At 56.8% G+C, this 52876-nt stretch carries 44 protein-coding genes and 1 pseudogene (1 of these 45 running past the window's edge); 11 read left to right on the forward strand and 34 right to left on the reverse strand.

Annotated elements, in window-relative coordinates:
- The 3 genes from B0G52_RS18105 to B0G52_RS18115 all read right to left on the reverse strand — a co-directional run.
- Positions 1–166: the beginning of a GerAB/ArcD/ProY family transporter gene (locus tag B0G52_RS18105; protein WP_094046783.1), read on the reverse strand. The gene continues 956 nt to the left of window position 1, outside the view; 166 of the gene's 1122 nt are visible here — the first part of the coding sequence; its start codon is at positions 164–166; its stop codon lies off the left edge, out of view.
- Between the two features lie 4 nt (positions 167–170).
- Complete coding sequence (locus tag B0G52_RS18110; protein ID WP_094046784.1) at positions 171–1595, reverse strand: spore germination protein; 1425 nt, start codon at positions 1593–1595, stop codon at positions 171–173.
- A 194-nt stretch (positions 1596–1789) separates the two neighbouring features.
- Positions 1790–2206, reverse strand: a complete 417-nt coding sequence (locus tag B0G52_RS18115; protein ID WP_094046785.1) for a VOC family protein — start codon at positions 2204–2206, stop codon at positions 1790–1792.
- A gap of 272 nt (positions 2207–2478) precedes the next feature.
- Between B0G52_RS18115 and B0G52_RS18120 the strand changes: the two genes are divergently transcribed.
- Positions 2479–2994, forward strand: coding sequence for a GNAT family N-acetyltransferase (locus tag B0G52_RS18120; RefSeq protein ID WP_094046786.1), 516 nt, complete (start codon positions 2479–2481; stop codon positions 2992–2994).
- A gap of 561 nt (positions 2995–3555) precedes the next feature.
- On the opposite strand, the gene B0G52_RS18125 is transcribed toward B0G52_RS18120, so the two are convergent.
- A complete protein-coding gene (locus tag B0G52_RS18125) occupies positions 3556–3822 on the reverse strand; it encodes a hypothetical protein (RefSeq protein WP_094046787.1) in 267 nt (88 codons plus the stop codon).
- Between the two features lie 341 nt (positions 3823–4163).
- Between B0G52_RS18125 and B0G52_RS35290 the strand changes: the two are divergent.
- Together B0G52_RS35290 and B0G52_RS18130 are read left to right on the forward strand one after the other, a co-directional pair.
- A pseudogene (locus tag B0G52_RS35290) lies at positions 4164–4280 on the forward strand (transposase); the annotation flags it as partial.
- A 187-nt stretch (positions 4281–4467) separates the two neighbouring features.
- Positions 4468–4983 (forward strand): hypothetical protein, encoded by a 516-nt coding sequence (locus tag B0G52_RS18130; protein ID WP_094046788.1) that lies wholly within the window; start codon positions 4468–4470, stop codon positions 4981–4983.
- A gap of 353 nt (positions 4984–5336) precedes the next feature.
- On the opposite strand, the gene B0G52_RS18135 is transcribed toward B0G52_RS18130, so the two are convergent.
- From B0G52_RS18135 to B0G52_RS18150, 4 genes are all read right to left on the reverse strand, one after another.
- Positions 5337–6326, reverse strand: coding sequence for a WG repeat-containing protein (locus B0G52_RS18135; RefSeq protein ID WP_094046789.1), 990 nt, complete (start codon positions 6324–6326; stop codon positions 5337–5339).
- Positions 6327–6370: 44 nt separating this feature from the next.
- Complete coding sequence (locus B0G52_RS18140) at positions 6371–6919, reverse strand: hypothetical protein (protein WP_143762585.1); 549 nt, start codon at positions 6917–6919, stop codon at positions 6371–6373.
- 116 nt (positions 6920–7035) lie between these two features.
- Positions 7036–7560, reverse strand: coding sequence for a GNAT family N-acetyltransferase (locus B0G52_RS18145; protein WP_094046791.1), 525 nt, complete (start codon positions 7558–7560; stop codon positions 7036–7038).
- A 168-nt stretch (positions 7561–7728) separates the two neighbouring features.
- The gene (locus B0G52_RS18150; RefSeq protein ID WP_094046792.1) at positions 7729–10050 is read right to left on the reverse strand and encodes a glycoside hydrolase family 95 protein; all 2322 of its coding nucleotides are present in this window, start codon (positions 10048–10050) and stop codon (positions 7729–7731) included.
- 181 nt (positions 10051–10231) lie between these two features.
- Here B0G52_RS18150 and B0G52_RS18155 point away from each other — a divergent pair, with 181 nt between their 5' ends.
- Entirely contained in the window at positions 10232–11101 is an 870-nt protein-coding gene (locus tag B0G52_RS18155; protein WP_094046793.1) for a helix-turn-helix transcriptional regulator, read from the forward strand.
- A gap of 71 nt (positions 11102–11172) precedes the next feature.
- Here B0G52_RS18155 and B0G52_RS18160 read toward each other — a convergent pair whose 3' ends face one another.
- From B0G52_RS18160 to B0G52_RS18200, 9 genes are all read right to left on the reverse strand, one after another.
- The gene (locus tag B0G52_RS18160) at positions 11173–14505 is read right to left on the reverse strand and encodes a DUF5107 domain-containing protein (RefSeq protein ID WP_094046794.1); all 3333 of its coding nucleotides are present in this window, start codon (positions 14503–14505) and stop codon (positions 11173–11175) included.
- 567 nt (positions 14506–15072) lie between these two features.
- A complete protein-coding gene (locus B0G52_RS18165) occupies positions 15073–18141 on the reverse strand; it encodes a discoidin domain-containing protein (protein ID WP_094046795.1) in 3069 nt (1022 codons plus the stop codon).
- A 147-nt stretch (positions 18142–18288) separates the two neighbouring features.
- On the reverse strand, positions 18289–19107 hold the full coding sequence (locus tag B0G52_RS18170; protein ID WP_094046796.1) for a carbohydrate ABC transporter permease: 819 nt from the start codon (positions 19105–19107) through the stop codon (positions 18289–18291).
- Entirely contained in the window at positions 19107–19985 is an 879-nt protein-coding gene (locus B0G52_RS18175; protein ID WP_094046797.1) for a carbohydrate ABC transporter permease, read from the reverse strand. Before B0G52_RS18175 ends, B0G52_RS18170 begins: the two co-directional genes overlap by 1 nt.
- 258 nt (positions 19986–20243) lie before the next feature.
- The gene (locus B0G52_RS18180) at positions 20244–21587 is read right to left on the reverse strand and encodes an ABC transporter substrate-binding protein (RefSeq protein ID WP_094046836.1); all 1344 of its coding nucleotides are present in this window, start codon (positions 21585–21587) and stop codon (positions 20244–20246) included.
- 108 nt (positions 21588–21695) lie between these two features.
- Entirely contained in the window at positions 21696–23345 is a 1650-nt protein-coding gene (locus B0G52_RS18185) for a response regulator (RefSeq protein ID WP_094046798.1), read from the reverse strand.
- Positions 23338–25140, reverse strand: coding sequence for a sensor histidine kinase (locus tag B0G52_RS18190; protein WP_094046799.1), 1803 nt, complete (start codon positions 25138–25140; stop codon positions 23338–23340). Before B0G52_RS18190 ends, B0G52_RS18185 begins: the two co-directional genes overlap by 8 nt.
- A gap of 15 nt (positions 25141–25155) precedes the next feature.
- On the reverse strand, positions 25156–26127 hold the full coding sequence (locus tag B0G52_RS18195) for an aldose epimerase family protein (protein ID WP_094046800.1): 972 nt from the start codon (positions 26125–26127) through the stop codon (positions 25156–25158).
- Between the two features lie 118 nt (positions 26128–26245).
- Entirely contained in the window at positions 26246–28468 is a 2223-nt protein-coding gene (locus tag B0G52_RS18200; protein WP_094046801.1) for a beta-galactosidase trimerization domain-containing protein, read from the reverse strand.
- Between the two features lie 321 nt (positions 28469–28789).
- On the opposite strand from B0G52_RS18200, the gene B0G52_RS18205 reads away from it, so the two are divergent.
- From B0G52_RS18205 to B0G52_RS18220, 4 genes are read left to right on the forward strand one after another with little or no spacing between them, the layout of a single operon-like run.
- Entirely contained in the window at positions 28790–29026 is a 237-nt protein-coding gene (locus tag B0G52_RS18205) for a hypothetical protein (protein WP_094046802.1), read from the forward strand.
- Entirely contained in the window at positions 29023–30186 is a 1164-nt protein-coding gene (locus B0G52_RS18210) for a GerAB/ArcD/ProY family transporter (RefSeq protein WP_094046803.1), read from the forward strand. Before B0G52_RS18205 ends, B0G52_RS18210 begins: the two co-directional genes overlap by 4 nt.
- Entirely contained in the window at positions 30183–31718 is a 1536-nt protein-coding gene (locus tag B0G52_RS18215) for a spore germination protein (RefSeq protein WP_094046804.1), read from the forward strand. The genes B0G52_RS18210 and B0G52_RS18215 overlap by 4 nt, the downstream gene beginning before the upstream one ends.
- Positions 31715–32887 carry a Ger(x)C family spore germination protein gene (locus B0G52_RS18220; protein WP_094046805.1) on the forward strand — a complete coding sequence of 391 codons (1173 nt, stop codon included), beginning with the start codon at positions 31715–31717 and terminating at the stop codon, positions 32885–32887. The genes B0G52_RS18215 and B0G52_RS18220 overlap by 4 nt, the downstream gene beginning before the upstream one ends.
- On the opposite strand, the gene B0G52_RS18225 is transcribed toward B0G52_RS18220, so the two are convergent.
- The 8 genes from B0G52_RS18225 to B0G52_RS18255 all read right to left on the reverse strand — a co-directional run bounded on the left by B0G52_RS18225 (position 32880) and on the right by B0G52_RS18255 (position 41691).
- The gene (locus B0G52_RS18225) at positions 32880–34430 is read right to left on the reverse strand and encodes an FAD-dependent oxidoreductase (protein WP_094046806.1); all 1551 of its coding nucleotides are present in this window, start codon (positions 34428–34430) and stop codon (positions 32880–32882) included. The two genes, B0G52_RS18220 and B0G52_RS18225, sit on opposite strands and share 8 nt — an antisense overlap.
- A 57-nt stretch (positions 34431–34487) precedes the next feature.
- Positions 34488–36323 (reverse strand): MMPL family transporter, encoded by a 1836-nt coding sequence (locus tag B0G52_RS18230; RefSeq protein ID WP_143762586.1) that lies wholly within the window; start codon positions 36321–36323, stop codon positions 34488–34490.
- Between the two features lie 60 nt (positions 36324–36383).
- Positions 36384–36530 carry a hypothetical protein gene (locus B0G52_RS35615; protein WP_158223768.1) on the reverse strand — a complete coding sequence of 49 codons (147 nt, stop codon included), beginning with the start codon at positions 36528–36530 and terminating at the stop codon, positions 36384–36386.
- A complete protein-coding gene (fabF, locus tag B0G52_RS18235; RefSeq protein ID WP_094046808.1) occupies positions 36527–37759 on the reverse strand; it encodes a beta-ketoacyl-ACP synthase II in 1233 nt (410 codons plus the stop codon). The genes B0G52_RS35615 and fabF overlap by 4 nt, the downstream gene beginning before the upstream one ends.
- Positions 37760–37777: 18 nt before the next feature.
- Positions 37778–38926 (reverse strand): NAD(P)/FAD-dependent oxidoreductase, encoded by a 1149-nt coding sequence (locus B0G52_RS18240; protein ID WP_094046809.1) that lies wholly within the window; start codon positions 38924–38926, stop codon positions 37778–37780.
- Entirely contained in the window at positions 38910–39605 is a 696-nt protein-coding gene (locus B0G52_RS18245; protein WP_233162782.1) for a methyltransferase domain-containing protein, read from the reverse strand. The genes B0G52_RS18240 and B0G52_RS18245 overlap by 17 nt, the downstream gene beginning before the upstream one ends.
- Positions 39606–39649: 44 nt before the next feature.
- Positions 39650–40747, reverse strand: a complete 1098-nt coding sequence (locus B0G52_RS18250; protein ID WP_094046811.1) for a type III polyketide synthase — start codon at positions 40745–40747, stop codon at positions 39650–39652.
- 290 nt (positions 40748–41037) lie between these two features.
- On the reverse strand, positions 41038–41691 hold the full coding sequence (locus B0G52_RS18255; RefSeq protein WP_094046812.1) for a FusB/FusC family EF-G-binding protein: 654 nt from the start codon (positions 41689–41691) through the stop codon (positions 41038–41040).
- Between the two features lie 304 nt (positions 41692–41995).
- Here B0G52_RS18255 and B0G52_RS18260 point away from each other — a divergent pair, with 304 nt between their 5' ends.
- Complete coding sequence (locus B0G52_RS18260) at positions 41996–43000, forward strand: inorganic phosphate transporter (protein ID WP_094046813.1); 1005 nt, start codon at positions 41996–41998, stop codon at positions 42998–43000.
- Between the two features lie 13 nt (positions 43001–43013).
- On the opposite strand, the gene B0G52_RS18265 is transcribed toward B0G52_RS18260, so the two are convergent.
- The 6 genes from B0G52_RS18265 to B0G52_RS18285 form a co-directional block, all read right to left on the reverse strand.
- Positions 43014–44531, reverse strand: coding sequence for a methyl-accepting chemotaxis protein (locus B0G52_RS18265; RefSeq protein ID WP_094046814.1), 1518 nt, complete (start codon positions 44529–44531; stop codon positions 43014–43016).
- A 126-nt stretch (positions 44532–44657) separates the two neighbouring features.
- On the reverse strand, positions 44658–44816 hold the full coding sequence (locus B0G52_RS35620; protein WP_158223769.1) for a hypothetical protein: 159 nt from the start codon (positions 44814–44816) through the stop codon (positions 44658–44660).
- A 38-nt stretch (positions 44817–44854) separates the two neighbouring features.
- Complete coding sequence (locus tag B0G52_RS18270) at positions 44855–46726, reverse strand: FtsX-like permease family protein (RefSeq protein ID WP_094046815.1); 1872 nt, start codon at positions 46724–46726, stop codon at positions 44855–44857.
- Positions 46701–47471, reverse strand: a complete 771-nt coding sequence (locus B0G52_RS18275) for an ABC transporter ATP-binding protein (protein WP_094046816.1) — start codon at positions 47469–47471, stop codon at positions 46701–46703. The genes B0G52_RS18270 and B0G52_RS18275 overlap by 26 nt, the downstream gene beginning before the upstream one ends.
- A 112-nt stretch (positions 47472–47583) precedes the next feature.
- Positions 47584–48573, reverse strand: coding sequence for a sensor histidine kinase (locus B0G52_RS18280; RefSeq protein WP_106359405.1), 990 nt, complete (start codon positions 48571–48573; stop codon positions 47584–47586).
- Positions 48570–49277, reverse strand: coding sequence for a response regulator transcription factor (locus B0G52_RS18285; RefSeq protein ID WP_198960677.1), 708 nt, complete (start codon positions 49275–49277; stop codon positions 48570–48572). Before B0G52_RS18285 ends, B0G52_RS18280 begins: the two co-directional genes overlap by 4 nt.
- Before the next feature lie 195 nt (positions 49278–49472).
- Between B0G52_RS18285 and B0G52_RS18290 the strand changes: the two genes are divergently transcribed.
- On the forward strand, positions 49473–50060 hold the full coding sequence (locus B0G52_RS18290; RefSeq protein ID WP_094046817.1) for a hypothetical protein: 588 nt from the start codon (positions 49473–49475) through the stop codon (positions 50058–50060).
- On the opposite strand, the gene B0G52_RS18295 is transcribed toward B0G52_RS18290, so the two are convergent.
- The 3 genes from B0G52_RS18295 to B0G52_RS18305 form a co-directional block, all read right to left on the reverse strand.
- Positions 50050–50358 (reverse strand): MTH1187 family thiamine-binding protein, encoded by a 309-nt coding sequence (locus B0G52_RS18295; protein WP_094046818.1) that lies wholly within the window; start codon positions 50356–50358, stop codon positions 50050–50052. The two genes, B0G52_RS18290 and B0G52_RS18295, sit on opposite strands and share 11 nt — an antisense overlap.
- 175 nt (positions 50359–50533) lie before the next feature.
- Positions 50534–51637 carry a nitric oxide synthase oxygenase gene (locus B0G52_RS18300; RefSeq protein ID WP_094046819.1) on the reverse strand — a complete coding sequence of 368 codons (1104 nt, stop codon included), beginning with the start codon at positions 51635–51637 and terminating at the stop codon, positions 50534–50536.
- A 37-nt stretch (positions 51638–51674) separates the two neighbouring features.
- Positions 51675–51959, reverse strand: a complete 285-nt coding sequence (locus B0G52_RS18305) for a hypothetical protein (RefSeq protein WP_143762587.1) — start codon at positions 51957–51959, stop codon at positions 51675–51677.
- A 477-nt stretch (positions 51960–52436) separates the two neighbouring features.
- Between B0G52_RS18305 and B0G52_RS18310 the strand changes: the two genes are divergently transcribed.
- A partial coding sequence (locus tag B0G52_RS18310) for a transposase (RefSeq protein ID WP_143762588.1) occupies positions 52437–52876 on the forward strand: 440 nt, incomplete at its 3' end.

Raw genomic sequence — 52876 nt, forward strand, 5'->3', positions numbered from 1 at the left:
GGGACAATATTCCTACTACAACAATCACCCATAGCATGTACGGTTGAACGAGGACTGTGGGCATGACAATCATGTAATGCAGCATTTGAAGCCTATTGGTGAGGAAGAGCGCGTAAAAGCCGCTTTCTTGTTGCGAGGTTTTTCTGAACAGCGAAATAGCACGCATGAATTCATTTTCTCCTCCGGCTAACACGATATTTGTTCAAAGGACGCAATGCATCAGGACGAATGCTCATAGCATGTAACGGCCCGCGGACGAAGAGATCGACCCAATCCCTCCAATAAAACGGAGATACTGGAGCCAAATAAGGCTGGTTCAAGGATGTAAGCCCGTTTAGATGGGCAAGCATGCCGACGAGTCCGAGCAAAATGCCGGGAATGCCTAAATAGGAAGCGAAAATCAAGAACATGAATTGAAGCAGTAAACTTGACTTGGTGACCAGATAGTTTGGAACGAGAAACGTGGAGATCGCCGAAATGCCGGCCAATACGATTAGCACTTTGCTTGCGAATCCAGCTTCTACTGCAGCTTGTCCAATAACGATCCCTCCAATTACACCCAGGTTTTGGCTTGTTTTGGTCGGCATTCTTAAGCTGGCTTCCTTGATAATTTCAAGCGTAATAAGTATAATAAACGCTTCCCAGAATGGAGATAGTGGCAGTTTGCTCCGAGACTCGATGATTACATATAAAATTTGCAGGGGTAGCATTTGATAATGATGAGTCGTTAATGCGACGTAAAATGGAATTAGAGTAATGGAAAGTAGAAAACTGAGATAGCGTAACGGCCGTAAAAAGCTAGCCACCAACCAGCGGTTTATATAATCCTCCGGCGACTGAAACAAATGAAACAGCGTAATCGGAGCGACTAGAGCGAAAGGCGTGTTATTCACAAAAATGACCAATTTACCGATGCCGAGCGAATGCGCGCAGGAATCCGGTCGATCCGTCTGAAGATATTGAGGAAAGATGCTGTGATAATGGTCTTCTATAAATGCGGCTACATGCGAAGAATCCAAAAACATATCGAAGTCGATACTGGAAAGCTTATTTTTTGCGTAATCTACAAATTCTGGATTTATTAGCCCATCGATGTACATAAGGACTACGGTTGTTTGAGTTAAGGAACCGACGGTGTACCTCTCCGTTTTGAGCGCGGTTAAAGGAAGCCTTCTTCGAATTAGTAAGATGTTTTGCTCCAGCTGTTCGCTGAAGCTGTCTTTGGGACCGAACATTATGGTTTCCGTCTCGGATGTCTCGATGGACCGGCTGAGGGAGTTGGGGAGCAAAATAGCATTCCATCGCCCGCTGGATGAATCGTGAACTAACACTGAACCTTTCAATAGATCCTGGAGAGCTTGCTCCAAATTGAATAAGCGCGTAATTTTGGCGGTGATCAGACTCTTTTCCACCGAGCTTTGGAACGATCGAACGAGAGGCTCCATAATCGATTCGTTAAGACGCTCCTGATCGATTATGGTTCCAATATAAATAAATGTAAAGTGAAGACCGTCGGGTGTCTGCCGATTAATTATCTCCGCGTCTTCCATTAAGGCGAGGCTTTGTTCTAACGCTTCCAAAGAGATAGCTGTCATTGTTCATCCCCTGAATCAGCGCGCTGAAATTTCCTTTATTATGCCTTTCTGGATGGCGATTTAAACAAACGATTGAAAATCTTTTAAAGAATGAAGTTCACTCAGACAAAACTAATCATCGCGAAGAAGACGCCGGTGAAGATGCCCGGCGTCTTTCTTTTTGAATCCTAGTACGAGCGCGCTCTCCGTCAGCCTTAACCTTGTGCCGCATCCGTGTTCATGCAGTTAATGGCCCACAGATGACCGTCCAAGTCCACGAAGCCCCAATGATACATGACCCCATGATCTTCAGGGTCAGCGTGCAATTTCCCGCCCAAGGAGACCGCGGTATTCACGATTTCATCAACCTTTTCCCGGCTCTCGAAGGCCAATGCGATCGTCATCTGTGCATACTTGCTCGTATCGACGGATTCCCTCTCCGTGATTGTATTAAAGAATGTTTGATTGATCAGCATGACCTGCAGGTTGTCGCCGATCACGATGGCTACCGAACTCTCATTGTCGGGGAATTGCGGGTTGAGCTCGAATCCGAGTCCGGTGAAGAACGCTTTCGATTGTTCTACGTTTTTTACAGGCAGGTTGAAGCTCGTGAATGCGGACGTTAATGCCATTTTCAAAACACCTCTTCGTCAAATGAGTTTGTGTTCATTATACCCTTCGTTTATATAGACGACAGCCGATCCGGGAATTCATCGGACTCATGGATTCGGGAGCGCAAATTTTGAAAATAACTTGGTATTGAGTTTGGCACCGGTTATTCCCGTAAGGTTGCTCATTCTTATTGTGCGGGGATAGCGATTTAAAGAGGTGTGATACCAAACAATGTCGAATCTATTTAAGTAAATAATTGGTGGGATGGAGATGATAGAAAGGTGGGAGATTTTTGATAGAAACAAAACGTCTTATAATTAGAGAAATGGTGCAGTCCGATTATGATGCATTGTGCGGAATATTGTGTGATGAGGAAGTAATGCGTGCTGCTTATGAAAGTGCATTCAACTTAGAAGAAGCACAAAATTGGCTTAACAGACATCTTAAAAGATATGAAGAGTATGGTTTTGGACTTTGGGCTGTTGTATTAAAAGAAATAAACGAAATGATTGGTCAATGTGGCTTGACAATGCAATTCTGGAGAGAAAAAGAAATTTTGGAAATAGGATTTCTGTTTCAAAAAGCGTATTGGCACAAAGGTTACGCAACAGAAGCGGCAATTGCTTGCAAGGAATACGCTTTCTCAGTTCTTAATGCAAATAGGGTTTATTCTATTATTAGGGACACAAATATAGCTTCTCAAAGAGTTGCTGTTCGAAACGGTATGAATATTATTGATAAAGATACTAAGAATTTTAGGAATATAGATATGGAATTTTTTCTGTATTCTGTAGAGCGAACAAAATGAGCATAATACAAAGTAAAAAAAATTGATAATGTAATATGCCTTTAAATGCTATTATGAAAGTATTCTCAATCGTTTTCAATTGCGAATATAAAAGCACGGCAGTTATGGCTAGTGAGGCTCCACTGCGAACATGCTGATGAGTGGACGTATGCCTCGTCGATTGAGGTTCGAGAACAGAACCGGACACGATACTACAACGACACCAGGCTGCCGATATCGAACTCGGTAGCCTATTCCGCTAAAGGGTAGCGCAATCGATTGTCAATGAACGATGAGGATCGGGCATGGGGGTTTTTGAACGTGGTCATAATGGTAAAGATAAATATTGGTTAATTGTGCGAGTAATCAATTAATTGGTGTAATAACTAAAGCGACAAAAAACTAAAGCGTTCATTGACGAAAGTAGGTTGTTTTTGGTAAAATTCAGTTATGTACTAGCCTACGATACTATATCGTGAGTATTCCCATATGACTTACCATATTGGAAAGACCACGCAAAACTTTCCCGGAACTGCAGAATCCGAAGAAAGTTTGCGTGGTTTTTTTATTCCCTACCTGTTTTTACTGCTGGTGTTTCAAGCGGTTAATCTCCAGTTCATTCATCGAAGCTTTCTGGTATGTAAACTCAACATCCTTCTTAATAGAATCGAGCTTCTTATCCATCATTTGAAGAAGAGAAAGTACATCCTCAGGTGTACCTTCTGCTAACAGGTCAATCTTTTCCTCAACACGGTGAATACTCTTGGCCACTACATCAATATCTGCTCTGATCGGATCAAGCTTTTCATCGAGAAGTGAACTAATTGCTTTAATTAATTCCTCATTCATAATCTCAACCCCTTCATTTATTACTAAAACCTCGTTCGATTATTATAGCACGAGATTCAAACATACATATACACCTTGACTCTAAATTATATAAGGGGGGAGGAGGGAGGTGTCGGAACTAATTGAGCAAGTCACTAGTATTCTATTAAAGATGAATCAGGATTTTTCTCATGGGCAGCTACGCCGATTATTCGACGTATTGTCACGATGAAGTGCTAATCTGTTTGGCGCCATCAACTACGCAACCGGCATGATCCATCACCGGGAGAGGAGAAGGCGGGCAGGGCTGCTTTACCAAACGATTACTGACGGATCATCTTCTGAATATTTATCCCAAATAAAAAATCGTCATGATTCTGGACAACAGCAATATTCACACGGAACTGCAACCGTTTTTGGACCAGCATATAAGAATGACCCTTGTATTTCTTCCTTCATACAGTCCTGAGCTCAATCTGAGAAAGAAAATAAAGTGTTAGACTGAAAAGTAAAGTATTAGACTATGGAAGCAAATCAGATTGTTTGGGTTTTGGTTCAGATGTAATTTTGGGTTCATCTTATAAAGCCGCTGAATAAATCAGCGCGAACTGGTAAGCATTAAATTTGTCAATCACTTTTGCCAATAAAAGGAGAAGAAGAAATCTGATGAGGAAATTAATCCAAGCAATAGTTGTTTTAATGGGGATCATCCTTGCTGTCGCACCTGTATTCGGAAGCACTGTGTACACAAAAAATGTCGAACATGTTGTAAAACAATTTGAGAAAAGAATTGGTCATAATGTTTACTTGCCTCAAAATGTTCCATTAAATAACCCTGTAGTTAAGGCGATTTATGAAGAAAACTGGAACAGAATATATATAAACTATGCTTCAAAGAAAGACGATTATTTTATTGATTTATATATAGAAGCCTCTAATTTTGATTCCCCGGCTAAGAAAACTGAGGAAACTCTAATTCTTGAAAATGGAGTTCGGGGATATTTTAAGCACAGAATCCATAAAACCCAAATTCAATCATCCGCTAAACTACATTTTAATTTTGAAGGCTCAAAATATTCAATTCTTTTGCATGGGAATAATATGACATCTGAAAATGTTAAAGAGTATTTAGTGCAAACAGCAATGTCATTAATAAAGTCAAAGTCAATAGAACGTTTGTGAAGAATCTTACATCTCGGATGAGGAACTAATATGTCATTAATGGGGGGGCATTAGACATTACGAGCTATTTAGTATTAATGGAAATTATGCACAGCTTTACGAGATACAATCCCAATGGTATCAATAAATGAAAATCGATAATAATTTCGATTACATGAGCGCTCACAAGTGTTTATGTGGGGGGCATTTGTGTCATTGGACAACTTCTTCCCGCTGCTGCTGATGATGAGGAACGGGCAAAGAGCGATTTATATACATATGTATAAAATACGGGTTTTGTGAAAAAGTAATACAGAGAAAAATGAGGTCCCGCGATTTCGCATAATTCGGGACTTTCGGCTCCGTCCGTAAACTTAACCTCTAAATGTTACCTCTATACTATGTTTAGTGATAGCATACTTATTTCTTTTCTCCCTTACTGTTACGAGGCTAAGTCCTTCTGAAAAATATTCTAGCCTCTGATACTGATCGCCTAGATCTATTAGTTCCATATTACGTTTCAGCATTTTAATGTTTTTCTTTTCATAAACGAACGCTATTCCTTCAATAAAACAAGATGCGTTTGTATATTTGGGTTCAATCTCAAATTCACTCTTTGGATTTAGATAACCCCATGTCTTTCCAAGTTTGACCGGTGCCAACTGATCAGAAAAATCCTCAGCGTCATTGAATATGGTGTCTATAATGATTTCTCCTTCTTTATTTATGTATCCGAATTTATTACGCTTCATTATAATTGCAAATCCGTTGTGAAAATCACCCGCATAAGCAAATCGCGGTGTTATCACGATTTCACCTTGGCGATTAATATAACCGATCTTACCATTAATTTCTATTGGAGAAAGCCCTTCGGAGAAGCAAATATAACGGTCAGATATCGGATCGATTACATATTCGCCAGTTGCGTTAATACATCCGTACTTACCTGATGCGTGGTGTTTAACAGATACAATACCATCTCTGAAGTGCATCGCATTATCATAAACCTTATCATGAATAAAATTGCCATTAACATCGATGAATGCTATTCCACCTGCACTGCTTTCAGTTACAGTGGCGTATCCTTCTGAAAAGTCGTAGGCATAGTCAAATCTGGGAGGAATAACCACGTTTCCTTGCATGTCTAGATAGCCAAACTTACCATTAGTTTGGAACAGCGCCCGGCCATCACTAAAATTTCCTACATATAAAATGTTCGTTTCCAGAACTGTTTCACCAGAACAAGAGATGAATCTTGTCTTATTATCAAGTCCAACAGCAGCTATACCATTTCTAAACGATGTTGCATAATCGTATATAGGTGGGATGACTTGGTTGCCCTTGAGATCGATATAGCCATGCAATATAAACCACTCCTATTATTCCATTAAAACAAATCGTTTTTATCCTAGCCCTCAGCACTCACAGAGATAGGAATTTTGATAAAACCTACGCCTATCGACCTCACGCCATTTTGCGTATCTGAACCAATGGTAACCAACACGTTGAAGGTTTCCGATGGCAGTATGGCTTTTCGATCAGACGCTAAATCAATCACTAGCGTTCCGGTTCCTCCTCCAGAAGGCTTGCCTAAAGGGTCCACACCAACCTCGATCATATTTCTCCATTCATCTCCCAGGAACATTTCTCCTTCGGAAGCTCTCGGCTTCAGATCTGTCGTTTGATTCTCAGGCGTACTGCTTAATATATTGGAGATATACCATTTCTTCGGGACGTAGATCGTCAGTCCGCCGAAATCATTCGGATCAATCTCGTACGACGCAACAATTCGCATCCGCTCAGCCATTCCTTTGTCGCCCCAGACGAGAATCATTCCTTTTACAGCTGAATTTTGATTGGCAGTCGTGGACTTCACGCTGAATTCCTTGGTGACCGCGACATTCTCATTGACTACTACATAATCGGAAAGCTTGTCATTAAAATAGTAACGTTGCACGATCAAGACAGCCGCGACAATTAAAACAGCAGCCAAGGCGTATCTAACAGACGGCTTCAGTTAAACTCCTCCGATCAAATATTACATTTTGAGCACGTTCAGACGGCCGCCTTTAATCACTCTTTCTCAAAAAACTCCTTAGCGTACTCCACAACGCCGCGTACATCCGTCAGTCCGCCGTCAATCAGCTCCGCTGCCATGAAGTGATCGTCTGATACTTCGAATGGCGCTTCAATACCGTATTGGCTGGCTTTCTTATAACCGAATTTCGGATAGTATGTATCATGGCCCAAAACTATGGAACCTTTATACCCAAGTTGGGCGGCGATTTTGTGGCCTTCCGTGATCAGCAGCTTTCCGATGCCTTTGCTTTGCATTTCTGGCCGTACAGATACTGGTGCAAGCGCTATCAAAGTTTGATCGCCCACATGTACCTCCGTAAACAAAATGTGCCCCGCAATTTGACCATCATATTCGGCTACAAGCGATAACTCCGGAATAAACTTCGTCGAATTTCTAAGCCGGTTTACCAAGTTATGTTCGTCATGGTCCGAATAGTCGCTATCTTCAAATGCTTGTTGTATTAAATGATAGACTTCGTTAGCATCTTCATTCTTCTCTTGTCTAATGAGGATATGCAATATTTAACCCCCTTAATAATAGAAATAATAGATCCATCTCGATCATTTCTTCTATAGTATACCCTAAAAAAGAGAGAACCTCCCTCTATTCGGCTATGAAATCCAAATAAAGGGAGGTTTTTTATTTTATTCTTTGGAAAAGGGGTCTCTGCCCCCGTGACCGGAAAATTAACGGCGCTCTCCGGATCCCGTGCAGAGCAATTGGCTATCGAAAGACCGCCATTCCCCGGCAGCCAGCTCTATCTGAACCGTCCGGTCTCCAAAGCGCAGCCGCGTCTTGATCGGAGACTTCGCATAGACGGCAGCTTCCGTCAAACGTCCGTTCTCCCAGGCCGCGGATACTTCAACATTTCCTCTTGCCCGCATCCCCGAGTAGCTGCCCGCAGACCAACTGTCTGGAATCGCCGGCAGCAAGTGAATGTCTCCCGCATGACTTTGCAGCAGCATTTCGCCGATCGCGGCCGTGCCGCCGAAGTTGCCGTCGGCCACGAAGATGTACGTTTCCGCTCCGGCGATGCCCGGCTTCGAGAACGTCAGCAGATTGTCGAAGCAGAGCTCTCCGACCAAATAAGCGAGCTGCTTGCAAGCTTCGTCGCCGTCCATCAGACGGGCGCGGCCGGCGGCGAACAGCGCGAGTGTGAACTCCACGTCTTCGAGACCCGATGCGCGCTGGCGGTTATCCAGCGTCTTGCGAACCGCGGCCGCAAGCTCCGGCGTGCCGCCCGGCGTAATCTCGTGACCGGGATACAGTCCATACAGGTGGGATAAATGACGGTGATCCGGCTGCGCCTCACCGTAATCTTCCAACCATTCCTGCAGCTGGCCGAGACTTCCGACCGCAAGCGGGGGCAGCATGTCCAACGCCACGCGCAGACGTTCCCGAAGTTCCGCGTTCTGGCCCAGCTTTTCCGCCGCTTTGGCGCAGAAGTCGAACAGCCTTCGAACGAGCATCGTATCCATCGTCGAACCCATCGACATCGTACGGGACTTTTCCGGCTCGCCAGCCGGGTAAAAGCTGTTTTCCGGCGAGTTCGACGGACCGGTTACCAAATATCCGTTTTTCGGATGCACCGCCATGTAGTCGAGGTAAAACTCGGCGGCTCCCTTCAGCACCGGGTAAGCGCGTTCCCGCAAGTAGGCGTCGTCAAGGCCGAATTCGTAACGCTCGATCAGCTGCATGGCCAGCCACAGTCCGCCGGTTACGTTGAGTCCCCACGAATAATGCCAACCCGGCGCCGCAAAGCCCCATGCATTCGTAAATACGTGCGCCACCCAGCCGTCGCAGCCGTAGAAATCTTTGGCCGCCGCCTTACCGGCTTCGGCCAGGCGCTCCAGGAACGCCAGGAGCGGTTCGTGAGATTCGGCCAAATTGGCCGTCTCTACCGGATAGTAATTCATCTCCGTATTGACGTCCAAATGGTAGTCGCAGCTCCAGGCCATACGGTTCGCTTCTCCGTCGTTCCAAATGCCCTGCAGGTGCATCGGCAGCCGCGAATCCTCCCGGGATCCGGCGATCGTCAAGTAGCGTCCGTATTGATAGAACAGCGCGAACAGCTGCGGATCTCCGGACGCTCCGCCTTCGCGCAGCAGCGCCAGACGACGATCGAGCGGCAGCAGCTCTCTATCGGACGAACCCAGCTGGAGCGATACCCGTCCGTACAGTCGGCGATAGTCCGAGACATGCGCTTCCCGCAGCCGGTCGAACCCAAGCTCGGCCGCCTTCGCGACTCGCTGCGCCGGTTCGTTCGCCCAATCGTCTCCCGATCTTCCGTAATCCGTCGATACGGCCAGAATGACTAACGCTTCGTCCGCATCCCGGACGATCAATCGTCCAGTCTCGATACGAAGCGTACCGCCCGTAAGACGAAGCCCGACCCTTCCCCGAGCCTCGACTCCGCATTGGCCGTCGCTGTGCATGTTCTCGGTCGCTGTGCCGGCGAAGACAAGCGCATCTCCGCTGTCCGCAGCGGAGACGGAGAACGTCTCCGTGCTGCCGACGATATCCAGCTCGAACGCCAATCCGCCGCTCTGACCCGCGCGGATGCGGGAGACGATAACGCCGTCCGGATGAGACGCGAACATTTCCCGCTCGCAGACACGTCCGTCCGCATCGTACGAGGCGCGAACGATTGCTTCCTCGAGATCCAGCTCCCGGGAGATCCGCTCCCCCGCGCTCTCGAATCGAAGACGAACCTCGCACAGCGGCATATTGGTGCCGAAATTTCCTTTGTCCGGCTGCAGCAGCTCCGATACGAGCCGTTCGCCTTCCTCGTAATCGTCCGCGAAGAAACGTTCCCGCATTCTCTCCAAGTCGCGCTTGCCGCCGGATCGGCTTGGCGTCCGTTCGCTTTTGCCGGACCAATACGTCGTTTCCGTTACGCTCCAGATTTCCGATCCCCCATCTGCCTGAACGACGGCCCCGAGGCTTCCGTTGCCGATGGGAAGTCCTTGCGTCCATCGCTTCGCCGGACTGTCATAGATGAGCTTCATAGTCGTTTCCGCCCCTCGTATTCATTGTATAAATAATCCGCTATTTTGACTCTATCCACTTTCCATAAAGTCGCATACATCGTATCATTATACTTAGAAAATGTATTTATCGAAGCATCCATCTATTTATCAAATAATCCGGTAAATGAATGGCAGATAAGTGAGGCGCGGGAGGCGGAACATGAACAAAAAGCTGACGGAAATGACCCCGTACGTCGGAGATTACATGCCATATTTGTACGACGGGAGTTCCAACGAAGGACTGCGTACGTGCAACGTCTACGCGATCCATCTGTTTCCGGAAGGACCGGGCGAAATGGAGGTCGACGGCAAGCGGTATCCGATCCACAAGCGAACGCTTGTTTTTCTGCGTCCCGGGCAGCCTCACGCTTTCCATATCTCCCCTCGCCAGCCGCTGTCCTCCTACAACTTGTATTTCGATCTCTGGGAACGAGACAATCCTCGTTCGCTGAACCGTACCTTTTACCGTTACCCGGAAAGATACCAGCCCCACACCGGCACGCCCGAGCTGCCCTGCGACGAATTGGACGCCCTGCCGAGCGTATCTTCCCTTCAGCCGTTCCCGCTGCTGTTCGACCTGTTCCAGACGATCGCCAAGCAATTCGACGAGCTGAGTCTATACCGCGCGGAAGCGATCAACAGCTTGTTCTATTCCTGGATGCTCGGGTGGAACAATTCGCTTCATACGAGACAGCCAAGCGATTACCGCATCGTCCGTCTGCTCTCCAAGCTGGACGCGCATCCCGAGCTGCGCGAGCCCGTCGCCGACTGGTGGAAAAGCTGCGGTCTTAAGCGAACCTATTTCCACGAGCTGTTCCTGCGCGAAACCGGACTCACGCCCAAAGCGTACCAGCACAAGCAGCTCATGCGGAGAGCGGCTCACCTGCTGCAAGAGAGCGACGCCAGCATCACGGCGATTGCCGAGAAGCTGGGTTACCCGTCCATTCATCCGTTCAGCCGTCATTTCAGCGCTTATTACGGAACAAGCCCCCGCCAATTTCGCCTGAGCCCCATACCTCGACATCGATGAAAATAGAAGATGCATCTATCTCCCGGAGACTGCGAAGGAGATAGATGCGTTTTAGTGTCAGGACAGTCGAATTATTCGCACAGCTTGCGGTGCGTAGCCGCGCCCTGATGGTTCGGGTCAAGCGCCAAGGCGGCGTCCAGTTCTTCCTTCGCCCGATCGTATCGGCCGAGTCCGATCCAGCCCAATCCCATCATATAGCGGCAGTGAATTTCATTACGCTTGTTGAGATCGTCCTCGAATACGAGGAAGTCCGGAAGCGACACGGCGAAGTAGTCGAATTTCACGTCGTCGAACAGATGCTTCTCCCCGTATTCGATCAGCTTGTTGAAGCGGCGGCGCGCTTCCGCTTCGTTGCCGAGCTTCTGCCAAGCCATGCCCTGGTAGAAAATCATATCGGGCGGCTGATCGTTGTAATACATCGCGCTTGTCGGTTCCTCCAGCCCCTGGGAAGCGACGGCGAAATGCTTGCGCGCTTCTTCCGGCTCGTTCATTCCCAAGTAGGCGCAGCCCAGATAATAGTAGATATTGTTCTCCTGCGCGCCGGACAGCTTGCCTTCGCCCAGATTTTCCGGGTAGACGAGCGCTTCCCTCAACAGGCCGGCCGCCTTCTCGAAGCGCCCGTCCTCCATCTCGCGCTTGGCCCATTCGACGCGGGACAGGACGTGCTGCCCGGTCGTTTTGCCTTCTCCGCCTTCCCATGGATGGAATTTGCGGACGGCAAGCGCCGCGGCGGCTTCTTCATGGCGTCCGAGCGCATTCAGCAGCGCTACGCGTTCCAGATACAAGTCGTCCCGTTTCCCGACCAACTCGGCATGCTCCTCCAGCTTCGACACACGCTCCGCAGCCGGACGGCCGATCTTCTTGTACAGCTGATCGAGCTCGTACAGCACGCGGGCGTCGTCGGGACCGCAAGCGAACGCCGTCTCCAGCGAACGCAGCGCCGCTTCGGCGTCTCCCAGCTTATTGTAGTAAGCAAGAGCCAAATTCCGATGCACGGTGGCAAAGCCGGCGCAGGACGAACGAACCGCCGCTTCCCAGTTAGCGATGGCCTCTTGATGGCGCCGCTTGTCGTACAGCCAGTTGCCGATATAATAATGCGCATAACCGTCCGTCTCATCCGCGCGAATCGCGCTTTCCAGCGCCAACAGCTCGAACAGCGTGTTCGGGAAGCAGTAATCCGGCTTCGCCGTTCGTCCCGCCGCGCGGTGCTCGGCGGCTTTCACCGAATCGCCGGCCCTCTCGAACAGGTAGCCGAGCGCGTAATGCACCGTCGGATACGCCGACGCGTCCGGTCCGGACAGGCGCAGCAGCTTCGTCAGCACGCCGATCGCTTCGGCGTACAAGCCGGCTTCCGCATAATCCGCGGCCAGGTTCATATAGTTGTGCGCATCGTTCCTCATCAGCCGAGCCAATTCCGCCTCGGCGTCTTCCGCCCGCGCGCTGTCGCCGAGAGCGGTCAGTGCCAGTCCGCGCTCCCAAGCCGATCCGAAATCGAGCGTATCGAGAGCGATCGTCTCTTCCGCATAGGCGACCGCCTTGGCCAGCTTGCCCAGCTTCCGCAGAAGCGCAGCGCGCAGATGGCGAGCCTTGTAGTTATGCGAATTGCGAACGAGTCCGCGGTCGACCAATTCGAGTGCTTCCGCGTTATTCCCGAGTCCGGCAGCGATACGCGCCAGCGAGAAATAGCCCGCGTCCTGCCAAGCCGACGACCAGGTCGCCTTGTAGAACGCCGCGAACGCTTCCTCCAGGCGGTCCTGCAGCTTCAGCGCCAAGCCGAGCTGATACAGCGCTTCGCTGTCGTAAGGGTTCGGATTGCGCCACGTCAGCGACTTCACCGCGGCGCGGAAGCATTGTTCTGCGTCGGAGAACAGTCCTCTTCGCAGCAGCAGCGTGCCGTATGCGACATTAATCCGGATGTCCGAAGGATCGCGCTTCAGTCCTTCGAGATAATAAGCTTCCGGTTCGAACGTAGCATGCCGGTACTGCTCCAGATGCAGGCCCGCCAAGTACAGCTGCTCGTTCGTCCGCAGCTCCTCGGGAGCCGGCAGCGGCTTCGCGGCCTCCGGCACTTGCTCGATCGACGGCTTGGCCGGACGGTACGAGATCAGCGTGCGGCCTTCCCGATCGCGAACGGCTACGATCAAGTCGTGCGCCCGATCCTCTTCGTCGAGCGGCACGATCGACTTGAACGTCGACGTCGGCGACAGCACGACGGTCTCCAGCAAGTAGACGCGTTTGCGCCCGCGAAGCTCGACAACCGCGTCCGCGAATACGCTCGTCGCGTAAGCCATAACCGTCGCCTGCCGGGTCGCTTCGTCCACCTCCAGGTTGACCGCCGCGTCGATCGACGCGTTTTTCACGACTCCGATTTCCTTGTAAGGCATGAAATACTGCTTAAACGACTTCTCCTCGTAAGGCGCGAGCCAGGTGAAATCCGGCTGGTTATCCGTGTAGACGCCGGTCATCAGCTCGATGTACGGTCCGTCCTCGTCGGTCAGATTGCGGTCCCACGCCTGGCCGAATTCACCGTTGCCCCACGTCCACTGCTTCTTCCCTGGAGAGACATGGTGGTTCGCCACGTGCAGCAGCCCCGCCCGAACGCCGTGATCGTAGCCGCCGACGAAGTTGTAGTCCGACTTGTACGCCATGTAAGAGGTCGGGACCGGAATGTTGCGGTAGCGCGATATATCGACGCCCTCGGAGTAGTCCTGCTTATAATAAGTGCCGGTCGCGATCGGAAAACGGGAAACGTCCCGCTTGCCGTGGTCGAACACGGCGGTGACGTCCGGAGGAAACACCGATTGCGTATGATCGTTGACAGCTACGGCGGGGTTGGCCCACCAGAGGAACGTCTGCGGCATCGACGTGCGGTTGTACAGCTGCGCCGAGATCTCGAGATAAGCTTTGCCCGGATACAGCGTGAAGCCCGTCGTCACCTTCGTGCCGTACATGCGGTCGATCTCGCTCACCCATACGGTTGCGCTTCCGTCGTCGTTTTCGGCCAACCGGTATTCTACCGGACCGTAAGTGTTCGGCCGATGGTGCTGCGGCCAGTTGAACTCAATGCCCCCGGAAATCCACGGCCCGGCCAACCCGACCAGCGCCGGCTTGATCACTTGATTGTAATAGACGAAGTCGTAATCGTTCGTCTTGTCCAGCGCCCGGTAGATGCGCCCGCCAAGCTCCGGCATCACTTCGATACGCACGTATTCGTTCTCAAGCACGACGATCCGGTACGTCTGCGCCTGCTTGTCGTCCATGATCTTGTCGACGACGGGATGCGGATACACTTTGCCCGAGCTTCCCTGATACACCCGCTTCTCCAGAAACATCGGATTGCGGTCCGGTTCCCCGATGCCGTAGGTCGGAATATCGACCAGCCGTTCCTTGATCGTAACGGTCATGAATATCACTCCTTATCGAATCTGTATCTCTACTGTACGCCGTAAACCTTTGCAGGCCAATCGACGGAATTCGGTTTATGATGGAGGATATTCGGATTTATGTAAAATGGTATTCCTAAAAATCCAACGATCCGTTTATAAAAATGAACGATTTTCTGAAACAAAGCGAAGAGGCTTCCCCATAAGTAAGGGCGTACTAGGGCGTGTATGCAAACCCGCTCAGAGGCATCTATCATCCCCTGCTGCGTCACTTTCGCTTGACGTACCTCCGGTACGCCTTCACAAAAGTTCCTTGCATGGAACGAAAATTCGGCAACATCTGCTATCCTCGGGGTATGCATACACGCCCTCGATGATCGATGACAAAAAGAAGAAGCATCTATCTCCTGGAGACTGCCTCATACGTTCCTGAAATTACCCTGTCACGGGTTTAACAGTTCAAAATTTCAGGATCGTATAGCAGCGGAAGGAGATAGATGCGACTTACACCATTTCATCGATCATCGTTCAGTACGCTCTTTTTTACTTAATGGGACAGCCTTTTCTCCAAACCAGATTGCGCGTCCGTTACTTATAGATCGTAAAGATCAGATCCCGATTGCCGCCGCTCTCCGTCGACCAAGTGACGCCGCCGTCCGTCGACAGCCGCTCGAACCCTCCTGCGTACGGATTGCTGTCGCTGTAGGCGAACCCGTATTTGTTGTTCGTCGAGGCGTCGTCGATCGTCTGCGGCGACCGCAGCACGATGCCGTACTTTTTCGTCGTATCCAGTCCGGTCAGCCGCGGGTAGATCGAGTACGGCGTCGCGGATCCCGGAATGTTGTAAGGATGCAGCGAAGCGCTGAACAGCTTCTGCACCGGATTGTCGCTGCCGTCCAGCAGCACGATATCGATGTACAGATTATCCTCCGGAACCTTGTTCACATAGCTCTCGTACAGATAGAGATCCAGCTTTGGCAAGCTCGATTGCGTAATCGTAAACGTCTGCAGCCGCTGAATGCCTGCGCGAATGTCCGGATAGACGGAATAGGAAGCTCCGCTGACATCCTGATCGATCACATACCCGGTGTTGCCGGAGACATTGTAGACCTCGATCTCGTTAATCGAAGGGATGAATCTCGCCTTGTCGACGTACAGCCGGACTTTGGAGGCGCTCACGGTCGGAAAATCGAATATTCTTCGGTCGCCGATCGTAAAGCCCTTCGTCAAGTCGACGTAGCTCGATCCGTTCCAGTATTGCAGCGTATAGGTGTCGATCTGGAAGTTCTGGCTGCCGTACGCGTACTCGTACACGACGACTCGGTTGACGCTTTCGGTCGATCCGAAGTCGATCTCGACCCATTGGTTGCCCGTCGTCGCGTTCTCGGCGCTCCATCTCGTCGCCTGGCTGCCGTCCGTCACTTTGGACGCTTCGTATCCCGCTTGCGCGGACCAGGTGGACGAGGCGCTGGCTGTTTTGCCTGCGGCCAGATTAACGGCCGGGGACGGCCAAGCGCTGCTCTGCGTCGAGATGCGGACGATGATCGATTCGCCCGGCTTCAACGTTTTCGCGTAGCTGCCCGAGTGCGTGCCCAGGTTCGTGCGGCTGTACAGTTCCGTCAGCGTGTACGTCGCGGTCGGGTTCAGTCCGAGATCGCCGAAGCTGACCGTGAGCGGCAGCGGATTGTTCATGTCCCAGTTGGACAGACCGACGTAGCGGTCTCCATTGTCCGCGGTCTGATAGATGATCGGCGGCGAATGCTCCAGCTTGTGATAGAAATTCGTCATCGAGACCGGACGCGCCGCTTTCCCGGCTTTGACCAGATCGAGCAGGTCGGAGTTAAGCAGCGTCTTCATGCGGTCTTCGGAAATGAACGGAACGTTATCGCCGATGAGCAGATGCCCTCCTCCCATGATGATCGCGGTCGCCAGCAGCGTGCCCTCGTTCAGCGTCATTTTGTTGAAGCCGTCGATGACGTTTTCCGGGAACAGCATGTCGGGATCGTTATAGGCGTACAGCGTGCCGTTCGTCCACCAGGACGCCGCCGTGTTCAGCGCCTGGCGCTCGATGCCCGGATACGACTCCAGCCCGATCGTCGTGTCCACCCCCGTTCTGCGCCCGTGGGCGTATCCGGAAGGCAGCAGCGGTGCGATCGATTCGTTGATGTAGATTTCCTGGGGCGCGGCCAGCAGCGTATCCCGCATAATCTCCATGCCGATCCGATAAGCTTGCATGCCGTTCTTCGTCGAATCGTAGAAGCTTCCCTCATACATGCCCAGATCGATGAAATCCAGTTTGACGTAATCGAAGCCCGGCTCGACGTGCTGCGTCTGCATGATCCATTCTACATAAGCCTGGCCTCCGGGATGCGTGGCGTCGACGATGTACGTGTCGATGTACGACCGGATCGGGTCGCCGTTGCCGTCCTTGAGCGCGATGTCGCCGAACGTGTACGACGTTCCCGGCACGGTGTCCGTCAGCTCGTCGAAAATTGCGAACGGAGCCGAATACGTACCCGCCTTCATCCCCTTGCCGTGGACGTAATCCGCGAAGTCCTCCATGTTCTCCAGAGGCGTCTTGCCCGGGACGCCCTTGTAGCAGCAGTCCAAGTTCATGTAGTTGTAGCCGAGAGATTTCAGATGGTCGTAGAAATAGTCCGTGAGCGGCAGCATCGCGTCCGCTGTGCCGTACGTGTAATAGGCATACCACGTGTTGAAGCCGATCGGCACGTCGTCGTTCCACTCCAGCTTCGGTTCGCCAACCGCGTACGCCTCTCCGAACGTCTCCAGACCGTCGCGATAATCGGAGAAATAACCGAGGAAAAACTTGTCGCTCGACACCGACGTTCCGCTCATTTTCCCGCCGGCGTTGTAGACCGAAAATCCGGTGAGCGGCCCGTTGGCCGAGGTGGCCTGAGCGAGATGCTGCATGCTCTTCCACTTCTGGGTCGTAGCCGCCCCGGCGACAACGCCCTTCTTGCTCGCATCGTCGAACATGACCGCCACCCAGTAGCTTCTGCCGCTAAAAGGCGACCACGACTCAGGTTGCCCGTAAGGTCTGTCGTCCCCGTTCTGGCTATAGCCGAAATCGTGGACGGGCGCGACGCCGAAGTCGTAATTGTTCGTATACGGCGTCGTATAGATGCGTTTGTCCGTGCCGGAGCCGATGTCCAGATTGTTCGCCGCGATCGGCTCCAGGAAGTCGATCGTCAACGGCGACGCGCTGCTGACCGTCATGTCCGCGATGACGTAAGACCGATCTTCGTACATGGCGATTCGCAGCGTCAGGGTCGGGCCGGAAGCGAGTGCGTTCGTGATCGTCAGCAATTGCCCGTTCGAGCCGTAACCGTCCGTTCCGATCGACGCCCAACTCGCCGTGCGAACGGCCGAATCCGTCGACTTGTATCGCGTCGCGCTGCCGTGAAGCGCATAATCGGAATAGAAATCCTGAATCAGAGTCGTAGCGCCTGCCGCGAACGTCCCCTTGCCCGTCGACAAATCGTAGGTGACGGTAATGTCGCCGTTGGAAGCGGTTACAACATTGCCGGTCTGCGAGACCGACACCGCGGCCGCGAATGCCGGGCGCACTCCCGAAGGCAGCAGCGCCGTCAGCATCAGCGAGAAGAGCATTAAAACTTTAATGCCCCATTTTCTCATTAAAAATCCCTCCCGTAGGGTGATGATGAACGGGATTTTCCCGCTCTCGCCACCCATTTTACGACAGGGAATTATTCTTAAAAATCCAATATTTTGTGCAAATGATGTCCGCTTTTTTGCTGCCGTTCGCCCCGGACGGCTGGTTCGTCAGCCTTTTACCGCTCCGGCAGCAATGCCTTTCACGATGAACCGCTGCATGAACAGGAAGAACACGATGATCGGAATCAGCCCCATGACCGCATAAGCGAAGGCCAGGTTCAGATCGCTGCTGTACTGTCCGAAGAAGAAGTATTGCTGCAGAGGAATCGTCCGGTACGCCTTCTCCTGCAAATACAGAAGCGGCAGCAGGAAGTCGTTCCATATATACAGCGCGTTCAGCACGAGCACCGTCGCCGTTACCGGCTTAAGCAAAGGCATGATGATCCGGATGAAAATGCCGGGCGTGGAGCAGCCGTCGATCCGCGCCGCCTCCTCGATCTCCCGCGAGACGCCGCGGACGAAGCCGGTGAAAAACAGCACGCCCGACTGCACGCCGAAGCCGCCGTAGATGACCACGATGCCCCAGTAGTTGTTCAGCAGATCGAACGTCTTGCCGAGTTGGTACAGAGGCAGCATCGTCACCTGGAACGGGACCATCATCCCCGACAGGAAGAGCATGAAGAAGAAGGTGTAGATCGGCTTGTTGCCCCTTGCGATCGCATAGCCGCTCAGAGCGGACACGACGAGAATAAGCACGACCGAAAGGCCTGTCACGATAAGGCTGTTCAGGAACGCGGTCGGATAATCCGACGTCTCCCAGGCGTGCGAGAAGTTGGACAGATTCAGGCTCGGGGGCAGCGCGTAAAACGAATCGAACGTCTGTTTGGCCGTCTTTAATGCCATTAACAAAGCCACATACAACGGAAACAGGAACACGACGGCGGCGACCGATATGACGGCCAGCACGAGAGCGCGCGTGATTTTCATTACACCTCCACCTCCCGCTTCCTGAAGATCGACACTTGCACGACGGTCACGACGACGAGAATGACGAAGAAGATCATCGACAGCGCCATGCCGTAACCGGCTTTAAACGAAGAGAACGCGTTCTTGTAGATGAACGTAGAGATGACCTCGGTCGCAAAGCCCGGTCCCCCGTTCGTCGTCACGTACACCAGATCGAACACCTTGAGCGAGCCCGTCAGCACGAGCAGCATGTTGATCGTCACCGACGGTCCGAGCAGAGGCAGCGTCACGCTGCGGAAGACGCGAAAAGGTCCCGCTCCGTCGATGCGCGCGCTCTCCGTCAGTTCGACCGGAATGTTCTGCAGGCCGGCGATATAGATGATCATGGGCGTGCCGACACCCTGCCAGACCGCGATAATAATCAGGCCGATCAACGCCTGGTCGGGATTGCCGAGCGGGCTGGTCACGTCGAGTCCGAAGGAAGAAAGCAGCTTGGGGAAGCCCTGGCTGTAGTTGTAGCTCCAGATAAAGCCCGCGAGCACGACCGAGATGACGCCGGGCAAGAAAAAGACGGTGCGGAACAGATTGCGCATCGGCAAGTAGCTGTCCAGAAGGAGCGCCAATAAAATGGCGACGACATTGACGAGAATCGTAAGAATAATCGCGTATTTGAACGTATTTCCAAGAACCGTCCACAGGTCGGCGTCTTGGAAAGCATTTACGTAATTGTCCAAGCCGATATAACTCAGCTTACGGGATACGCCGTCCCAGTTCGTGAACGAATAGCGCACACCCGCGACGAATGGCGCGATGACGGCGAATGCGAACAGCAGCACGCCCGGAACCAGGAACAGGATGTACCACGTCTCGCGCCGGATCGTTCGTCCTAAGTTTTTCATCGGTTCCTCTCCCCTCTCCGGCAGGAAGAGGCCATTCCATAGGCAACACATAAGATCATCGAGGAGGGAACGGGGTATGTATCTTCCTACGCTGCTGATACGGTCATGAAATGAAGAATGGATTAACCCGTAACAGGGTAATTTCATGACCGTATGAGGCAGGCGCTTCGCTCTACAGAAGATACATACCCCTATTCTATTTCGATGATCCGGTCGCCTGATATATGGGACGGCCCCTTCGCGTCTTCAAGCCTCGAATTACTTGTGGTTTTTGGCTACCCAATCGTCGAGATCCTTGATGATGTCCTCCGGCGTCGCCTTGTTGAAGAATACTTTCTGCACATACTGGGTGAACTGCGTGTTCCAATCGATCGTTGTCGTGATGAACACTTGCGAGTTGTACAGATGGCCGTTATCGAAATACGGTTGAAGCTCCGTGACCGCCGGAGCGATGTCCGCCGACGCGCCTTTGACGTAGCTCAGCGTGTTCGTGTTCTCGACCCATGCGTCTCCGCCGGCCTTGCTCGCCATGAAGGCGAGGAACTTGAACGCCGCTTCCTTGTTCTCGGAATTGCTGTTGACCGCCAGCGAAGCGTCCGGGTTGAACTCCAGCTTGTTCAGGCTCGGATCGTTGCTGAACGGATACGGGAAATAGCCCATGCCCGACTCGTACAGCTCCGGATTTTTCTTCTGGATGTCGGCGAGCGGCCACGTCCCCATGTACATCATCGCCGCTTCCTCGCGGGCGAACAGGTCGACCGCTCCGTTGTAATCGACGCCGAGCTGGTCTTTGTTGCCGAACTTGAACAGGTCGAGCGCGTGCGAGATCACCGTGTGGGCCGCAGGGTTGTCCGCGAACTTCGCCTGACCGGTCTCCAGCTTGTCGAAGAAGTCCGTCTGACCGTCGATCAGCACCGTGTTGCTCGGGAAGTCGCGGCTCAGCCACATGCCGAGCGTCCAACCGTCCTTCCAGCCGAGCGCGAACGGCGTCTTGCCCGCGTCCTTGATCTTCTGAGCCGACTCCATGAGCGCGTCGTACGTCGTCGGAATGTCGAGACCGAGATCGGCGAAAATTTTCTTGTTGTAGAAAACGGCGATCGGTCCGGCGTTCAGCGGCATAATGTAGTTTCTGCCGTCGGTCGCCTGCTCCGCGAGCACGCCCGGATCGAAGTTCTTCATGAACTCCAGGTCCGTCAGATCCTCCAGATAACCGCCGTCGTGATACAGCTTCGTCGTGCTGCCCGCGTTAAGCGTGAACACGTCGACGATGTCGCCGCTGGCCAGCTTCGTCTTCAGCAGCGTGCCGTAGTCGTCGTACTTGACCGGCTGCACGTCGACCGTAATGTTCGGGTTCTCCGCTTCGAATTGTTCGATGATTTTGGCGATGCCGTCGGTCACGTCGCTCTTGAAGTGCATGAAAGAGATGGTGACCGGTTCCGACGGTTCCGCGGCCGGCGCGCTTGCCGACTCGGTCGCCGGACTGTTCGAGCCGGAAGCCGACGGAGTCTGGGAGGCGGAGCCGCCGTCGTTCCCGCCGCCGCACGCGGACAGCAGGGCCGTCATCAGAGCGAAGCTTAGTCCGAAGCTCAGCTTCTTGTTCATATCGATTTCCCCTTTGCCTGAATATGCCGGATCGAGCGTCCTCGTCCTGATGCTCATATTACCGATCGCCCGAAGCCGCAGGAATAAAATAAATTGGGGAGGCGATGTTCAATTTTTTGACGTCGCGTCTTGCGGAGCTGCCTCGGAGACCGCCGATTCCCGGTATTCCGAAGGCGTCTGCCCCGTAAACTTCTTGAACACCTGGCTGAAATACCTCTGATTCTCGTAGCCGACCAGCTCCGAGATGTCGTTGATCTTGCGCTCCGATCCGCGCAGCAGCTCGCACGCCTTCTCCATCCGCTTGCGCGTCACGTATTCGATGAAGTTCTCGCCCGTCGCCGCCTTGAACTGTCTGCTTAAGTAGCTCGGGTCGAGATGATATCGGGTCGCGATATCGATCAGGCCGATGTCCTCGAAATAGTGCTCGTCCAGGTAGGCCGCGATGTCGCGCATCGGATGATCGGCGGAGAGCGCCGCCTTGGCGCGAATATGCGCTTCGACGGCCACCGACAGCTGCGCGACGTAATCGAGCAGCGCGCTCAGGCTCGTCACGCTGTCGATGCCGCGGGGATCGGACAGCAGCGGCCGGTCGGACGCGATCGAGGGCCATTCGCTTCCGGCGGCTTCGGCCAGCTTGCGCAGTTCCTTCTGCGCCCCGCCGATCGTCAGCGTCCGCGCGGCCTCGGCCTTGCGCGCGAATTCGTCCAGCAGCCGACGGGCGGCGGGAGCTTGACCGGCGGCGATCGCCTGCTGCAGCAGCTTGGCGTCGAACCCTCCGAGCACTTCAGCGGAAGCGGAGCCCGAGGCCCAGACGGCGTCGGAATCCGACGCGCCTTCCGGCCCTTCCGCAGTTTGCACGGCAAACTCCGTCCCTTGCAGCGTGTGGCGGCCCAGCAGACTGCACGCTTCCTCGAACGCCTCCGGGAGCTGATCGAGCCGGTCTCTCGGCGCGCTTAATCCGACGATGGCTTGAAGCTCCAGCATGCGGCATACCGCTTCGTGGAACGGCAGCAGCAGACGGCGGACCGCGTCGCCGCCCGCTTCCGGTTCAGGCAGCAGCAGGCAGAGCCGCGTCCTGTCGTCCGATTTGTAGACGTACAGCGAAGCGTCCCGCGTCACCTCGTCCATCATATTTTCCACGCTGTACATAAGCAGATCGGCATTGCCGTGGAACTTCGTCTCCGCCAGCTCGCGGAACCGGCGCAGCAGGCAGACGGCGAGCCGGTAGCGCCCGATCGGAGGATCGGCGAGCAGCTCCGCCGAGCGGACGACGATATCGGCCGCGTTCGCGATGCGCCGTCCCGTCACGTTCTGCAGGAACGTCTCCACCCTCACCCTGTGCATCTCGTTGGTGAGCTGCTGCCGCTGCTCGAAGCTCAGATGGCTGCGGCTCGCCTCCATCGCCTTGACCATCGCGCCCTTCAGATCCGCGAGCGATACCGGCTTGAGCACGTATTCGCACGCCTGGTACGCGACGGCCGCCTTCATGTACTCGAACTGCGAGTGGCCGCTGATGACGATTACCTTAATGTGGTTGTATCGGTAATACAGCTGCTCGAGAAATTCTCGGCCGTTCATGACCGGCATGTTCATGTCCGTCACGATGATGTGCGGCTTGCGGATCGGGATGAGCGCCAGCGCTTCCGCCCCGTTGCGGGCTTCCGCGACGACTTCGACGTCGAGCCCAAGCTCGTCGATCATTTTGCTGACGGACTTGCGTCCCCAAGGCTCGTCGTCGACGACCATAACGTTAAGCATGCGACTCTCCCCGCTTTCTGTATGGAATCCGGATGCGTATTTCCGTGCCTTCGCCCGGCTTGCTGTCGACGGTCAGCCCGTACGGGTCGCCGTAGGCGAGACGAATGCGTTCATGCACGTTTTTCAGCCCGATCGACACCCCTGCGAACACCTCCATCGACTTCGCTTCCAAGCCGCCGCGAAGGGCGGCCAGCTTCTCCGGCGGGATACCCGGCCCGTTGTCGCGCACCAACAGCACAATCTCCCCATTCCTGGCTTCAGCCTGCACGCGGATGAGCAACTGACGGTCGTCCGGTCCGCGCAGGGCATGGACGGCGGCGTTCTCGATGATCGGCTGCATGACGAAACGGATGATCGGCGCGTCCATCAGATTCTGCGGCACGTCGAACTCGATCTGCAGCGAATCCTCGAACCGGAACTGCTGAATGTATACGTAATTGCCGACATGCGCCAGCTCCTGCCCGAGCGTCGATTCCGTATTGCCCTCGTAGAAGCTGTAGCGGAACAGCTCCCCGAGCGACCTGCACATCTCGGGAATATCGTAGTCGCCGATCAGCACCGCCTTGCCGCCGATCGTCTGCAGCGTGTTGTACAAGAAATGCGGATTGATCTGCATCTGCAGCGCGAGCAGCTGCGCTTCCTTGTTCCTCAGCTGCATCTGATAGCCCTGTTCGATCAACTCGCGAATTTTCTCCGTCATGAAGTTGAAATTGCGCGTCAGCTCGGAAATATCGTCGCGGTATCGGTTCGGCTGGTCCAGGGCGACGTGGAAGTCCCCGTGGCGCACCCGCTTGATCGCTTGACCGAGCTGCTTGATCGGACGCGTGATGTACTGCTGCGCGAGCAGCGACAGCAGCGAAATGCACAGCATGGCGAAGACGAAAGCGCCGATGGTGATCAGCAGCGTATTGTCGCGGTGCCGCGCCAGCTCCTCGTTCGGATAGACAATCGTCAGCGTCAGGTTGCCGTTGTCCAGATAGGAAGTGCCGACGAGCAGATCGCTGCGCTGCACGAACTGGATGAGCTTCGGCTTGTTTTTCAGCTGCGCGTCGGGAACGGGGAACGTCGGAACGAGGTCGGCGTAGCTGTCGTTCGTATGGTAGAACGTCTCGCCGCGCGAATTGCGGAGCACGACGACGTTCGGAGCCTGGTTGTTCGCTTCGATCACCTTGGCCAGCTCCTTCTTCTGGATGTAGAACACGAGCGAGCCGACCTTGCTGCGGTAGAACGGATCGTAGATCGTAATGGAGAACACGAAGAAATCCTGATTCAGCACCGCGTCGGTATACGTGAAGGAGAGCGACTGCTGGAACGGCAAATCGAGCATGTCCCCGTAATGGGGAATGCTCTCATCGAAGGGAATCGAGTCATAGCTGGCCGCTCGCGACCAGTAATCCCGAAGCCGGTTATCCTTGCCGAAAATCATAATCTTGATGACGGCGTCCCTGTTTTTGTTGGAGACGAGCGTATAGTAGTTTTTCAGTGAATCCGTCACGGCAAAATAATCTTCATCGTTCGCGGTGCGGCCGTGCTCCATCAGGTTCATGACGCGCGCGAACCCGTATACCTGGAGCGCGGACGACGACAAGTCGCGGAAGTACTGGTTCAGATACCCGGCCACGTACTGGGCGTTCTGGTTCGTGCTTCGGTACATCGTCCGCTCCAGCGACTTCGTGCTCGATTCGTAGAATAGATAGGACAGCACGAGCATCGGGATCAGGGAGATCAGCACGCTGCTCCATACGATCTTCGTCCGGATGCTTCGGTTAATGAACAGCCATTTGATCATCTTCATCGCCGCGGTCCCTTCTCAGCGAACGGAGATTTCCAGATGCCAGCGGTATTGTCCGCGGGGAGCGACGACCGCCGCGCGCCGTTCGTTCATCGCGTAGGCGAGATCGTCCATCGCTCCGGTCGCGGGCTCTATCGCCACATGGTAGTGTCCGCCGTAGCCGCCGTAGTTCGCCCAGACGGCCAAGTACGGCACGCGCTCGACAGGGAAGCGGAACGTGACCGCTTCTCCCGACGCCGGGTCGAGCAGTTCTGCCCAGCCTTCGGTCAGCTTGTCCGCAAAATAGTATTTTTCCGCATAGCGGCCGGCATTCGGTTCGACTCTGCTCAGATCGATCGGGCCGTCCCGTTCTCCCTCCGGCGCGCCAGAAGAAGCATCCGGTTCCGCGATTGGCCACGCATGCCGCGTGCCGAAGCCGCCCAGCCGTTCCTCGGCCGAATACGTCATCTCGATCGTCCCTAACCCGCCAGGCACGCGCAGCGCCATGCCCTCCTCGACTTTCAGCAGCGGATGCGCCGCCCACAGGAACGAGAACGGGGAATCCGACAGATTCGTCACCGTATAGTCGATGCGCAGCGTGTCGTCCGCCGCGAACGAGACGCTCTTGTCCAGCGCATAGGGAAAACGCCGCCCCTCCACGCTGCACTTGAGCGATTCGTCTCCCACCAGCTCCGCCCGCCAAGGCAGCGACCATACTTCCCCGTGATCCGGCACCTCGAGCCCCTGCCACGGCCCGTCCGGATACACGCAGGTATTGATGCCGGGGAACATCTCGTCCCAGCCCGATCCGTCGCCTTCTCCGAACGGCGAGCCGTACCCGCGGTTGCCGAGCGGTTTGCCGCTGCTCCACAGCCACTCCCGGCCGGTCGCCTTGTTCGTCAGAGAGACGATTTTGGACCCGAGAGCCGGAACGATCGTAACGGCCAATGCGGACGTTTCGCGCGTCCATGCTTCCCAGCCTTCCCTGTCGGTCTTCGTCCAGCTGTTCATGCAGCTCCTCCTCTTTCTCTCGTTGACGATACGCCAAAAAGAATGATATTGCATTATAGCGCCTTGACTTGCCGCGCACAATCCATTTTTTTGGCGGGCTGATGTTCGTTTTCTTGACTCACATTGCCTGCTCGACGATCCGCACGATCGCGTGCAGTTCCAGCCGCGGGAGCTTGACCGTCGCCCGCTCTCCGTCCCACGTCCATTCGAGTGGCGTCCCTTCCGGCTCCGAAAATATGCCGGAAGGCTTGCGATCCGTTCGAATCGTCAGCTCGATGCCGTCGATTGGCGGAATTTGCTCGTTGTGGATCAAATAGCCGGAGCGCTTCTGCGCGAAATAGTTCAGCGCATGCACAAACAGCTCCCGCTTCCCGTCCCCAAGCCTCTCCTGCACGGCAAGCTCCACGTGATACGGCTTGCGCGCCGACAGCATCCGATCTCGTGCCGGATACAGCTCCTCGAGGCAGACGCTCAGCCATTCCCGGGTTAAGCGATGGCCTTCCAGATAGTACAGCGCGAACGGTTCGCCGTTCAGGTACATGGCCCGTCCCCGGCCATAATTGCGCACCGTGATCGCCGGCGCGACCGCAAGCTCTCCCGCAGGAGCCGCGCCGACCGTCGTATACTGCCGCCAATCCGAGCGAGTCCGACCGCCGCCGGGACGCCACGTGTGCTCGTTCGGCCCGATCAGCGCGGCCAGCGTCGCTGCGTCCGGCGCCGTCTCCAACTGCATGGCCGCCCCCCATACCTGCAGCTTCACTTCACCATGCGGCATACGCTCCCGCAACGACTCTTCCGCCTGCCAATAGTGGATCGGCGCGGGCTGCAAGCCCGTTCGCTTGACGCCGAGCAGCGGCGCGAACACATCCTCGTCCCGTTTCTCCCCGCTCTCGCTCCATAAGCCCGAGCGTCCCGTCACGATAAGCCGCCCGCCGTCCGCGACATAACGCTCCAGCGCCGCAACTGTCTCCGCTTCCAGCAGCATCTGGTCCGCGACGATGACAAGCGCCTGCCGGTGCAGCTGCTCCCTTAGCGTCGCCTCGTCGTAGATGAGATGCTGGATGCCCATCTCCGTCAGCAGCAGCGAAGCGCCGTCTACGCGATCGGTGCGCGATCTCGACACTCTGCCCCATTCGCCGTCGCGGCCCCATTCCGCTCCAGCCGTAGGTCCGAGCAGCTGCGAAGGCAGGCTGGCCAGCACGGCGACCTCCGGCACGGCTTGCGCGCCGCGCGAATACGTCTCCCGCTCCTGAACGAAGGCATAGACGTCCTTCAGATCTTTATAGACAGCCGGCTCCAGACGTCCGTCGACGTATGGATTGTCCGCGAAGAAGCACTTGGCTCCGATCGCCAGATTCGTGGCCAACTCCAGCTTCCAGTCAATCGGCGAACGCATCTGCCATTCTCCCCAGCCATGAAACCGTTCGTTCATGTAATCGAACGGCAACCCCGTCGTCGACTGGTAACGTCCTTCACGGCTGAAAATCATCTCGTGATTCGCGCCGAAGTGAACCGGATCGCACGACAGCCAGTCGACGCCCAATTCGCGCGGCGTCAGCCAGCGAACGAACCGGCCGTTCTCGGTCAATGGGAAGCCCATGAAATACTTGCCCGAATTGTTGTCCGCGACGAGCGTATTCGGAGAGACCTCCTTCACCGCGGCGGTCACGCGAGCGATGTACGGCGCGATCATGCCTCTGCGCCACAACCGCCACTGTATCCATTCCGGCGCATCCAGCTCCTTGTCCGGCTCGGGCATCGGTCCTCGTGGCACCTCCTCGCCGAGCTGCTCGCGGTACAGCTTCCGACAGCTCTCGCAATAGCAGGGCTGCTCGATCAGCCAGCTTCCTCCGTCGAACCAGATCGCGTCGGGTTCATGCTTGCGCACCGCTTCCTGCACAAGAGGCACATAGAATCGCTCCAGAAAGTCCGAAGCAACGCAAATGTGAGACGCCTCCTGCGGCAGCCAAGCACCGCGCGGCAGAGAGCCGTCTTCGGCGACACGCAGCCATTCCGGGTGCAGGCGGCGCATATGTACGCTCGAAAAGACGTTCATGTATAAAATCGTGCGGATGCCGACTTCCTTCAGCGCCCGCGACATTCGTCCGGTATAGTCGCCCTCCAGATGCGGATGCGTCACGGCGACGTCCGAAGGATAGAACGTATGCCCGTAGTGATCGTAGGCGAACAGCTCGACCGCCTGAACCCCCGCATCCTTCAGCATTTCGGCCAGTCTCTTCGCTTCTTCCTCCGTCAGCGCCGCCGCCACTCCGCGCATCCAGTCGGGCTGATGGTTGTCCAGGTGCAGCTTGCGGTACGTCTCGTCCATCCAATTGCTCATATCCGGTTCCCCCTTGTCCGTGCATCGAAATCGAATCGGTTCGCGGAACAAGAGTTCCGCATGACGATCGTATCACGCCCGAGAGCCCCCGTATTTGCCGCCCCGTCCACCGACTTGACGATTGATCCGGCGGAAGAACATTCTATCCTCTCCATTCGGCTCTCCCATCAGAAATTACATAATAATTATTATGTAAACCAATATAAACCTCCATCCTGTCACAATGACGATCAGAACGCATACTTTCCCTTTTCCAGCAAATACTAATCCGGATTTTACCAAACCAGACGATTTCGTTCCTTGGGGGCGCTGCATCCGTTCATGTTGGAAAAAATTACAGTCAGCCTGCTTTTTTTCGCCGCTGTTATCGTTGGCGACGCCCGCCGCCTGAAAAGGCTAAAGCGGAAAGAGTCTATTTGTTATGCGGTCTGCCTGGCCGCTGCGCTCTATCTGACGCTGATTTTCGTATACGACCTTCCTTGGCCGAATCTGACCGGTGCGCTCAAAGCCGTTTACGGCTGGCCGTCGGAACGGTTGATCCGGTTATTGAAGGTTTGATAGCCATCCTAAGCCGAGAGGATGAAGACAAGATCAAAACCGAATCCTCCGCCATCGATTCCGTGCAGTTGGCTTGCATGCTGATCGCCTTCTCCACGGGCTCGGCCATCGTATTCATTCCGAATCCCCTTACGGGGGCCGCCAGCAACGACGCCTGGCTCTCCCTCGTGCCCGCTTTCGGCTTCGGTCTCCTTATTCTGACCTGCATTTTATATCTTCACCGCAAGCATGCGGGTCGAAGCCTGATCGACTACAGCCGCGGCTTGATCGGGGGCTTCCTTACGTCCGTGGCGGCCGTTCCCCTTCTCGGCATGTTTCTGTTCTCGATTCCGGCTATCATCACGGGGATCGGGGAATTTTTCACGACCGTGATGATGAAGGAAACGCCGGTCTACGTGTTCAATTCGCTCAGCCTGTTGACCGCAGCGCTGACGGTACGCTCGGGCATCAAGGTGATGGCCCGGATGTTCCTTCTATTGATCTTCGTGATGCTGTTTTGTTCGATCGCGGTAATTCTGCTGGCCGTTCCCCAGTATCAGGCCGAGTTTTTGCTTCCGTTATTGCCCGACGGACTGAAGCCGGTCTTTCACGGCGCGTTTATCGCGGCAGGTTTCCCCTTCGGGGAAGTGTTCTTCTTCTCGATGCTCCTGCCCTTCGTCCGAGCTCGCTGGAAGGACTTGCGGAGCAAGATGTATCTGGGCTTCGCGGTTACCGGAGCGATGTTGATGCTGTCCACGCTCTGCACGCTGCTCACGTTCGGTCCCGCGTCGGGTTCGCTGAAGTACTCGCTCTATCGGCTGGCCGGCGAAATCGAGATCGCCGAAATTCTTCAGAGAATCGAAGCCGTCATCGGGATCGCCCTGATCCTGGGCTCCTATATGAAAGCTTCCGTTTTTCTGTTTATTTTCAACCGGGTGCTGGCGGAGCTGTTTCGCCTGGACGACGACCGAGTGCTCGTCTATCCGGTCTCGCTGGTTTGCTTAATGCTGTCTCTCACAATGTTCGATAGCCCGGCGACCTTCGTCGAACAGGTGTACGAGATCTGGCCATTCACCGTCATGGCGGTCGGGGGCGGATACGTCGCGTTGCTTGCGATCGTCACGCTGTTCAAACCGATAAGGCCGGGACGTTCCGTAAAAGGAAGAGGTGCGACAAAATGAACCGTGACGGTTGCCACGACCACGGCGAATCGATTTCTGCGGCGTTGGCGGACAATCTCGAACGAATGCGCGCCGCGCTATCCGGCAGCGACGATATCGTCGTCGATCACTGGGGTTACGGCCCCGGGCAGGAGCATGCCGCTTTTTCCGCTTACTGCCACACCCTCGTCGACGAATTTTCCAACCATTACATGAAAACAACGCTTCAAGACTTGGTCAATCACGAGCTTGGCCGAGCGGAGACCGTCACGCCCGAGCAGGTTCGAGATTTCTTCGGGCGCGGCGGCGTCTCTCTGCAGCCCTTCTCTCTTCTGGACAAGATGGATCAGGCTATCGGCAAAATACTGGACGGCGACGTCGTCCTCTTCTTCGACGAGTGGGACCATGCGCTCAGCTTTCCGGCGAAGAACGTGCCCCAACGGCAGGTCACGGAATCGATTAGCGAACCGAGCGTCCAAGGGCCGCGGGAAGGCACAATCGAGAACTTGCGGGGAAACCTCGGCATGATCCGACAGCGGGTCAAATCCCCCCGTCTCAACATCCGGTATATCGTCGCGGGAATCGAATTGCAGACGACGATCGCGTATGCGTACCTGGAGCATGCGGTGAACCCGAATGTGCTGGAAGCGTTTCTTGAACGTATCCAAGGCATCGATCGATACGAAGTTCCGGAAACTTCGTACGTTGAAGATTGGATCGAAGACGATTCCTATTCTCCCTTTCCGCAATACCGCTATACGGAGCGAACCGATACCGCCGCGGCCGCGCTGCTCGAAGGCAAAATTCTCGTGCTGGTGAGCAACTCGCCGATGATTCTGATCTGCCCTGCCGTGTTCGTCGACTTCTTCAACACGAGCGAAGATTATTACGGGAGAACCGTCATCTCCTCGCTTATCCGTCTTCTTCGGCTGCTCGCTTTCATCATCGCGCTGACTTTGCCCAGCGCTTACGTCGCTTTGTCCACTTTTCATCCCGAGCTTATTCCCACCGTCCTTCTGCTCGCGATTCTGGACACGCGGGAAGGCATTCCTTTCCCCGCTTTCTTCGAAGCGCTCGTGATGGAAATCTCCTTCGAACTGCTGCGGGAAGCCGGCATACGCCTTCCCCGTCCTGTCGGCTCGGCCGTCAGCATCGTCGGGGCGCTTGTGATCGGCCAAGCCGCGATTACGGCTCAGATCGCCTCGCCGATCATGGTCATCGTGGTCGCGCTGACCGGGATCGCTTCGTTCGCCATCCCGCATTACGAGATGGGCATCGCGCTGCGGATCGTGCGTTTTCCGCTAATGGTCGCCGCGGGGCTGCTCGGAGGATTCGGCATCATGATCGTATCGTTGCTTACGCTGCTGCACTTGACCAGGCTGCACACGCTGGGCCAGCCGTATTTGTCGTCCCTGGCTCCGTTCAAGCCCAGAACGATGCGGGATCTGTTCGTGAGGGCGCCGTTGAAGGTTTTCCTGCGCTCCCCGCGCAACCGGCGGTTGCTCCGGCATCGCCGCGGCGAATTCCGAAGCGAAGGAGATCCCGCGAAATGAAACCGCTCGTTGCGTTACTGTCCGCGATTGCCGCCGCACTCGTCTTGAGCGGGTGCTGGAGCAACATGGAACTGACCGACCGCGCTTTCGTGCAGGCCGCGGCCATCGATTTGTCCGACCGGGGGCAGTACCGACTCACCGCGCAAATCTATAAGCCCGGAGGGATGAATGCGGCGGACGCCGCCGTCCCGGAGAGCGAGAAGTCGTACATCGCGATCATGACGGAGAACCGCTCCCTGCTGGGGGCGATCCGGGACGCCACGAACGAACTCGGCAGGAAGCTGCAGCTCAGCCACATGAGATCGCTTATGATCGGCGAGGAAACCGCCAAGACGAGAAACATCGGGCAGATTCTCGACTTCTTCACGCGCGATCACGAACCGCGGGGCAATATTTCGGTCGTGATCGCCAAAGGAGCGGCGAGCCGCTACCTGCTTATTCCGCCGTTTATCGAAACGACGATGGGACAGCAGTTCAAGGAAATCGAGCACAAGTCGTCCTCGTATTCGGGCAAAACGCTGGAGGTGACGCTGACGGATTTGGACATTCGCTCCAAGGAGGAGGTTCCGTTCGCCGTCGTTCCCTATTTCCGTCTCGTTAAGGAGCAGCGGAAGCTGGCCTCCGCCCACGGCTTGGCTGTGATCGACTTCGCCAAAGGCACCATGACCGGGTTCATCCCTCCCGAGACTACGCCTTACGTCATTATTCTGATGAACAAGTTTCAGGGAGGGGTCGTCGAACTGCCTTGCGACAACGGAGGGCGGCAGAAGGGATTGGCGGACTCTTTCGAAATCCGCAAAGCCGATGCCACAATCGATCCCGTCGTCACAGGGAACGATCTTGCGCTCGGAATTCTCGTCAAGCTGGAAGGTTCGATCGGAGAATTAAGCTGCCGCAGAGTGGTCACCAACGAAGAAATAACCGAGTTCACGACGGAAGTTTCCCGGGAGGTCGGACGGCGGCTCCAAGAGGCTTTACTGCTGCTGCAACGTCAGAAAGCCGACGTCATCGGCGTCGGCGAACGTCTCTCCCGCCATCATCACCGCCTGTGGCGGCAATGGAAACCGGAGTGGCCGAACCGCTTCGCGGACGGCGATTTCCATATTGAAGTCAAAGCCAAGCTGACGAACACCGGAATCCAGAGCGGCGAATCCAAATTCGTCAAGTAACAGCTCCCTCCCGTTCGGGGGCTTCCGATACTTCCAGCTTCGCCAGAGGCTCCTTCGCCGGTCCCTCGATCACTTCGCCCGTATACGAAAACCTCGACCCGTGGCATGGACAATCCCAGGTCAGGTCGCCGTCGTTCCAATTCGTCTCGCAGCCCATATGCGTGCAAGTCGTATCCACGACATGCAGATCCCCCTTCGGGTCGCGATAAGCGCCCGCCCGCTTGCCGTTGACGCGCACGGTTGCGCCTTCGCCCGGAATCAGACTGCCCGGCGTGCGGTACACGATATCGGTTTTGCCGGCAATCAGCTGCTTGGCCACATCGAGATTGTCCGTAAAGAAACTCTTGATGTCCGGGTCCGCGTGCAGACGTGACGGATCGAACAGCTCCCGGTACCGGTCGTCGTTGCCGAGCACGAGATTGGCGAGCAGCCGGGCGGCGGCGGTGCCGGTCGTCATCCCCCATTTGCGATACCCCGTCGCGACGAAAATACGGTCCGATCCTGGGGTGATCTTCCCGATATAAGGCATCTTGTCCAGCGTGACGAGATCCTGGGCCGACCAGCGGTAGGCGATCTCCTTCACGCGATACAGCGAATCGGCGAACGCCTTCAGCGCATCGTAATGACGGATCGTGCAGGAGCTCTGTCCGGCTTTGTGCCCTTCGCCGCCGATCAGCACGAGCGGCTCGCCTTCTTCGCCCGCGATCCGGATCGAGCGCTTCGGAGCGTCGGCGTTCAAGTACATGCCGCCGCCGTACTGCTCCTCGATTTTGACTCCCAGCACGTAGGAGCGCTCCGCGTGCATGCGGGCGAAATAAAATCCTTTCCAATCCGGGAACGGGAAGTGCGAGGCGCAGATGACGTGCTCGCAGCGAATGCGAGCTCCCGCTTCCGTGATCACGACCGGGGAATCGCCGTCCTCCGCCTTCGTCGCCGTCGTCTGCTCGTAGATTCGTGTCCCCGCTTCCCTTGCCTTGTTTATTAATGCCATTAAATAAGAGAGCGGGTGGAATCTCGCCTGCTCCGGCATCAGCAAAGCCGCCCGGATCTCGAGAGGCAGCGCGATGCGGTCCGTCAGCTCTCCGGGAATGCCCAGCTTCTCGTAGGCGCGCAGCTCGTTCTCCAAATTTTCGACCCTCAGATCGGAGTCCGTATAGATATAGGCGCCTTCGTTCGCCAAGTCGCAGTCGATGCCCTCCCGCGCGATCGTGTCCCGCATGAAATTCATCGCGTCGAGATTGGCCTCGTAGTACAGCCGCGCCTTGTCCTCGCCGAAATGGCTGATCAACTCGTCGTAGATCAAGTCGTGCTGAGCGGTAATTTTCGCCGTCGTATGCCCGGTCGTTCCGTTCAGAATGCGTCCCGCTTCGAGCAGAACGGTCTTCTTGCCCGCCCGGGACAGCAAATAGGCGGCCGTAATTCCCGTAATTCCGGCGCCGACGATCACGACATCGGCCTCCGTCTCGTTCGTTAACGGCGGAAATTCCGGCAGACGGACGGACGACGTCCAGTACGATTGCGGAAATTGAGGAAGCTGGTTCATCGATTGGGCTCCTTTGCTGATCCGAGTAAATTCCGAACAAATGCAGGAATCTCCGGATTAGCTTCTCGCAAAAGGCAGCCACCAATTCCATTTTCCGAAACATTTCATCAACGCCGGCACGAGCACCATCCGCACGATCGTCGCGTCCAGGAACAACGCCGCCGCAATGCCGATTCCGAGCTGCTTCACTCCCGACACGCCGGCCAGGGCGAACGGAGCCGTCACCGCGATCATGATCGCCGCCGCAGACGTAATGATTTTGCCCGACGCGGCCATTCCTTCCCGGATCGCAAGCTCGTTGTCCCGCGTCTCCCCGTAGCTCTCGTAAATTCTGGACAGCAGGAAAATGCCGTAATCCATGCTGATCCCGAACGTCAGACCGAAAATAAACACCGGAATCATAATCGCGATCTCCGTCGCCTCAAGGCCGAAGCGGCCCTCCTGGAACAGCCACGTCAGCAAGCCGAAGGACGCGGCTATCGAAGCCAGGTTCATCGCGATCGCCTTTACGGGAATAATCACGGAACGGAAAGCCACTGCCAGCACGAGCAGATTGGATACGACGATGAACAGCAGCACGTCCTTCATTCGGCCGAACACCTCGTCGCGCACCTCTTGATGGTATTTCGGCTCGCCGCCGATCAGCACGTCCAGGCCGGCATACTGGCGTTCCCGCTCCCTCACCCAGTCCATCGCCTCTCTCGACGATTCCGCGCCTCTGAGCCAGACCGAAATCCAGCGATGTCCCTTTTCTCCCGCCAAGCTTTCCGCGGTTTCCGCCCGCAGGACGCTGGGGTCCTGCAGCAGATCCAGACGGAGGCTTTCGATCGCCTGACGGCTTCCGGACGCTTCCTTCACGGCAATCCACACCCGAGACGTCGACTGAGGTTGAAAATGAAGCGCGACCGACTCGGCGGCGGCCCGCGATTCCTGGTTCGGGGGCAGCGACTGCGGACCGGGCACGCCGACTTCCAGCCCGCGGATCGGCGCCATGCAGACGAGCAGAACGCCTGCCGCCAGGGCAGCCGAAACCACCGGTCGCCTCAGTACCGCCTTGGCGAACGCTCGCCAAGGCTTGCCGGCACGCTCGGTTCTCGGACCGGGGGCTAGACGGCCGCGAAGCGCGTACAGCAGCGCCGGAACGAAGGTGAGGTTGATCAGCATCGATACCGCGAGGACGACAAGCGTCGCCAGTGCGACCGTGTTGAAAATGGGCATGCGGATGTACAGAGTGCCGATCAGCGCAAGCGCGACGCATGCGGCGGACACCGACACCGCTCTTCCGGAGGTAGTCATCGTTATTCGCAGCGCCTCGTCCGCGCCCCGGCTTCGACGCTCTTCGCGGAATCGGCCGACCATCAGCAGCGCGAAATCGATGCATACGGCCATCCCGACCATCGGCACCACGTTGTATACGAATACGGATAAGTTGACGCCTCCGTACGTGCCGATCAAATAGAGGATGCCCATGGAGAGAAGGACGGTCATGCCTCCCGCGGCGATCGGGATGACGGCGGGCAGCAGTCCTCCCAAGGCGACGGCGAGCAGCGCGAACGCGACCGGCACGCCGATCGTTTCCGCCGCTTGCAGATCCGCTCGGCTTAAGCGGTTGACGTCCTGCTGCACGACGGGCTTGCCCGTCAGCGACGCCTGGAATTCGCCGTCGTCCTCGATCGCGCCGCGTATGCGTTCCAGCGCGAGCCGCTTGTCGTCCTGCGAACCGGGAAGAACGGCAAGCGCCGCATAGGCGTATTGTCCGTGCAGCATATCCGGCTTTGCGAGCGGAGATGCCGCGACGGCCGTTCCTCCGATTCGGCTTAGTCGGTTCATCGCGTCCGAGATATACTGCCGGAAGCTTGACGCCGGCAAGCCGTGCGGATTATGGAACAGCACGAGCACCGGTTCTTCCGGCAGCTTCAGCTCCTTGGCCAGCAGCTCCCGAACCTCGGCGTACTACCCGTTCGTCTCCACGCCGTGATCGCCGAGCGCGCCGGGCAATCGGACGGCCAGCGGCGCGAAGCATGCGGTCAGAGCGAACCAGAAGCCGATCATCCCGAAGCGGCGGCGGATCGCCAGGTTCGTTAGCCGGCGCGGTATCATCTGCCGAACACGAGCACGGCGTTGTGGCCGCCGAACGCGAACGTATTGGACATCGCGGTGGCCAGGCGCCTAGGTCTGGCCGCATTGGGCGTATAGTCCAGATCCAACTCCCCGTCCGGCTCCCGGTAGTTGACGGTCGGAGGAACGATCCCGTCCCTTAGCGCCAGCACGGACAAGATCGCCTCTACCGCGCCCGAAGCTCCGAGCAGATGTCCGGTCATCGACTTGGTCGAGCTCACGGAGACGTCGTAGGCACGGGAGCCGAACGCCGCTTTGATCGCGCGCGTCTCCGCCGCATCGTTCAGCGGCGTGCTTGTCCCGTGGGCGTTAATGTAGCCGATGCTGCCGCACGACAGTCCGGCATCCTCCAGCGCGAGGCCGATCGTCCTGGCCCAATCGCTTCCGTCCGCGCGCGGCGCCGCGATGTGATGGCCTTCGCCTCCGGAGCCGTATCCGAGCAGCTCGGCGTAGATGCGCGCCCTGCGCGCCTTCGCGTGCTCCCATGCCTCCAGCACGAGCATGCCCGCCCCTTCGCCCATGACGAACCCGTCGCGCCGCTTGTCGAACGGGCGGCTACCTTGCGCAGGATCGGTTTGCGTCGACAGCGCGCGCATCGCCGCGAACGAAGCTAGCCCGATTCGGCAGACGGGAGCTTCCGCACCTCCGGCAATCATGGCGTCGGCTTCTCCTCGGCGGATCGCCCGGAACGCCTCGCCGATCGACTGCGAGCCCGAAGCGCAGGCGGTCGCCGTGCACGCCGTAATCCCCCTCGCTCCGAATCGGATCGCCACCCGGCTGGCCGCCATATTGGGCAGGAACATCGGAAGCGCGAACGGGGATACACGATCGTACCCGTGGCGCAGCGCATCCGCCATTCCCGCTTCGAACGTCATAATCCCGCCGACTCCGCTGCCGACCCAGACGCCCGTGCGCAGCGGGTCCGCGTTGTCTCCCACCGTCAGCCGGCTGTCCCGCACCGCTTCGTCCGCTGCGGCGATCGCCAGCTGCGCGAAGCGGTCCGCCCTTCTCGCCTCCTTGGCCTCCATCGTCCGCAGAGGATCGAACTCGCTGGCGATGGCGGCCAGCTTCACCGGCAACCCGTCCGTCCGCTCGTCGTTCAGCCGCCGAATGCCCGCGACGCCGTTCGCCGCGTTGCGCCAAGTCTCCGCCGCGTCGTTCCCGATCGGGGTGACGCAGCCTATTCCCGTAATCGCGACCCGCCTGTTCATCCGCCATTCTCCCCTCGGCTAATGCCGCAATCTCGTCGCCCGGACAAGCCTCTCCGCCGCCGCGGGCATCATCGCGCCCGCTCGCAGCAGCCATCCCGCAAGCGCCGGACGGGTCAGCACCCGCTCCATCCAGCCGCCCCATCTGAGCGGAGCCGCGAACTGCTTGCGAATTTGGCTCGTATACGTCTCTTCCCACCGCTCGTAAGCGATCTCGCCATGCAGATAAGCGTCGGCGAGCGGCGTGCACAGCTCCGCGGAGCGCAGCGCCATCGCCATCCCGTCCCCGCAGAAAGGCGGGATCGCCGCCACCGCGTCCCCCACGCACGGAATTCCGTTCCAGCCGCGCGGCTTCGCGCGCGTTCGGACCGGAGCGGCGGCAGCCTGCGTTCCCGGCACCGGATATGCCCCTTGCAATCTTCTTCGCAGGACGGGGATGCGCTCTGAAGCCCTTTCCAATATGCCCGTCAGCGCTCCGGCCGCGCCAAGCCGGCGGTATGCGGAAGGAGCGACGATCGCCGCCACGTTCAGCCGTCCGCCTTCGATCGGAGCAATGCCGACATAGCCGTCCTGGAAAAAATAAAGATCGACCGCTTCATCCGAGTCGGGTGAGGCGTAATGGGATTTGATGCCCATATACGTCGCGCCGGCAGGCGCCTCCCGATTGGCAGGCTCGTAGGTGCGAAGCGGATGCCGTCCCCATGCCGCGATGACGGTGCGCGCCCGCAGCAGCGCGCCTCCTTCTTTGACCGAGAGCGCGACGAGATGGCCGCCCGCTGCCGCGCGGGATATTTCGGCAACCGTCGCCCCCGTGTAGACGCTGGCGCCTTCGTCCCGGGCCGACTGCTGCAGGACGGCATCCAGCGTCCGGCGGCTCAGTCCCAGGGCCGGTCCCGGAAGCGGGATTTCCAGCGATACGCCGCCGCGCTCCGCATGAAGGCGCACCGTCTTGAGCGTCGCCGGCTCCAGAGAGGCGATCGACCGGTCCAGCTCCAGCGCCCTTAACGTCCCGAGCGCCTCCGGGGACAGAAACTCCCCGCACGCCTTATGGCGCGGAAACTTGTCCTTGTCGACCAGAGCGACATCCCATCCCCGCTTGGCCAGCGCATAGGCCGCTGCGCTTCCGGCTATGCCCGCGCCGATCACCACGGCGTCAAACTCCGTCTTCATGACGTCCGGCCTCCCGTCGTTTGGGTACGATCACGGCATAGCGAAACAGCGGTCTCCAGCGGTACGTCAAATCGTCGGTCCCGAGCTGTTCCGCAAGCTCGCGAATGTCTGTGCCGCGAAATCCCTTCGCCACGGACAGAGGGCCGTCGTGCCGGATATAACGATTGCGCGACAGCAGTCGCGTCGCCAGCCATACCGCCGTCCACGGAATCCAGTGGCGGTGAATGTCGCCGACGACGACCCCGAGCTGCGAAACCGACCGCATTCTTTTCACGACGTCCGGGAGTCGCTCCTTGGAGAAATGATGCACGAATTGCGAAGCGGTCACGATGTCGGCCGCCCCGTCCGCCAGCTCGAACAGATCCTTGCGAATAAAGCTCACCCGCGCCTCCTGGGAGAACAGGCGGGCCGCTTCCCGTTCCGCTTCCTCCGTGACGTCGGCCAGCATGACGGTCAAGCTCACGCCGCGCCGATTCGCCCATTTCAGAACCTGGCGGTTGATGTCCCCGGAGCCGGAGCCGACGTCCAGCACGGTCAGCGATCCGGGCCTTCCGGATTTTTCCCACAAGTGATTAATGCCATAAATAATCGGACCTCCGGCTCCGAACAGCCGATTCAGCCTGCGCAAGTGCCGCAGCGCTTCGCCAAGCGGCTCTCCTCCCGAGGAGAAGTCGTCCATCAGCTCGGGCTTCGGTGAACGTCTCTTGAGTCCCCGTTCCCCGATCATGGGCGGTACGAGAAGCGAAGCATTTCCGCGGTCATTCCCGGTCCGAACGCCAAGGCGATGCCGCGCTTCGCCCCGTCGTTCGTCCGCCGCAGCTTCTCTCTCAACCGATCCAGCACGAACAGAATGGTAGCCGAAGACATATTGCCGTACTCGCGGAGCACGGACCGGCTCGCCTCCGTCTGTTCGTCCGCCAGCCGGAACGCCGACGCCAGAGCATCGATGATGCCTCTTCCGCCCGGGTGGATCGCCCACAGCTCCGGCAGCTTCTCATCCGGCCAGAACGTCCGGATCGCTTCGGGAATCTCGCCTGCGATCAGCGCCGGAATTTCCGGAGAGAGCCGGAGCCGGAAGCCGTAGTTGCCGATCGTCCACTGCATGCGATCCGCGGTGTTCGGAATCGCCGCCGCCCGCGCTTCGTGCAGCATCAGCGCGCCCCCTTGCTCCGCCCCATCCGCTGCGACGACGCAGGCCGACGCGCCGTCTCCGAAGAACGAGGCGGTGAACAGTTCCTCTCGCTCGAACGAAGGCTGAATGTGCAGCGTGCACAGCTCCGCAGCGACGACGAGCACCCGGGACGCCGGTTCGCCGCGGACGATGTCCGATGCAAGCCGCAAGGCGGTCAGTCCCGCCGCGCAGCCGAGGAACGTGAGCGGCGTGCGCTTCACGTCCGCTCTCAAGTCAAGCCGTCCGACCAGCTCCGCGTCCAGACCGGGAAGGAACATGCCCGTGCAGCTGGCGACGATAAGATGAGTCATGTCGCCGGGGCGCACCCCGCTGTCGGTGAGCGCCCTTCTGGCGGCCTGTTCCGCGAGCGGAACAGACGCTTCCCGGTAGAGCGTCATCCGTTCCTCGGTCGCGGGAATGCGAGTTTCCGGGGACGCGGGGATATAGCGGCAGACGGATGCAGGCTCCAGCAAGTTGGGCTCGCAGGTGTAGCGGCTGTCCACCCCGCAATGGGAGAATATCCGCTGAACCCACCTTGCGTCCGTCGGCCGATCCTGCAAAGCTTCCTTTAATCGCCGTGAAGCGTCCTCCTGCTCTAGACGATAGGGCGGAACGGCCGTGCCGATGCCCCTGATGGCGATATGATCCACAACGCCAAGCCCCCTAACCTTATTGAAATCGGACAAGAAGTCGTATTTTCAAGATATGATCGGATTAGGAGACGCATTCCAGTTACAACGAAAAGGAGCTGTCACATCCATAAACAGAGTCATACCTTGCCCCCTGCTTACGAGACAGCTCCTTCTTCAAGTTCAATGGATAGTTTACATAATAATAATTATGTAAACAAAATTCAATAATCGTTCCCGCTCCTTTCGTTTTTCCATATGCGAACGTCAAACGGCAGTCCAACAATCGGGCTGCCGTCGTCATTAAACCCTTAATCGAGCACCGAGCGGATGAAGCTTTCGAGCGCCGCCGTGTCGGTCATGCTCCGGTTGCACTCATGGCCGTTGATGCACAAGTAGTTGCCTACTGCCTTGTAGTAATCGGGCGAGCTGTTCGCCGGCCTCTTCTTCGTAATCGCCGAGAAGAGCGCGAGCTCGTCGTACTTGCGGCAAATAAAGCAATAGTTCTTCTTGTTCATCGGCGAGTATCGGCCTTCGACGCCCACCAGCTTCCCGTCCAGCGGATACACCATGAACAGCTTGTTCGTCGCGACGTCGAGCCAGCTCAAATACGTAACGAACCGATAGTCGATCGCGGCCAGATCGGGCAGCTTCAGCTTCTTGTTTTTCGGAAACAGCTTCGCGATCTGCTCCTTGGACATTCGAGGAAACTCGGTCAGGAACGGCTCCAGGGAACGGGCGTAACGCGTGTAATCTTCAGCCGTCCGGACGTTGACGATGTCTCCGAGCAGTGCCGCTTGCTCCGTCGTCGCTTGCGGGAACATCGCCGACACTTCGGCTTCCGCGTTCGCCTTGACCGATTCGACGACTTTGCGGTCGGACGCGTAACGCACGGCGTTCAGCACCGCTTCCGCTTGTTTATTAATGGCATTAAATTGATGATTGGCAATAAAAGTTTCGCACATTTGGACTCAGCCCCTTATTTGTATTGGTCACAAATCAGGTGCAAAGCCGAATGACGGAAACGAGCTTATGCTTGCGTACAGGCGATAGGATGAATCGAAAAACGCCCCATGCAAAGTATCGCCTCCGTATCGGGCTTTGCATGAGTTCGGCCAGTCCGACAATCTTTGATTGCCATTCCCATCATCCTCCCCTCTCTCCGGATATGGGTTCATTATAGAAGAATTGCCTCGCGCGCGCAATTTTCCGTCCCCCGCTCGCCGGGAGCCCGTATACCCGAACATGCCGCATGGAAATCTATGTAGCATGACAACCGTTTACATTACGATGACTATCGTCGTCGCTTTGACGCTCGCATTCGATTTTATTAACGGCTTCCACGACACGGCCAACGCGATCGCAACGCTGGTGTCCACGCGGGCGCTCAGACCGCGAATCGCGATCGTCATGGCCTCCTGCATGAATTTCGTCGGCGCGCTCAGCTTCACGGGCGTGGCCAAGACAATCGGCGGCAGCGTGGCGGACCCGTCGCGGCTCCAGTACGGCCAGCAAGTCGTCATGGCCGCTCTGCTCGGCGCCATCGTCTGGAATTTGATCACGTGGAAATTCGGCATTCCGTCGTCCTCCTCCCACGCTCTGATTGGAGGATTGGCCGGAGCGGTCATCGCGTCGGAAGGGTTCGGCGCCATCAACGCGGGAGGCTTCGCCGGCATAATCAAGGGTTTGATCGTGTCTCCTTTTCTTGCCTTCGGCATCGGCTACGCGCTCATGCAGGCGATGAAGCTTATTTTCGCAGGGGGCAATCCGCACAAGCTGAATAAGCGCTTCCGGGTCACGCAGATCGCGACCGGAGCGCTTCAGTCGTTCACGCACGGAACGAACGACGCGCAGAAAGGCATGGGAATCATCACCTTCGCCCTCGTATCCGCCGGGCTTCAGGACGATCTGGAGGTGCCGCTGTGGGTGAAGCTGGCGGCGGCGACGGCGATCGCGCTCGGAACCTCGGCGGGAGGAATGAAGATCATCCGCACATTGGGAACGAAAATATTCAAAATCGAACCGATCAACGGGTTCACCGCGGATCTGAGTTCGGCCGGCGTCATCTTCGGCGCGACGTGGATCCATTTTCCGGTCAGCACGACGCACGTCATTACCTCGTCCATTCTCGGCGTAGGCAGCGCGAAGCGTTTCTCCGCGGTCAAATGGGATACGGCGCTTCGCATCGTCATCTCCTGGATCATCACGATTCCGATCGCCATGACGATGTCCGCGCTGGCCTACGAGCTGATTTACTGGTGCTTTTTGCGATGACGCGCCCGTTCTCTTACGCTCTGGCGAACTGCTCCTGCAGCCGGAAGCTCAGACCGCTCAAGTCGGCCAGCTCCGCATCGATCTGTCCGGCGGAATCCACCTGCTTGTCGACCATCGCCGTCAATTGCTCCAGCGATGCCAGCCCTTGCTCGATGACGGTCGCGATCTCGTTCATGCCGCCGGTGAAGGACGCGGATTCGCTGCGCATGCCGTCCATCGTCCGGCTCATCGCGGCGATGAAGTCGAGCAACCGCTCGATCAGCTGCTGCATCTGCGAGAAATCGGCGGCGAACGCTTCGACGTGCTCCGCCGATTTGCGAATAATTTGCTGGCCCTGTTCGGATTGCGCATAGTTCGCTTCGCTCTCCTCGTGCACCGCGTTCATCATCGCCTGGATTTCCTGTGCGGCAACCCGGCTCTGTTCGGCCAGCTTGCGGATCTCGGCGGCGACGACCGCGAAGCCTTTGCCGTGTTCGCCCGCCCTGGCCGCTTCGATCGATGCGTTCAGCGCCAGCAGTCCCGTCTGGTTCGCGACTTCCTGAATCATCCCGCTCATGCTCCGCGCCCGCTCCGCCGATTGCTTCAACGAGCCGATCGCGGCGAGGGAGCCGGCCACCGTGCCGAGAATAAGCCGATTGTTCTCCTGCAGCTCGTTCACCTTCAGCCGGCCCGTCTCCATCGCTTCCCCGGTCTGAACGGCGCTGATCTTCAGCTCGTCGGTGGAAGCCAGGGCGCTCTGGATCGAACCGTTCATGCCGTGCAGATTCGTCTCCATCCGTTCGATCGCCGTGACTTGATTGCCCAGACCTCCGGCCACCTCGGCGAAAGCCTGGCGCATCTCCTCGTTCGTGCGCAAGTTTTCCTCCGATTTGCCGGACACCGACGCCGAAGTGGAGCGAATGTGCTCGGACAGCTCCTGCACTTGGCCGATCAGCTCCATCAGGCTGTCATCCTTGAGCTTCTTCTCTTCTTCCAGCTGCGCCGTGATCCTCCGTTTGGAACGGATCTGCAGCACCGTTGCGCCCGACGTCAGCACGAGGAACAGCGCATGAACGACGAGCATCAGGAACGGATATTGGTCCGTCCCGAACACCAATTGCGGCGTGATGAAAAATCCGGCCAGATGCTGCACCGCGAACAACGCGGTCATCATGAAGATCAGACGCTCGTCCTCGTAATAGGCCGCCGCCGCGATGACCATGAAAATCGAGAAATGGAATTCCACTCCTCCGCCGCTGCCGCTGATGATCGCCATGCTCGACAGCGTCAGCACCAGCGTATTCAGCCATGGAAGCAGGCGATGCTGTCTGTCCTTCAAGTAGTTGTATAAGCTTGCGGCCCATACGATGATCGGCGCAAAAAAGAGGACGTATTGTCCCCCTAGAATCGCTGCCGTCTCCTCGTAATGGCCTCCGTGGCCGGAACCGTGGCGGAACGGGTCCAACAGGCGGGTTATCGCGAAGACGACGACGTTCAGCAGCACGGCCGCTCCCGAAATTTGCAGCATCAGCAAGTTCTTTTTATCTTGCATAATCTGGATGCATCCTTCCTGAATTGAAAGTATATCCTTTTAATGATACACTGTCGCCTCGCTTGATCCCAGTGCAGAAAGTGCTAATCAGGGATAATTTTGACGCATCGATAAAGTCAATTTTACCTATTGCAGCGCATACGAGGAGCCGCGCACTTCCCAAATCAGCTCTTCCCATTTTACGCCCGCTTTGGTCATACCGTTCATCCTCTGCTCCTCCCCGCTCCCCGCGGCGTTGCGCTCAAAATCGGCAAGAGGCCGCCCGACCAGGACGGCCTCTATCATTTTTCCCGCAGGGACGGGGACGTTTCAACAATGACGCCCTACGCGACAACCTCCTTCACGTAACGTCCGCGGATGAGCAGGAAGTAGACCGCCTGGATCGCCATGAACGTGCCGAGCACCGACATCGACGTCGTCATCAGCGAGTAACCGAACATGTTTTGCAGCGCAGTGAGCGCGACCGCACCATGTACGAAGGCGACGACGATCGGTACGAAGAACAGAATCATCAGCTGCTTCGTCACGATGCCGGACAGCTCCCGATCGGTCAGGCCGAGCTTCGCGATCGATTTGAACTTCGCTTTGTCGTCCGGCAAGTCCGCATACAAGCGGAAGTACAGGAAACTCCCCGAGGCGACGAAAAATACCGCGCCGATAAACAATCCGATGAACAGTACGACGCCGAAGGCCTGGTTCAGCAAGTGCAGCTCGTAAGCGATCGAGAAGAACCGGCTGTCGCTTGCGGCCAGCTTCTCCTCGAGCGTCTGTCCGGCGTTCTTCGTCTTCTTCCACTCCTTGACGTCGAACGCGTGGAAGCGTTGAACGGATGGGTGTTCCAGCTTCTCGAACAGCTCGTCCGCCACGACGTAATAATCGTCGAATATCGGCAGCGTCACCGATGACTGGGAACCGATTGGATCAAGCTCGACGCCTTCCGTCTCCAGCAGCGCTTTCCTTGGAGCGAACTCCCGGTAACCGGCAGCCGCGTTCGTATAGTAGATCATCATCGATTCGTTCCCGTTAAGCTCGACCGGCTTCTCTCCTGCCGCTTCCGCGATTGCGTTGAACTCGGACGCCTTCACCACATAGACGCTTTGATCCGACCCGGCCGTCTTCTGATCCGACATCGAAGCTTCCAGCTTGCTGTAGTCGACTCCTTCGCTCCGCAGCGTCCGCTCGATCTCCTCGACTTCCGCCTTTTCGCGATCCCCGGCGTCCTTGCCCGGCGTATATGTGAATGCAAACGGATTATCGTCCAGCAGAACGTTCGTCGCCATCGTCTTGAAGCCGACCAGCGAGCCGATCGCCGAGAAAGCCACCGTAGACAGGATCGCCACCATGAAGAACGTCCGCGCGTTGTCCTTCATCCGGTAAGCCAGATCGGACAGGAACAGCAGATTCGTCTTGCGCCAGAAGAACGAACGTCTGCTGCGACACTTGTGAATGAAGTACACGCTTAACTGCGTAAACAGGAAGTACGTTCCGACGATGACCATGAGCGTCACCGGAATCATGACCATGAACACGACCATGCCTTTTGCGATCAGCGCGATCGCATAACCCGCCCCGAGCAGCAGCACGGCGAGCAGCGACAGCAGGACGGACGATTTGGGCTCCGGCTTCGGCTTTGCGCTTCCTTTAAGCAGATCGATCAGGCGGTTCCCCCGCAGGATGATTACCGTGAAAGCCGAGATGACGACGAACAGCGCGAGGAAAGCGGCCAGCGTAAGCGCGAGAGCCTCCCACGGCAAGTAGAACTTCAGCGTATCGTCCAATCCGAGCAGATTTTCGGCCGTCAGCAGCATCGTCTTGGCCATGACGAGCCCCATTCCGATGCCCGCAGCCGTCGCTCCCAACCCGATCAGCACGTTTTCCAGAAACACCATCGCCTTGAGCTGCGAGTTGCTCATCCCCAGCATGACGAGCAGTCCGAATTCCTTTTTCCTCGTCTTCAGGAACGCGCTCATCGAATACAGCACGAAGAAGAAGGAGAAGACGTAGATCAGCCCTTCGGCAAAATGCATCGCGGTCGTCACGTTGTTGTGCACCATTCCGCCTGACATGCCGGGGTGGAACGCGAACACCGCATAGACGAAAAAGGCCATGACGGAAAACGCGCTGCTCAGAAAATAGGCGGCGTACGTGCGCTTATTGCGCATGACGTTGTTAAACGCGAATCGTCGAAAGGTCATGCGCGTTCCCTCCCAGCAGCGACAGCACGTCGATGATTTTCTGGAAGAACGCCTGCCTGCTCTCCCCGCGGTGAATCTCGTTAAACAGTTGGCCGTCCTTGATAAAGACGACCCGGTGGCAGTAACTGGCCGCGACCGCGTCGTGGGTAACGAGCATCATCGCCGTCCGCTCCGAGCCGTTGAGCGCGACGAGCGTTTCCATGACGTCCTTGGCCGATTTCGAGTCGAGGTTGCCCGTCGGCTCGTCCGCGAACAGAAACTTCGGCCTGTGGATCATCGCCCGGGCGATCGCCGTCCTCTGCGCCTGTCCTCCGGAAATTTCGTACGTGCGCTTGCCCAGAATCGACTCGATGCCGAGCTTGGCGGCGATCTCGCGCACCTTGCTCTCCATCGTCCTCACCGATTCCCCTTCCAGCGTCAGCGGCAGCACGATATTCTCCTCCACCGTCAACGTGTTCAGCAGGTTGAAATCCTGGAACACGAAGCCGAGCTCGCGGCGACGGAACTTCGCCAGCTCGCCCTTCTTCAGCTTGTGCGGATTGCGGCCTCCGATCAGCACCTCGCCCGTCGTCGGCGAATCGATCACGGCGACCAGATTCAGCAGCGTCGTCTTGCCGCTGCCGGACGGCCCCATAATGCCGACGAATTCGCCCTCCTCGATCGACAAATTAATGTCGGTCAGCGCTCGCGAAGGCACCTTGCCCCCGTAAATTTTGTTTAACTGGCGCACGCTCAGCATTTCCATCGCGCATTTCTCTCCTTCTCCATGGCGGCAGGCCAAGCCGCCGCTGTCTGTCTGATAAGGCTATTGTATCCGGAGAGAAAACGCCGGCCTATCGATTTGCCTTTCAGTTTCCTTACACGGATGTAAGGTGCGAGGCGAAGACGATGCGGACGCGGGTACCGACGCCGGGCTCCGACTCCAGCTCGATCCGGTGACCCAGCCGCTCGGCGATCTCTCGGGCGAAGTAGAGCCCCATTCCGGTCGACTCGCGGAACTTGCGCCCATTGTCGCCGGTGAAGAACGGCTGGAAGACGCGCTTGATGTCCTCGGGGGGAATGCCGATGCCGCGATCGCGAATTTCCAGCACCGCTTCCGCGCCGCGCGTCAGCGAAGTGAACGTCACCTTCTCGTGGGAATCGGCCGAATATTTCACCGCATTCGTCACAATCTGGCCGACGAGGAAGCCAAGCCATTTCGCGTCGCTCTCGACTTGCAGGCCGGCATCGACCTGCAGGTCCGGGTACACCTTGCTGCCGATGAACAACCGCTTGTTGTCGCGGATCGCGTTTTCGCAGATGGCCTTCAGCGAGACCGGCTCGACCCGGAAGTCGCGGTCGAACGTTTCCAGGCGGGCGGCGTACAGCACCGTCTCCAGCCCCTTCTCCATGCGCTCGGCTTCTTCCAGCACGCTGGCCGAACGCGGATCGTCCTCCTCCATCGTGAGCCGGATGACCGCGAGCGGCGTTTTCATCTGGTGCACCCATTGGTTCATGAATGCCAGATGGTCTTTGCGCGCTTTCTCGGCCAGCTTGATCCGCCGTTGGTAATGTCCGTACTGCGACTGCAGCAGCGCGTCGACCGCTTCCGGGAGGGGGCCTGAACCGAGCCCTTGAATCGAATCGTCCAGCTCCGCCATCGGCTCGCTTAACGTCCGATAGAGCTGCCGGAGCGAGACGTAGCGATAGACCAAATAGCCCGTCAACAAGACGAGCCCGACGAAGACGGAATAAAGTCCGGTCAGCAAATGGCGGTAGCCGTCCAGCCAGTAAATCAGCAATACGAGAAACAGCTGGACGATCTGCATTGCGACGAGCGCCCGATGATCGCGGATAAACAATCTCATGGCCGCTCCCCCGCATTCCAATCAGGTAGCAGCCGATAGCCGGCGCCGCGCACCGTTTCCAGACTGCCGTCGATGCCGAACTCCTGCAGCTTTTTGCGCAAGCGGGTAATGTTCACGTTGAGCGTGTTCTCGTCGACGAACGCCTGATCGTCCCACAGCTCCTCCAGCAGCGCCTCACGGCTGACGATTCGGGGCGAGCGCTTCATCAGCATTTCCAGCAGCACGGCTTCCTTCTTTGTGAGCGTGCTTCCGGCGCCTCCCAGCGACAGCTCCAGCCGCTCCGGATACAGGTGCAGCCCCGCCAGCTTGACGATTCTCTCCTCCGTCCGCTCCGCGTATTCTCCGTACGCCCTTCTCAGTTGGCTGCGGATTTTGGCCATGACGACTTCCATATGGAAGGGCTTCGTAATATAGTCGTCCGCTCCGTACTCAAGCGCCATCACCTGGTCCATCTCTCCGTCGCGGGCGGAGATGAACAGAATCTGGCACTTGGAGAGGGCGCGGATTTGACGGCACCAATAGAAGCCGTCGAATTTCGGCAAGTTGACGTCCATCAGCACGAGATGCGGATCGTACCGGCGAAAAAAATCCGTCACTCCCGCGAAGTCCTCCACGACTCCGGTATCGTAGCCGTATTTCTCGATGTTCGCTTGCAGCAACGCCGCCAGCTTCGGATCGTCCTCGCAAATCATAATTCGATGCAATGCGCTCCCCCTTTCCGTGCCTGTTCCATAAATTCGTGTTGGATGAAGGCCTCCGTTCCGGTTCGCCCCATCCTTAAGTCGGGGTACGGACCGGCCCAATGTCCGATTCGTCGACTCTACCCGGGGACGTGATCGAATTCGTCCGCTTCCGATAAGATGGAATCAAAGATGTCGACCGGGAAGGAGTCCTTTTTCATGATTGCTAACGACGAGGTTTATATCGTATTGTCCGCCACCGGAACCTGGTTCAGCCGGACGATCCAATGGGTGACGAAAGCTCCGCTGAACCACGCTTCGCTGTCCTTCGACCGGGAATTGAAGGAAGTATACAGCTTCGGGCGCAAAAAGCTGAGCAACCCGATCTTCGCCGGGTTCGTTCAGGAAAATTTCGCGGACCCGTTCTACGAGGACGCTCCATGCGCCGTGTACCGCCTGCGGGTCGGAGAGAACGCGCGCGCAGAGATGCGCCGCCTCGTGAACGAAATGAAACGGCAGCCGGACCGTTACCGCTACCATCTGCTCGGCCTGATCGGCGTGCTCATCCGGCGCAAAATTCCGCGCGAGAACGCGTATTTCTGCTCGCACTTCGTCGCCTCCGTATTGGAGCGGGGCGAATGCCGTCCGGTCGATAAGCCGGCCTACTTCATCACGCCTGCGGATTTCGAACATTCTCTCTCCGCTCAACAAATCTACCGCGGAACGATGTCCGGCTACTTGGCCAGGTTTAACTCGACCTATCCAGCGGCCGTTTACGGCTCCTCGTTCTCTCCGGCTACCGCTTAAGCTTCTCTTCCACCGAGAGAAGCTTCTGCTCCATCGTCCCCTGCTTGTCCCGGCGGTCGTCAATCGTCAGCGTCGTCGACACTCTCGCCGCGCCGCTTGCGAACGGCACCTCATGCATCCTGCGGACGACCGCCAGCAGCTCGTCCAACTCCCCTTCGATAATTGTGCTCATCGGAGTCAGCTGGTATTTGATCCGCTCAGCGGACTGCTCCAACACCCGATGCACCTCGGCCACATACTCGCCCACGCTCGGCGATCCCGTCCCGAGCGGCACGATCGTCACTTGTACGATTGCCATCCCCTATCACTCCTTGTGCTCATCCTTTGCTCGCAAACTCATATGGCCGCTCCAGCGCGATATCGTCCAGTCCTTCCCCAGAGCTAATACGGCCGCTTCAGCGCGATATCGTCCAGTCCTTCCCCAGAGCTAATACGGCCGCTTCAGCGCAATATAGTCCAGTCATTCCCCAGTACTAGTACGGTCGCTCCTGCGGGGCGTAGTCCGGGTCGATCTCCCGTTCGCTCAGGTCGCTTCGGTGCCACACGGGCGTCGCGGCGGGCGACATCGGCGGAATCAGCCACGACCAGCGAGCGTTCACGTCCCGCCCCTGCTCCTGCTCGCGCTTCATGAACCGCATAAACTGCTCCGCCGCCGTGTGATGGTCCACAATGCTGACTCCGTTTGCCTTGAAGGAATGGATAACTGCCGAGTTCAGCTCCAGCAGCGCCCGATCCTTCCACAGCGTCGTATTCGTAGAGCGGTCGAGGCCGAGCAGATCGGCGATTGCCGGCAGCTCGTCATAGCGATCCGCATCCGCCAGATTGCGCGCTCCGATCTCCGTTCCCATATACCACCCGTTAAACGGGGCGGCCGTATAGCGGACGCCGCCCACGTTCAGCGCCATGTCCGACAGAATCGGCACCGCATACCACTGCAGCCCCAAGCGGGCGAACTCTCCGATTTCCGGATGCTCGAACTTCACTTCCATGACCGCCTCGTCGGGAATCGAAAACCACTTCGGCTCGCGACTCCCGATCTGGATCACAAGCGGCAGCACATCGTATTTCGTCCCCCGCCCTTTCCAGCCTAAGCGCTGAATCGCCTCGGTAAGCTCGGCAGAAGCGGGATCGCCGACGACGCCGTCCGGCGTCCGGTAGCCCGCATAGCGAATCAACTGATGGTTCCAGATGCGGATGTTCGGGCCGTCCGGCTTTTGCGGAGCGAACGCGGTCAGCGTCGGACGGATGCGCCCTCCGTTCGTCGCATGCTCGATGTGCCGCAGCAGCGCGGCTGCGATCTCCTCTTCGGTCTTCGCGCTTCTCTCGTCGAATACTTCAAGCGAGTCCCAGAACAGCCGTCCGATGCACTTGGCGTTGTTTCTCCAAGCGACTTTCGCCCCGAACGTCAGCTCCTGCTTCGTATGGGTGTACGTGCCCGTCTCGCGAATTTCCGAGGCGGCCTCGCTTAATCGCGCCTCGCATTGCTGAGCGCTTCCCTTCGTCTCCTCGTAATAGGAACGGATAAAAGCTTCGGCCTGGCCTTCCAGTTTTGAATTAAAATTAATGGCATTAATCATGATGATTGAGTCCTCGGTCTACATAATATTTGTTATGTTACTTCTTTGGGGGATCGGAATTTTTACCGCGTCTGTAGCGTTCGACAACAGCCTGCACAATCCACACGATCGAGCCGATCAGATACAGCGGGAATACGATGACGAGCATCGTCGCGAAGTCGCCCAGATCGTCCCATTCCCCCGTATTGCGCAGCTGTGCTTGCAGCATGATCAGGCAACCGAGCGCATAGATGCCGAGCGGCCACCATCTTCTCCTGAATCCGGCCAATATCGGCAATGCGACGAATACGATCCAAACCATGACGTACACCGGTCCGTGCATGCGGTCTCTCCTTTCGAAGACGACGTCGAATTCCCTTTCATTGTAACAAAATCCGGCAGCCTTGCGAAATGACAGTTCCGCGAACAAAGGCAGCCCTCTCTTCTCCTTTCCCCCCTTTCACGCTATCCCCTTCCGTCAGTTCGTCTGCTTCCTTTCCCGTTCAACTTTCCGCTCCTTTTGTCGCTATCCCCCTCCGTCAGTCTCCCTTACATCACACCTACTTTTCACCCCTTTTGCCGCTATCCCTGTCGATCAGTTCGTCCGCTCTCTTCCAGCCTTTTACCGCTATCCCTTTCGGTCAGTTCACGATCCCGCTACCATCCTCTATCTCCCCCTTTTGCCGATATCCCTTTGAGTCAGTTGGAAATCATGATGTATAAAAAGAAAAATTAACTAATTTCAACTTTAAATAAGAACAAATGTTTGGTATAATTGAATAGAGAACAAACGTTCGTTTGATGCGGAAGGGAGATTCGTATGAGCCTTAAAGAAGCCGCGGAGAAATTCCAAAAATTTTGTTCCGTCTATAAAGAGGAAGCGGATTGTTTCTCTGTTCTGTTCGAGTTGAAGTGGCCCGACGGCTTTCGCTGTCCGCGCTGCAACCACCCGCTTTTCTATCTCATTTCCACCCGTCGGATTCCGCTCTACGAATGTCGCTCCTGCCATACGCAAACTTCCTTGATCGCCGGCACCATTATGGAGGGCAGCCGTACGCCTCTTCATCGTTGGTTCCAGGCCATATTTCTGCATGCCCAGTCCCGCTGCGTGAATGCCCGCCAGCTCTCCGAAGCGATCCATGTCACCTATAAAACGGCCTGGCTCATCTGTCACAAAATTCGCCGCGCCATGGCTGCGAGAGAATCGAATCGACTGCTATCGGGTATTGTTCGCGTTTCGGATTCCGTCTATTGCAAACG

Source organism: Cohnella sp. SGD-V74, assembly GCF_003001675.1.
Lineage (GTDB): Bacteria > Bacillota > Bacilli > Paenibacillales > Paenibacillaceae > Cohnella.

What these genes read in the sequence shown, in the direction of transcription:
- B0G52_RS18185 (WP_094046798.1), bottom strand. Translation starts at nt 23,345, where the DNA reads ATGCTTAACGTTATGGTCGTCGACGACGAGCCTTGGGGACGCAAGTCC.
- B0G52_RS18205 (WP_094046802.1), top strand. Translation starts at nt 28,790, where the DNA reads ATGTTGGAAAAAATTACAGTCAGCCTGCTTTTTTTCGCCGCTGTTATC.
- B0G52_RS18240 (WP_094046809.1), bottom strand. Translation starts at nt 38,926, where the DNA reads ATGAAGACGGAGTTTGACGCCGTGGTGATCGGCGCGGGCATAGCCGGA.
- B0G52_RS18220 (WP_094046805.1), top strand. Translation starts at nt 31,715, where the DNA reads ATGAAACCGCTCGTTGCGTTACTGTCCGCGATTGCCGCCGCACTCGTC.
- B0G52_RS18150 (WP_094046792.1), bottom strand. Translation starts at nt 10,050, where the DNA reads ATGAAGCTCATCTATGACAGTCCGGCGAAGCGATGGACGCAAGGACTT.
- B0G52_RS18190 (WP_094046799.1), bottom strand. Translation starts at nt 25,140, where the DNA reads ATGAAGATGATCAAATGGCTGTTCATTAACCGAAGCATCCGGACGAAG.
- B0G52_RS18245 (WP_233162782.1), bottom strand. Translation starts at nt 39,605, where the DNA reads ATGGACGACTTCTCCTCGGGAGGAGAGCCGCTTGGCGAAGCGCTGCGG.
- B0G52_RS18290 (WP_094046817.1), top strand. Translation starts at nt 49,473, where the DNA reads ATGATTGCTAACGACGAGGTTTATATCGTATTGTCCGCCACCGGAACC.
- B0G52_RS18160 (WP_094046794.1), bottom strand. Translation starts at nt 14,505, where the DNA reads ATGACCGTTACGATCAAGGAACGGCTGGTCGATATTCCGACCTACGGC.
- B0G52_RS18255 (WP_094046812.1), bottom strand. Translation starts at nt 41,691, where the DNA reads ATGTGCGAAACTTTTATTGCCAATCATCAATTTAATGCCATTAATAAA.
- B0G52_RS18275 (WP_094046816.1), bottom strand. Translation starts at nt 47,471, where the DNA reads ATGGAAATGCTGAGCGTGCGCCAGTTAAACAAAATTTACGGGGGCAAG.
- fabF (WP_094046808.1), bottom strand. Translation starts at nt 37,759, where the DNA reads ATGAACAGGCGGGTCGCGATTACGGGAATAGGCTGCGTCACCCCGATC.
- B0G52_RS18115 (WP_094046785.1), bottom strand. Translation starts at nt 2,206, where the DNA reads ATGGCATTAACGTCCGCATTCACGAGCTTCAACCTGCCTGTAAAAAAC.
- B0G52_RS18270 (WP_094046815.1), bottom strand. Translation starts at nt 46,726, where the DNA reads ATGACCTTTCGACGATTCGCGTTTAACAACGTCATGCGCAATAAGCGC.
- B0G52_RS18260 (WP_094046813.1), top strand. Translation starts at nt 41,996, where the DNA reads ATGACAACCGTTTACATTACGATGACTATCGTCGTCGCTTTGACGCTC.
- B0G52_RS18215 (WP_094046804.1), top strand. Translation starts at nt 30,183, where the DNA reads ATGAACCGTGACGGTTGCCACGACCACGGCGAATCGATTTCTGCGGCG.
- B0G52_RS18175 (WP_094046797.1), bottom strand. Translation starts at nt 19,985, where the DNA reads ATGAAAAACTTAGGACGAACGATCCGGCGCGAGACGTGGTACATCCTG.
- B0G52_RS18265 (WP_094046814.1), bottom strand. Translation starts at nt 44,531, where the DNA reads ATGCAAGATAAAAAGAACTTGCTGATGCTGCAAATTTCGGGAGCGGCC.
- B0G52_RS18155 (WP_094046793.1), top strand. Translation starts at nt 10,232, where the DNA reads ATGAACAAAAAGCTGACGGAAATGACCCCGTACGTCGGAGATTACATG.
- B0G52_RS18225 (WP_094046806.1), bottom strand. Translation starts at nt 34,430, where the DNA reads ATGAACCAGCTTCCTCAATTTCCGCAATCGTACTGGACGTCGTCCGTC.
- B0G52_RS35620 (WP_158223769.1), bottom strand. Translation starts at nt 44,816, where the DNA reads ATGATAGAGGCCGTCCTGGTCGGGCGGCCTCTTGCCGATTTTGAGCGC.
- B0G52_RS18130 (WP_094046788.1), top strand. Translation starts at nt 4,468, where the DNA reads ATGAGGAAATTAATCCAAGCAATAGTTGTTTTAATGGGGATCATCCTT.
- B0G52_RS18170 (WP_094046796.1), bottom strand. Translation starts at nt 19,107, where the DNA reads ATGAAAATCACGCGCGCTCTCGTGCTGGCCGTCATATCGGTCGCCGCC.
- B0G52_RS18300 (WP_094046819.1), bottom strand. Translation starts at nt 51,637, where the DNA reads ATGATTAATGCCATTAATTTTAATTCAAAACTGGAAGGCCAGGCCGAA.
- B0G52_RS18125 (WP_094046787.1), bottom strand. Translation starts at nt 3,822, where the DNA reads ATGAATGAGGAATTAATTAAAGCAATTAGTTCACTTCTCGATGAAAAG.
- B0G52_RS18180 (WP_094046836.1), bottom strand. Translation starts at nt 21,587, where the DNA reads ATGAACAAGAAGCTGAGCTTCGGACTAAGCTTCGCTCTGATGACGGCC.
- B0G52_RS18200 (WP_094046801.1), bottom strand. Translation starts at nt 28,468, where the DNA reads ATGAGCAATTGGATGGACGAGACGTACCGCAAGCTGCACCTGGACAAC.
- B0G52_RS18295 (WP_094046818.1), bottom strand. Translation starts at nt 50,358, where the DNA reads ATGGCAATCGTACAAGTGACGATCGTGCCGCTCGGGACGGGATCGCCG.
- B0G52_RS18305 (WP_143762587.1), bottom strand. Translation starts at nt 51,959, where the DNA reads ATGCACGGACCGGTGTACGTCATGGTTTGGATCGTATTCGTCGCATTG.
- B0G52_RS18165 (WP_094046795.1), bottom strand. Translation starts at nt 18,141, where the DNA reads ATGAGAAAATGGGGCATTAAAGTTTTAATGCTCTTCTCGCTGATGCTG.
- B0G52_RS35615 (WP_158223768.1), bottom strand. Translation starts at nt 36,530, where the DNA reads ATGATACCGCGCCGGCTAACGAACCTGGCGATCCGCCGCCGCTTCGGG.
- B0G52_RS18110 (WP_094046784.1), bottom strand. Translation starts at nt 1,595, where the DNA reads ATGACAGCTATCTCTTTGGAAGCGTTAGAACAAAGCCTCGCCTTAATG.
- B0G52_RS18280 (WP_106359405.1), bottom strand. Translation starts at nt 48,573, where the DNA reads ATGAGATTGTTTATCCGCGATCATCGGGCGCTCGTCGCAATGCAGATC.
- B0G52_RS18195 (WP_094046800.1), bottom strand. Translation starts at nt 26,127, where the DNA reads ATGAACAGCTGGACGAAGACCGACAGGGAAGGCTGGGAAGCATGGACG.